Origin of the sequence: Streptomyces torulosus (assembly GCF_001419765.1) — a bacterium.
GTDB lineage: Bacteria > Actinomycetota > Actinomycetes > Streptomycetales > Streptomycetaceae > Streptomyces > Streptomyces torulosus.
This window is the reverse complement of sequence record NZ_LIRK01000204.1, coordinates 1-57,671: the sequence shown is the minus strand read 5'-3', so window position 1 is coordinate 57,671 and position 57,671 is coordinate 1. Positions and strand designations below refer to the sequence as shown.

The 57,671-nt window shown below is 71.4% G+C and carries 46 protein-coding genes; 20 read left to right on the top strand and 26 right to left on the bottom strand.

The features are described from left to right. Window positions 1-109: 109 nt before the first annotated feature. From AOK23_RS15180 to AOK23_RS15170, 3 genes are all read left to right on the top strand, one after another. Window positions 110-2,962 carry a glycosyl hydrolase family 95 catalytic domain-containing protein gene (locus tag AOK23_RS15180; RefSeq protein ID WP_055713247.1) on the top strand — a complete coding sequence of 951 codons (2,853 nt, stop codon included), beginning with the start codon at window positions 110-112 and terminating at the stop codon, window positions 2,960-2,962. A 1,047-nt stretch (window positions 2,963-4,009) separates the two neighbouring features. After that, window positions 4,010-4,933 carry an NAD-dependent epimerase/dehydratase family protein gene (locus tag AOK23_RS15175; protein ID WP_055713246.1) on the top strand — a complete coding sequence of 308 codons (924 nt, stop codon included), beginning with the start codon at window positions 4,010-4,012 and terminating at the stop codon, window positions 4,931-4,933. A 77-nt stretch (window positions 4,934-5,010) separates the two neighbouring features. Then, window positions 5,011-6,651, top strand: a complete 1,641-nt coding sequence (locus AOK23_RS15170) for an AMP-binding protein (RefSeq protein WP_055713245.1) — start codon at window positions 5,011-5,013, stop codon at window positions 6,649-6,651. A 245-nt stretch (window positions 6,652-6,896) separates the two neighbouring features. Here AOK23_RS15170 and AOK23_RS15165 read toward each other — a convergent pair whose 3' ends face one another. From AOK23_RS15165 to xylB, 6 genes are all read right to left on the bottom strand, one after another. After that, complete coding sequence (locus AOK23_RS15165; RefSeq protein WP_055713244.1) at window positions 6,897-7,709, bottom strand: methyltransferase domain-containing protein; 813 nt, start codon at window positions 7,707-7,709, stop codon at window positions 6,897-6,899. Window positions 7,710-8,174: 465 nt separating this feature from the next. Beyond that, on the bottom strand, window positions 8,175-9,698 hold the full coding sequence (adh, locus tag AOK23_RS15160; protein WP_055713243.1) for an aldehyde dehydrogenase: 1,524 nt from the start codon (window positions 9,696-9,698) through the stop codon (window positions 8,175-8,177). 57 nt (window positions 9,699-9,755) lie between these two features. Then, window positions 9,756-11,063 carry a GAF domain-containing protein gene (locus AOK23_RS15155; protein ID WP_107102795.1) on the bottom strand — a complete coding sequence of 436 codons (1,308 nt, stop codon included), beginning with the start codon at window positions 11,061-11,063 and terminating at the stop codon, window positions 9,756-9,758. 101 nt (window positions 11,064-11,164) lie between these two features. Then, window positions 11,165-11,764, bottom strand: a complete 600-nt coding sequence (locus AOK23_RS15150) for an N-acetylmuramoyl-L-alanine amidase (RefSeq protein ID WP_055713241.1) — start codon at window positions 11,762-11,764, stop codon at window positions 11,165-11,167. Window positions 11,765-12,090: 326 nt separating this feature from the next. Next, window positions 12,091-13,299, bottom strand: a complete 1,209-nt coding sequence (locus AOK23_RS15145; protein ID WP_055713240.1) for an ROK family transcriptional regulator — start codon at window positions 13,297-13,299, stop codon at window positions 12,091-12,093. Window positions 13,300-13,389: 90 nt separating this feature from the next. Continuing rightward, the gene (gene xylB, locus AOK23_RS15140) at window positions 13,390-14,835 is read right to left on the bottom strand and encodes a xylulokinase (RefSeq protein WP_055713239.1); all 1,446 of its coding nucleotides are present in this window, start codon (window positions 14,833-14,835) and stop codon (window positions 13,390-13,392) included. Between the two features lie 146 nt (window positions 14,836-14,981). On the opposite strand from xylB, the gene xylA reads away from it, so the two are divergent. Beyond that, window positions 14,982-16,148: a xylose isomerase gene (xylA, locus tag AOK23_RS15135; protein ID WP_055713238.1), complete on the top strand. Its 1,167-nt coding sequence runs from the start codon at window positions 14,982-14,984 to the stop codon at window positions 16,146-16,148. 150 nt (window positions 16,149-16,298) lie between these two features. Here xylA and AOK23_RS15130 read toward each other — a convergent pair whose 3' ends face one another. Together AOK23_RS15130 and AOK23_RS15125 are read right to left on the bottom strand one after the other, a co-directional pair. Further along, window positions 16,299-17,567, bottom strand: coding sequence for a hypothetical protein (locus AOK23_RS15130; RefSeq protein WP_055713237.1), 1,269 nt, complete (start codon window positions 17,565-17,567; stop codon window positions 16,299-16,301). Next, complete coding sequence (locus AOK23_RS15125) at window positions 17,564-20,452, bottom strand: DEAD/DEAH box helicase (protein WP_055713236.1); 2,889 nt, start codon at window positions 20,450-20,452, stop codon at window positions 17,564-17,566. Before AOK23_RS15125 ends, AOK23_RS15130 begins: the two co-directional genes overlap by 4 nt. A gap of 264 nt (window positions 20,453-20,716) precedes the next feature. Between AOK23_RS15125 and AOK23_RS15120 the strand changes: the two genes are divergently transcribed. Then, a complete protein-coding gene (locus AOK23_RS15120) occupies window positions 20,717-20,905 on the top strand; it encodes a hypothetical protein (protein WP_055713235.1) in 189 nt (62 codons plus the stop codon). 60 nt (window positions 20,906-20,965) lie between these two features. Here AOK23_RS15120 and AOK23_RS15115 read toward each other — a convergent pair whose 3' ends face one another. The 3 genes from AOK23_RS15115 to AOK23_RS15105 all read right to left on the bottom strand — a co-directional run bounded on the left by AOK23_RS15115 (window position 20,966) and on the right by AOK23_RS15105 (window position 23,004). Next, window positions 20,966-21,811 (bottom strand): hypothetical protein, encoded by an 846-nt coding sequence (locus AOK23_RS15115; protein WP_055713234.1) that lies wholly within the window; start codon window positions 21,809-21,811, stop codon window positions 20,966-20,968. 136 nt (window positions 21,812-21,947) lie between these two features. Next, the gene (locus AOK23_RS15110; RefSeq protein WP_055713233.1) at window positions 21,948-22,244 is read right to left on the bottom strand and encodes a hypothetical protein; all 297 of its coding nucleotides are present in this window, start codon (window positions 22,242-22,244) and stop codon (window positions 21,948-21,950) included. A 160-nt stretch (window positions 22,245-22,404) separates the two neighbouring features. Beyond that, a complete protein-coding gene (locus AOK23_RS15105) occupies window positions 22,405-23,004 on the bottom strand; it encodes a class I SAM-dependent methyltransferase (RefSeq protein ID WP_055713232.1) in 600 nt (199 codons plus the stop codon). Window positions 23,005-23,156: 152 nt separating this feature from the next. On the opposite strand from AOK23_RS15105, the gene AOK23_RS15100 reads away from it, so the two are divergent. From AOK23_RS15100 to AOK23_RS15080, 5 genes are all read left to right on the top strand, one after another. After that, on the top strand, window positions 23,157-23,933 hold the full coding sequence (locus tag AOK23_RS15100) for an MHYT domain-containing protein (RefSeq protein WP_055713231.1): 777 nt from the start codon (window positions 23,157-23,159) through the stop codon (window positions 23,931-23,933). A 54-nt stretch (window positions 23,934-23,987) separates the two neighbouring features. Beyond that, window positions 23,988-26,525, top strand: a complete 2,538-nt coding sequence (locus tag AOK23_RS15095) for a sensor histidine kinase (RefSeq protein WP_055713230.1) — start codon at window positions 23,988-23,990, stop codon at window positions 26,523-26,525. Beyond that, complete coding sequence (locus tag AOK23_RS15090; protein ID WP_055713229.1) at window positions 26,522-26,959, top strand: roadblock/LC7 domain-containing protein; 438 nt, start codon at window positions 26,522-26,524, stop codon at window positions 26,957-26,959. Before AOK23_RS15095 ends, AOK23_RS15090 begins: the two co-directional genes overlap by 4 nt. A 19-nt stretch (window positions 26,960-26,978) precedes the next feature. After that, a complete protein-coding gene (locus tag AOK23_RS15085) occupies window positions 26,979-27,395 on the top strand; it encodes a DUF742 domain-containing protein (protein WP_055713228.1) in 417 nt (138 codons plus the stop codon). Between the two features lie 215 nt (window positions 27,396-27,610). Next, the gene (locus AOK23_RS15080; RefSeq protein ID WP_055713227.1) at window positions 27,611-28,216 is read left to right on the top strand and encodes a GTP-binding protein; all 606 of its coding nucleotides are present in this window, start codon (window positions 27,611-27,613) and stop codon (window positions 28,214-28,216) included. Between the two features lie 48 nt (window positions 28,217-28,264). Here the strand turns inward: AOK23_RS15080 and AOK23_RS15075 are convergent, their stop codons facing one another. Next, a complete protein-coding gene (locus AOK23_RS15075; protein ID WP_055521403.1) occupies window positions 28,265-28,693 on the bottom strand; it encodes a PPOX class F420-dependent oxidoreductase in 429 nt (142 codons plus the stop codon). 96 nt (window positions 28,694-28,789) lie between these two features. On the opposite strand from AOK23_RS15075, the gene AOK23_RS15070 reads away from it, so the two are divergent. Then, a complete protein-coding gene (locus AOK23_RS15070) occupies window positions 28,790-29,203 on the top strand; it encodes a roadblock/LC7 domain-containing protein (protein ID WP_055713226.1) in 414 nt (137 codons plus the stop codon). Window positions 29,204-29,329: 126 nt separating this feature from the next. Further along, a complete protein-coding gene (locus AOK23_RS15065) occupies window positions 29,330-30,283 on the top strand; it encodes a DUF6397 family protein (RefSeq protein ID WP_055713225.1) in 954 nt (317 codons plus the stop codon). A gap of 52 nt (window positions 30,284-30,335) precedes the next feature. Here the strand turns inward: AOK23_RS15065 and AOK23_RS15060 are convergent, their stop codons facing one another. Continuing rightward, window positions 30,336-31,211: an acyl-CoA thioesterase gene (locus tag AOK23_RS15060; RefSeq protein WP_055713224.1), complete on the bottom strand. Its 876-nt coding sequence runs from the start codon at window positions 31,209-31,211 to the stop codon at window positions 30,336-30,338. 19 nt (window positions 31,212-31,230) lie between these two features. After that, window positions 31,231-33,744 carry a DEAD/DEAH box helicase gene (locus AOK23_RS15055; protein WP_055713223.1) on the bottom strand — a complete coding sequence of 838 codons (2,514 nt, stop codon included), beginning with the start codon at window positions 33,742-33,744 and terminating at the stop codon, window positions 31,231-31,233. A gap of 166 nt (window positions 33,745-33,910) precedes the next feature. On the opposite strand from AOK23_RS15055, the gene AOK23_RS15050 reads away from it, so the two are divergent. After that, the gene (locus AOK23_RS15050; protein WP_055713222.1) at window positions 33,911-34,705 is read left to right on the top strand and encodes a metal-dependent hydrolase; all 795 of its coding nucleotides are present in this window, start codon (window positions 33,911-33,913) and stop codon (window positions 34,703-34,705) included. A 26-nt stretch (window positions 34,706-34,731) separates the two neighbouring features. Here the strand turns inward: AOK23_RS15050 and AOK23_RS15045 are convergent, their stop codons facing one another. From AOK23_RS15045 to AOK23_RS15030, 3 genes are all read right to left on the bottom strand, one after another. Continuing rightward, window positions 34,732-35,202: a DUF5709 domain-containing protein gene (locus tag AOK23_RS15045; RefSeq protein ID WP_055521409.1), complete on the bottom strand. Its 471-nt coding sequence runs from the start codon at window positions 35,200-35,202 to the stop codon at window positions 34,732-34,734. 465 nt (window positions 35,203-35,667) lie between these two features. Continuing rightward, window positions 35,668-37,449, bottom strand: coding sequence for an ABC transporter ATP-binding protein (locus tag AOK23_RS15035; RefSeq protein WP_055713220.1), 1,782 nt, complete (start codon window positions 37,447-37,449; stop codon window positions 35,668-35,670). After that, entirely contained in the window at window positions 37,446-39,302 is a 1,857-nt protein-coding gene (locus tag AOK23_RS15030) for an ABC transporter transmembrane domain-containing protein (RefSeq protein WP_055713219.1), read from the bottom strand. The genes AOK23_RS15035 and AOK23_RS15030 overlap by 4 nt, the downstream gene beginning before the upstream one ends. Before the next feature lie 293 nt (window positions 39,303-39,595). Between AOK23_RS15030 and AOK23_RS15025 the strand changes: the two genes are divergently transcribed. The 3 genes from AOK23_RS15025 (at window position 39,596) to AOK23_RS15015 (ending at window position 43,652) form a co-directional block, all read left to right on the top strand. After that, window positions 39,596-40,297 carry a L,D-transpeptidase family protein gene (locus tag AOK23_RS15025; RefSeq protein ID WP_206336203.1) on the top strand — a complete coding sequence of 234 codons (702 nt, stop codon included), beginning with the start codon at window positions 39,596-39,598 and terminating at the stop codon, window positions 40,295-40,297. Between the two features lie 103 nt (window positions 40,298-40,400). Further along, on the top strand, window positions 40,401-42,038 hold the full coding sequence (locus tag AOK23_RS15020) for a peptide-N4-asparagine amidase (protein WP_055713218.1): 1,638 nt from the start codon (window positions 40,401-40,403) through the stop codon (window positions 42,036-42,038). 144 nt (window positions 42,039-42,182) lie between these two features. After that, window positions 42,183-43,652 carry a cation:dicarboxylate symporter family transporter gene (locus AOK23_RS15015; RefSeq protein ID WP_055713217.1) on the top strand — a complete coding sequence of 490 codons (1,470 nt, stop codon included), beginning with the start codon at window positions 42,183-42,185 and terminating at the stop codon, window positions 43,650-43,652. Between the two features lie 124 nt (window positions 43,653-43,776). Here the strand turns inward: AOK23_RS15015 and AOK23_RS15010 are convergent, their stop codons facing one another. Beyond that, window positions 43,777-44,232, bottom strand: coding sequence for a MarR family winged helix-turn-helix transcriptional regulator (locus AOK23_RS15010; RefSeq protein ID WP_055713216.1), 456 nt, complete (start codon window positions 44,230-44,232; stop codon window positions 43,777-43,779). A 200-nt stretch (window positions 44,233-44,432) separates the two neighbouring features. On the opposite strand from AOK23_RS15010, the gene AOK23_RS15005 reads away from it, so the two are divergent. Both AOK23_RS15005 and mltG read left to right on the top strand, forming a co-directional pair. Continuing rightward, complete coding sequence (locus tag AOK23_RS15005) at window positions 44,433-46,367, top strand: ABC transporter ATP-binding protein (RefSeq protein ID WP_240496394.1); 1,935 nt, start codon at window positions 44,433-44,435, stop codon at window positions 46,365-46,367. Window positions 46,368-46,410: 43 nt separating this feature from the next. Further along, window positions 46,411-47,298: an endolytic transglycosylase MltG gene (gene mltG, locus AOK23_RS15000; RefSeq protein WP_055713215.1), complete on the top strand. Its 888-nt coding sequence runs from the start codon at window positions 46,411-46,413 to the stop codon at window positions 47,296-47,298. 50 nt (window positions 47,299-47,348) lie between these two features. On the opposite strand, the gene AOK23_RS14995 is transcribed toward mltG, so the two are convergent. From AOK23_RS14995 to AOK23_RS51890, 5 genes are all read right to left on the bottom strand, one after another. Next, complete coding sequence (locus AOK23_RS14995; RefSeq protein ID WP_240496393.1) at window positions 47,349-48,512, bottom strand: NAD(P)-binding domain-containing protein; 1,164 nt, start codon at window positions 48,510-48,512, stop codon at window positions 47,349-47,351. 43 nt (window positions 48,513-48,555) lie between these two features. Further along, on the bottom strand, window positions 48,556-49,584 hold the full coding sequence (locus AOK23_RS14990) for an ABC transporter substrate-binding protein (RefSeq protein ID WP_055713214.1): 1,029 nt from the start codon (window positions 49,582-49,584) through the stop codon (window positions 48,556-48,558). 98 nt (window positions 49,585-49,682) lie between these two features. Further along, window positions 49,683-50,537 carry an ABC transporter ATP-binding protein gene (locus AOK23_RS14985; RefSeq protein ID WP_079049491.1) on the bottom strand — a complete coding sequence of 285 codons (855 nt, stop codon included), beginning with the start codon at window positions 50,535-50,537 and terminating at the stop codon, window positions 49,683-49,685. Continuing rightward, window positions 50,510-51,460, bottom strand: a complete 951-nt coding sequence (locus AOK23_RS14980) for an ABC transporter permease (protein ID WP_055713213.1) — start codon at window positions 51,458-51,460, stop codon at window positions 50,510-50,512. The genes AOK23_RS14985 and AOK23_RS14980 overlap by 28 nt, the downstream gene beginning before the upstream one ends. Window positions 51,461-51,673: 213 nt before the next feature. Beyond that, window positions 51,674-51,757 carry a putative leader peptide gene (locus AOK23_RS51890; protein ID WP_317992269.1) on the bottom strand — a complete coding sequence of 28 codons (84 nt, stop codon included), beginning with the start codon at window positions 51,755-51,757 and terminating at the stop codon, window positions 51,674-51,676. Between the two features lie 188 nt (window positions 51,758-51,945). Between AOK23_RS51890 and AOK23_RS14975 the strand changes: the two genes are divergently transcribed. After that, the gene (locus tag AOK23_RS14975; RefSeq protein WP_055713212.1) at window positions 51,946-52,368 is read left to right on the top strand and encodes a secondary thiamine-phosphate synthase enzyme YjbQ; all 423 of its coding nucleotides are present in this window, start codon (window positions 51,946-51,948) and stop codon (window positions 52,366-52,368) included. Between the two features lie 36 nt (window positions 52,369-52,404). Here AOK23_RS14975 and AOK23_RS14970 read toward each other — a convergent pair whose 3' ends face one another. The 3 genes from AOK23_RS14970 to AOK23_RS14960 all read right to left on the bottom strand — a co-directional run bounded on the left by AOK23_RS14970 (window position 52,405) and on the right by AOK23_RS14960 (window position 56,942). Further along, on the bottom strand, window positions 52,405-54,000 hold the full coding sequence (locus AOK23_RS14970; protein ID WP_055713211.1) for an alpha/beta fold hydrolase: 1,596 nt from the start codon (window positions 53,998-54,000) through the stop codon (window positions 52,405-52,407). After that, window positions 53,997-55,205, bottom strand: a complete 1,209-nt coding sequence (locus AOK23_RS14965; RefSeq protein WP_055713210.1) for a serine hydrolase domain-containing protein — start codon at window positions 55,203-55,205, stop codon at window positions 53,997-53,999. Before AOK23_RS14965 ends, AOK23_RS14970 begins: the two co-directional genes overlap by 4 nt. 372 nt (window positions 55,206-55,577) lie before the next feature. Next, entirely contained in the window at window positions 55,578-56,942 is a 1,365-nt protein-coding gene (locus AOK23_RS14960) for a pyridoxal phosphate-dependent decarboxylase family protein (protein WP_055713209.1), read from the bottom strand. A gap of 213 nt (window positions 56,943-57,155) precedes the next feature. On the opposite strand from AOK23_RS14960, the gene AOK23_RS14955 reads away from it, so the two are divergent. Further along, window positions 57,156-57,638 (top strand): MarR family winged helix-turn-helix transcriptional regulator, encoded by a 483-nt coding sequence (locus tag AOK23_RS14955; protein ID WP_055713208.1) that lies wholly within the window; start codon window positions 57,156-57,158, stop codon window positions 57,636-57,638. Window positions 57,639-57,671 lie beyond the last annotated feature (33 nt).

Genomic DNA, 57,671 nt, shown 5'->3' with positions numbered 1-57,671 from the left:
GCGGTGGCCCGCCGCTCAGGAGAAGACAGCGTACGGCCGTCGCCTTTCGCACCGGCGGTCTGTCATCACCAAAGTGAGTGACCTGCTCCAGTCGTGAAGGGAGAACGACATGTCCGAAGTGACACGCAGACGGTTTCTCGCCGCCGGGGCGGCGGCTGGAGCAGGGATCGTGCCGGGTGGCTGGACGGCCGTCGCCAGGAGCGGCTCGGCCGCGCCGCCGGAGGTTCTGGCCGCCAACGATCTCGCCCTGTGGTACGACAAGCCGGCCGGCGCGGACTGGCTGCGGGCACTGCCGATCGGCAACGGACGCCTCGGCGCGATGGTGTTCGGCAACGTCGACACCGAACGGCTGCAGCTCAACGAGGACACCGTCTGGGCCGGCGGTCCGTACGACTCCGCCAACACTCGTGGCGCGGCCAACATCGCCGAGATCCGGCGGCGGGTCTTCGCGGATCAGTGGGGGCCGGCGCAGGACCTGATCAATCAGACGATGCTGGGCAGCCCGGCCGGACAGCTGGCCTACCAGCCGGTCGGAAACCTTCGGCTCTCCTTCGGCAGCGCCACCGGTGCCTCGCAGTACAACCGGACCCTCGACCTCACCACCGCCACGGCCCTCACGACCTATGTGCTGAACGGCGTGCGGTACCAGCGTGAGGTGTTCGCCAGCGCACGGGACCAGGTGATCGTGGTCCGGCTGACGGCCGACCGGGCCAACGCCATCACCTTCAGCGCCACGTTCGACAGTCCTCAACGGACAACGCTGTCCAGCCCGGACGGGGCCACGATCGCCCTCGACGGCACCTCCGGCACCATGGAGGGCATCGCCGGACGGGTCCGGTTCCTCGCCCTGGCCCACGCCGCCGTGACGGGCGGCACGGTCAGCAGCTCGGGCGGCACGCTACGGGTCTCCGGTGCCACCAGCGTGACGGTGCTGGTGTCGATCGGCTCCAGCTACGTCAACTTCCGGAAGGTCGACGGCGACTACCAGGGGATCGCGCGGAGCCACCTCAACGCTGCCCGCAACGCCGGCATCGACCAACTACGCACTCGGCATCTCGCCGACTATCAGGCGCTGTTCGACCGGGTGTCGGTCGATCTGGGACGTACGGCGGCGGCCGACCAGCCGACCGACGTACGGATCGCACAGCACGCGCAAGTGAACGACCCGCAGTTCTCCGCTTTGTTGTTCCAGTTCGGCCGGTATCTGCTCATCTCGTCCTCGCGGCCGGGCACCCAGCCGGCGAACCTGCAGGGCATCTGGAACGACCAGATGGCTCCGTCCTGGGACTCGAAGTTCACCGTCAACGCCAACCTGCCGATGAACTACTGGCCCGCCGACACGACGAACCTGCCCGAATGCTTCCTCCCGGTCTTCGACATGGTCAACGACCTGACCGTGACCGGCGCCCGGGTGGCACAGGCGCAGTACGGCGCCGGCGGCTGGGTGACGCATCACAACACCGACGCGTGGCGGGGCGCCTCGGTCGTCGACGAAGCGCGGTGGGGGATGTGGCAGACCGGCGGCGCATGGCTGGCCACCCTGATCTGGGACCACTACCTGTTCACCGGTGACATCGACTTCCTCCGCTCGAACTATCCGGCCCTGAAGGGCGCCGCCCAGTTCTTCCTCGACACCCTGGTCGCCCATCCGACGCTCGGACACCTGGTCACCAACCCGTCGAACTCTCCGGAGCTCGCTCACCATACGAACGCCACCGTCTGCGCGGGGCCCACCATGGACAACCAGATCCTGCGCGACCTTTTCAACAGCGTCGCCCGCGCCGGCGAAATCCTCGGCGTGGACGCGACCTTCCGCGCTCAGGCACTGGCGGCCCGGGACCGGCTGGCCCCGACACGGGTCGGCTCCCGGGGCAATGTCCAGGAGTGGCTTGCCGACTGGGTGGAGACCGAGCGGAATCACCGGCACGTCTCCCACCTGTACGGTCTGCATCCGAGCAACCAGATCACCAAGCGCGGGACACCCCAGTTGCACGAGGCCGCGCGGCGGACGCTGGAACTGCGCGGTGACGACGGGACGGGTTGGTCGCTCGCATGGAAGATCAACTTCTGGGCGCGGTTGGAGGACGGTGCCCGGGCCCACAAGCTGATCCGGGACCTGGTGCGCACGGACCGGCTCGCGCCCAACATGTTCGACCTGCACCCACCGTTCCAGATCGACGGCAACTTCGGCGCCACCTCGGGCATCGCGGAGATGTTGCTGCACAGCCACAACGGGGAACTGCATGTGCTGCCGGCGCTGCCGGCCGCCTGGCCCACCGGGCGTGTGAGCGGACTGCGGGGTCGCGGCGGGTACACCGTCGGCGCCGAGTGGAGCAGCGGCCGGATCGAGTTCGTCGTCACACCCGACCGAACCGGTGCCGTCCGGGTGCGCAGCCGGATCTTCGCCGGCGACTTCACGCTGCGGGACGATGCGAGCGGCGAGCCGGTCCAGCCGAAGCGGCTCGAGGCCGATCTCATCGAGTTCGCCGGCCAGGCCGGCAAGACCTATCGCGCGTCCGCAGTCAGGTCGGGGCCGGTGGAGGCCGGCGTGGCGTATCGGCTGGTGGCCCAGCACAGCGGCAAGGCTGCCGACATCAATGGTGCGTCCTCGGGCGCCGGTGCGCTGCTGGTCCAGTGGCAGATCGCCACCGGTCGCAACCAGCACTTCGAGTTCCTGCCCTCCGACGACGGACACTACAAGATCCGGGTGGGGCGCAGTGGTCTGGTCCTGCACGCGGCCAGTGGCAGCAGCGGCGCCGACATCACCCAGCAGCCGGATACCAACGCCGCTGGCCAGCAGTGGCGGACAGTCGACCACGGCAGTGGCGTGATCAGTCTGGTCAACCGGCAGAGCGGCCTCGCCCTGGACGTGTGGGAGGCCTCCACCGCCGACGGAGCCCGCATCTCCCAGTGGGCGGCCACGGGTAGCGCCAACCAGCGATTCCAACTCCAGCGCATGTAGTCAGGCGGCCTGTCGGAGTTGCCTACCGGTGCGGCGTTCGCCGTGGCCTGCGGCGCGAAGAAACAGCGGTGCGGTGTAGGTGCCGTCCGAGTCACGGTAATCGTGCGGATTCGGGCGGCGAGCTTCGCGGCGGCCATCTGTCGGGCCGCCTGGCGGCTCCACAAACTCCGTGCCCGGCGCCGTCGAGCCGGCATGACGACAGCAGCCGCCATTGCCCCTTCCTCTTCGGTAATCATGCGCCGGTCGGCATAAAAATCCACCGGTGACTACGCCTTGCCAACGTGTGATCACACCGGGAATGCTGATGTCCGGCAGGTCCTTGAAAGTTGTACGACCATCGCTTTTCGGGTGTGGAAGTGGCGGCGGCATGCGAGAACGGGGCACACGATTTCGGTCAAGGCGACGGTCGTCGGCCGGTGTCCACACGTGACCACGGTGGCCGTCGGAGCGTTAGATCTCGACTCGCTGAGCCGGTCGAGCCCGCCCCTGCGACGGGAGTCGCGCTCAGGCGTGGATATCCCGGTCCCCGACGTCGGCCCCTTGGCCTCGCCGCGCCTCGGCGGATTCGGAGGCGAGGCCGTCCGGCGCGGGGCGAAGGCATGAGCACGGAAGCCCAGTTGCTGTCCTGCCGCAAGATCTTTCCCGGGGTACCCGACGGCCTCCCGGCCTCCCGGCCCGACGCGATCGAGGCCTGCGCGCGGCGCCACGTGCTCGCCCCCTGCGGACCCCATGCCCTCGACGCGACCGGCCCGCCCGGCCGCCGTCCTGGCGGGGAAGCGGCGGATGCGCCCACCAACGGCCTCCTCCAGGACACCTCGCGCCGCGCCCCGGAACCGTCCGCACGCTCCGACGGAACGTCGTCCTCGCCAGGGTGCGGACGGGCGGTTCGCCGGAAGGCTACGGGTGCTCGTGCGCGACATCCACGCGGGCCGGGCCGAGGGACTCGGCGTGCTTCTGACCGAGAACGGTCCGCACAGGCGTGACAAGGCGTGCCGTCCGCTGAGGCGGTTCGCCACCCCTCTCTCTACCGATACGGAGGAATGAATCATGCGTATTCTCGTCGCCGGGGCCACCGGAGTGATCGGACACCCCCTGGTGGGAGCGCTGCGGGCACGGGGCCACGAGGTGAGCGCGCTGGTACGCCAGGAGTCGCGGGAGCGGGCCCCGGAGGCGGACAGCGTCGTGGTCGCCGACGCCCTCGACCGCGATGCCCTGCTGTCGGCGGTGTCGACCGCCCGCCCCGAGGTGGTGGTCCATCAGATGACGGCGCTGCGCCTGCTGGGCGACGACCCGGTGGCGGCCTTCACCCTGACCGCGCGGCTGCGTACCGAAGGCACCGCCAACCTGATGGAGGCGGCCCGGGCGGCCGGAGCGGGACGGCTGGTCGCGCAGTCCATCGCCTTCGCGGCCGCCCCGGCCGAGGAACTGGTCCTCGACGAGGACGCACCGCTGTACGTGGACGCACCCGATCCCGGCTGGGCCGCCACCGTACGGGCTGTCGCCGAGTTGGAGCGGCTGGTTCTGAACAGCGGGCCGCTCGCCGGCGCGGTCCTGCGATACGGCACGCTGTACGGCCCCGGCACCATGTACGCCCGCGACGGTGGGGCAGCCCAGGCGGTACGGGCCGGGCAGCTCCCGCTGCCCGGGAACGGCACCGGGATCACGTCGTTCCTGCACGTGGAGGACGCAGTGGCGGCCACGGTCGCCGCCGTCGAGTCGGAGGCCACCGGGGTGTTCCATGTGACGGACGACGACCCGGCCCCGGCCGCGCAGTGGCTGCCGCACTACGCCCAAGCGCTGGGCGGCCCGGCCCCTCGTACGATCCCGGCGGACCACGCGCCCCAGCTGCTCGGCTGGTTCCTGGCCCATCAGCTCACCGCCGCGCACGGCGCGGCCAATGACCGGGCCCGTACGGCTCTGGGCTGGAAGCCGCTGCGGCCGAGCTGGCGCGAGGGACTGGGCCAGGAATGACCGGCACGGTCCGGGACGGCACCAACGGCCGCTCCCACGCAATGAAATGACGCGATCACCCTGAGAAAAGTGGAACTGTGAACCCGATCACGACGTTACGCCCGTCCGCCGACACCGTGGAGCGGTACCGCAAGGAGGGCCTCTGGCGACCCGACACCATCCTGGACGACCTGGCGCGGTGGAGTGCCGAGACTCCCGACGCCCCTGCCCTTCTCGTGTCGGAGGCCGGCCGGGGCCCCGTACAGATGAGCTACGCGCGGTACGCCGAGTACGTGGACCGCTTCGCCGGCGCGTTGCACGCGCTGGGGGTGCGCAGCGGTCACGTCGTCGCGATGCAGCTGCCGAACGTCTGGCAGGTCGGACCGCTGCTCCTGGCCTGCGCCCGGCTCGGGGCCGTCGCCGCGCCCATCATGTGCGCGTTCCGCCCTCGTGAGCTGGAGCGGATGCTCCGCCGGCTGGACGCCGTCGTCTGCGTGACCATCGACCGGTGGGACGACTTCGAGCACGCCGCGGCGCTGGCCGACATGGCACCCCGGCTGCCCGCACTGCGCCACCGCGTGGTGCTCGGTGAGCGAACCGCCGACGGGGACGACGGGGAACTCGACTTCCGCGACTTCTTCGAGCACACGGAGCACAGCACCCTGCCTGATCCGTCCGTGGTGGACCCGGACCGGGTCTCCCTGGTGCTGTTCACCTCCGGTACCTCCGGTGAGCCGAAGGCCGTACTGCACACCCTCAACACCTTGTACGCCTGGTACGCCCCCGTCGCGGCCGCCGACGGCATCGGCCCGCACAGCCGCGTCTACTCACCGAACGCGGCGACGCACATCGTCGGCCTCACCATGGGGATCTTCATGCCGCTGCACCGCGGGGGGTGCGCGGTCATGACGGACCGCTGGGCGCCGGAGGCCATCGTCCCCTTCCTGGCCCAGGCGCGGGTCACCTGGATGGTCATCGTCCCGGTCTTCCTCTCCGCGCTGATCGACGCGATGGAACGCACCTCGAGGCGACTGGACGCCGTGCGCATCATCCGCGCGGGAGGCACCACGGTCCCGCAGCCGCTGTTCAGGCGGGTGACGGAGACCTTCGGCATCCCGTTGGACGTGGGCTGGGGCATGACGGAGGGCGCCAACACCTTCACCCGCGCCGGAGAGCACCCGGACCTGGCCGGACGCACGGTCGGGCGTTGCGCGCCGGGCCATGAGATCGACCTGCGGGCCGACCACCCGATCAGCGACGACCGACCCGGGCGTCTCTTCGTGCGCAGCCCTTCGCTGTGCCTGGCCACCTGGGGCCGGGACGACGGCCGTTTGACCGTGCTGGCCGAGCACGACGACGGCTGGTACGACACGGGTGACCTCGCGGCGCCGGACGGCCACGGCGGCATCCGCCTCCACGGCCGTGCCGAAGACCGGATCGGCGTCATCATGATCCCGGTCAGTGACGTGGAGTCGGCACTGCTGGACCACCCCGACGTACGAGATGTCGCCCTGGTCGGCTACCCGGACGGCCATGGCGGCGAACTCGCCTGCGCGGTCGTCGTCCCGGGGGAGCGGACGCCCACCCTTGAAGGGCTGCGCGACTGGCTCGGCGGGCTCGGCATGAGCGAATGGTGTCTGCCCTCCCACCTGGAACTCCTGCCCCAACTGCCGCGCAACGAGACCGGCAAGGTGCGGAAGAACCTGCTCCGGGAACGGCTTCGGCTCCGCTCGGACTGACCGAGAGGTTCGGGTCGCCCGGGAGACCATCCCTGGGCGACCCGACTGTCAGGCCCTGCGCCGACCCCGCGTGGGTTCGCCTCTGTCAGAGGAAGACGCGGCGGGTCTGTGGCCCTGGCCCTTGAGAGGCGCTGGTGCCGCGAACCGCGACCGAGGTGGCGGACCAGCCCTCGGGCACGAGCCCTCGCATCAGGTCGCCGCGTGACTGCGGTACCGCGCTCTGCTGGCGCGGTACCGTTGGAGTGCTAGGACGCCTGGCGGGCCGTGGTGACGAAGAAGGTCGCCGTCGCGGTGAAGGCGTTCCGGCGCGAGAGATCGCTCAGGTCGTCCTTCCACCGCGCCGCCTCCTCCTCGCTGACGACGCCTTGGGTGAGAGCCGCCGTCAGGGCCGGCTCCAGCACCACGCCGAACGCGGACGCGTGGTCGTTCAGCGCCGCCATGATGGGAACGACCTCGATGTCGGTGAAGCCAGCGTCGGCGAGGTGGGAGGCGCTGCGGGTGCCGGAGTGGGGATTCGGGACGGCTGAACAGAACGCGCGCTTGACCGCCTCGGTCGTCGCGGGGATCCGTGAACTCACCGCCATCGACCCGAGATCGGGGTCCGCGAGAACGATGGTTCCGCCCGGCCTCAACACCCTGCGGGCCTCGGACAGTGCCTCGGCGGGATCGCCGAAGTGGAGGAAGGTCCGCTCGGACCGGTACCACGACAGTTCACCGTCCTCGAACGGCAGCTCGAAGGCGCTGCCTTGGAGGAAGCGGCAGTGCGGGAACCTGGCCGAGGCCGCGTCGACCATGGCCTGGCTGCTGTCGACTCCCACGGCGTCCTTTCCGAGCCGTACGAGGTCCGCTACGGCGCGCCCCGCGCCGCACCCGATGTCGGTTCCCTTGCCCTCGGCGGTCTTCAGGGCGCGGTAGGTGGCCTCTCGCACCGCGCGACCGCTCTCGCTCTCCTCCATCTTCCGCAGATAGGCGATGAAGTCCTCGGGGACGCCGGACGAGTCGACGTCGTGGAAGCGTGCGGCAAGGCTCTCGGCCGTGCGTGGTCCGGAGGTGTCCACGTGCTGCTGTCTCCCGTCAGGGGTGCCTGATGTGTGCGTGCGATTGGCGCTTGTTGAAAGTCAAAGTAGAGTAACAGTAAGGAAGTTGGGGGCCGTGAGTACTGCAGTCGGTGTCCACCGGGACTGCCGGCCGGGTTCGTCATCGGCGTGGTCACGGGTGGGGCCTGTCCGGCCCCGGCCTGTACCTCGCGGGGCCCGGAGTCACCCCCCTCGCACACGACGAGGGGCGGCGGACCCAGGCCCCGTCCGCCGCCCCCGCATCGGGTCGACGCACCCCGTCAGCGCCCCTTGATACCGGTCAGCGGGGTGACAACCCGATGTTCGCTCCGGTGAGGGATCAAGGCCACCATCGCTCAGCCCGAGGACCAGCGGGCCCACCGCCAGCGCCGGGGACAGGCCGGTGGCCGGCCCCCGGCGCTTCGACAAGGCGGCGCAACGGTGCCTCAGACAACCCGACTTCAGGCTCTAGAAGAACCCGAGCTTCTGAGGGCTGTAAGAACAAAGAATGTTCTTCGTCTGCTGGTAGTGGTCCAGCATCATCTTGTGGGTCTCGCGGCCGATGCCCGAACCCTTGTAGCCGCCGAACGCGGCGTGTGCGGGGTACGCGTGGTAGCAGTTCGTCCAGACGCGGCCCGCCTGGATGGCACGGCCGGCTCGGTACGCCGTGTTGGCGTCCCTCGTCCACACGCCGGCCCCCAGGCCGTACAGCGTGTCGTTGGCGATCTTGATCGCGTCGTCGAAGTCGTCGAACGACGTGACGGACACGACCGGCCCGAAGATCTCCTCCTGGAAGATCCGCATACGGTTATGGCCCTCGAAGATCGTCGGCTGGACGTAGTAGCCGCCCTTCAACTCGCCACCGTGCTCGATGCGTTCCCCGCCCGTGAGGACCTTGGCCCCTTCCTGCCTGCCGATGTCCAGGTAGGAGAGGATCTTCTCCAACTGGTCGTTGGACGCCTGCGCCCCGATCATGGTGTCGGTGTCCAGCGGGTGCCCCGTCTTGATCTGCTCCGTGCGGGCCACGGCCGCCTCGAGGAACTCGGCGTAGTGCCCACGCTGCACCAGCGCCCGCGACGGGCACGTGCACACCTCGCCCTGGTTGAGCGCGAACATCGTGAAGCCTTCGAGGGCCTTGTCGCGGAAGTCGTCGTTCGCCGACCACACGTCGTCGAAGAAGATGTTCGGCGACTTGCCACCGAGTTCGAGCGTCACCGGCGTGATGTTCTCCGAGGCGTACTGCATGATCAGACGCCCGGTCGTCGTCTCTCCCGTGAACGCCACCTTCGCCACCCGCGGGCTCGACGCCAGCGGCTTCCCCGCCTCCACCCCGAACCCGTTGACGATGTTCACGACGCCCGGCGGCAGCAGGTCCGCGACCAGGCTCAGCCAGACATGGATCGACGCCGGAGTCTGCTCCGCCGGCTTGAGCACGACCGCGTTGCCCGCCGCCAGTGCCGGCGCCAGCTTCCACGTCGCCATCAGGATCGGGAAGTTCCACGGGATGATCTGAGCGACCACCCCCAGCGGCTCGTGGAAGTGGTACGCCACCGTGTCGTCGTCGAGCTCCGCCAGCGAACCCTCCTGAGCACGCACCACCCCCGCGAAGTACCGGAAGTGGTCGATGGCGAGCGGGATGTCGGCGGCCAGCGTCTCGCGCACCGGCTTGCCGTTCTCCCAGCTCTCGGCGACCGCCAGCTTCTCCAGGTTCGCCTCCATCCGGTCGGCGATCTTCCGCAGGATGTCCGAACGCTCCGTCACCGACGTACGACCCCAGCCGGGCGCGGCCGCGTGCGCCGCGTCCAGCGCCCGCTCCACGTCCTCACTCGTGCCCCGCGCGATCTCCGTGAACGGCAGCCCGTTCACCGGACTCGGGTTCTCGAAGTACTGCCCGCGCGCCGGCGGCACGTACTCACCGCCGATGAAGTGGTCGTACCGCGCCTCGTAGGAGACGACCGCGCCATCCGTACCAGGTGCTGCGAAACGGGTCATTGGAATACCTGCCTCCCCAGAAGCGCCACCCGCCGTTGGGCGGCTCTCTTGTGGAGGCTAGGAATCCGACGGTTGCAACGACGTTGCGCGTGGCCCGTGGCGTGGACGCCTCCGCCCTCCCGCACGCAGCTCCGTCTCCAGTTCCCGCAATCGCGCGCGTACCGCCGCTGTGGGTCGTACGGCCGCGAGTGCGCGCCATACGTCGAGGTCCTCCTCGCCCCAGGGCGTGTGCGCCCAGTCGGCCAGCAGGTCGGGATCGCGGCGGGCTATGAGAGCCGTGCGCAGCCCCTCGGCGAGTCTGTGGCGCAGTCGGGCGACCGCCGGGGCCTGCGAGCCAGGCAGCAGCGGACCTGCGTACGCCGTCGCGGCCGCCGTCACCGCACCCGTCTCCAACCTCCGCTCCACGACCGCCACATCGGACTCCACCGGAACCATCAGCCGGTACGGACGCGAACCGAGCAACCCGGGGCCGAGCAGTCTGCGCAGCCTCGCCAGCTCGGCCCGCAACGTCACCGGCGTCACCGACTCGTCCTCATACAGGGCGCAGAGCAACTCGTCGCCGGAGAGCCCTTCCGGATGCCGGGCGAGCAGCACCAGGATCTCGCTGTGCCGTCGGCTGAGCCTCACCTTCCTTCCCGCCACCAGGAGTTGCGCCTCGTCCCGACCGAGGGCCGTCAGCTCCAGCGCGTCGGCAGGGGCGCCGGGCGGTGCGAGCAGCGCCAACTGGGACTCGGCGGCCCGAGCCACCGCCTGTACGAAACCGAGACTGTGCGGGTGTGCCAGCCGGTCGCCGCCCGTGATGTCGATCGCGCCGAGCACCCGACCGGTGCGCGGATCGTGCACCGGCGCGGCCGCACACGTCCACGGCTGCACTTGCCGTATGAAGTGCTCGGCCGCGAACACCTGCACCGGCCGGCCGACGGCGACGGCCGTACCCGGCGCGTTGGTCCCGACCTCGGACTCCGCCCAGCGCGCCCCCGGCACGAAGTTCATCCCGTCCGCCCGGCGTCTGGTCGCCGGATGTCCCTCCACCCACAACAGCCTGCCCTGCGCGTCGCACACGGCCAGCAGATGCTCGCCGTCCGCCGCGAACGTGCCCAGCAACTCACGGACCAGCGGCATCACCCTGGCGAGGGGGTGCTCCGCGCGATAGGAACCGAGGTCGCCGTCCGTCAGTTCCACACGTGCGGTGCCCTCCGGTCCGACGCCGGCTTTCGCGGAGCGCCGCCACGAATCGGCCACCACGGAACGGACCGGCCGGGCCACCGCGCCGCCCTGGGTGAACGCCTCGTGCGCACGGCGCAGCACCCGCACTCGCTCGACAGGGTCGGCTCCCGGCTCCAGAGCCACCCATGGATCGGTCAACTCGGCCTCCCGGCAGTCCGTGCATGGCAGGGTCCATCGTCAACCTCGCACCCGCGCCCGACAAGCCATGAGACGTACCCGGCGGTTCCGCCTCCACGACCTCAGACGGCGTTGACCAGACGTATGTACCGGGCCCAGTCCCAGTGCGGCCCGGGATCGGTGTGGTCGGTGCCCGGCACCTCGTGGTGGCCGATGATGTGGTCGCGGTCCTTGGGGAGGCCGTACCTGTCGCAGACCTCCGAGGCGAGGGCCGCCGACTGCTCGTACATGGCATCGGTGAAGTACTCGGGGCGCTCGACCCAGCCCTCGTGCTCGATGCCGATGCTGCGTGCGTTGTAGTCCCAGTTGCCCGCGTGCCAGGCGATGTCCCGCTCACGGACGCACTGGGTGACTCTGCCGTCGGCCGATCGCAGGACGTAGTGCGCGGAGACCTGCTTCGCCGGGTTCCAGAAGACGGGCATCGTGTTCTTGTAGGTCGTCTGCGTCACGTGAATGATCACCAGGTCGACGGGGTGGCTCGTCGGGCGGTCCGCCGCCGTGTAGTTGGCCTCGCTCGCCGGCTCCCACAGGGCGAACGCGTGGTCCACGGGCGCTGGGTGGGCATCCGCGCGGGGACTCGGGAGCAACGCGTAGGGGATCGCGGCGAAAGCGGTGCCTTTCAGCAGCCGCCGCCTGCTCGGCAACGCTTCGGCTCGCTCCATGGGGTCTGCCTTTCAGAGGGGGGCTGAATCCGATCTGCGGGGAGGGGCGCCCGTGTGTGAGACGCATCCGCAGGTCGAACGGCTGCGCCTCGCGTGATTCACGGTACGGCGATCAGCCGATGCGCCGTCGAGGCGTGGGGGAAACGGTGGAAAAGCGAGCCGTTGTGGACAACTCCGCCACCTTCAGGGGTGAGATGGCCGTGACTGCCCGGGACTTGAGGACAGCTTCTCCCGCTTCGGCGCGCCCGCGCTCTCTGCCGGGTTACGCCCGCGAGGCAACCAGGCGAGCGGTGCGCAGCGCCGGGTCCTGGCCGCGATCTCTGCGGTTACGCCCGGACCCCGACCGTCGCCGGGTCGTCGAGCACCGCCCGTACCACCGAATGGGCCGCGCCCAGGAGCGGTCCCTCGGAGCCGAGGCGTGACACGGTCACGGCGCATGCGGGCCCCGCTGTCCGCCGGGCCAGCTCACGTTCCAGTGACGGGACGAGCCAGGGTGCGAGAGCGGCCAGGGCACCGCCCAGGACCACCGTCTCGGGGTCCAGCAGATTGACCGCGCCGGTCAGCGCGATACCCAGCGCGGTACCGGCGCCGCGCAGCGCCCGGCGTACCTCCTGGTCCCCGGCGGCGGCCCGCTCGGCGAGCAGCTCCACCCGGTCCTCGCCCGGCTCCAGCCCGGCCGCCCGCAGCACGGCCTCCTCGCCGGCGTACTGCTCGAGACAGCCACGCCCCCCGCACGCGCACTGCGGGCCCTCCGGCCGTACGGGCACATGGCCCAGCTCGCCCGCGAAGCCGCGGGTGCCCCGCAGCAGCCGGCCGTCCACGACCACCGCGCCACCGATACCGATCTCCGCGGAGACATGCAGGAAGTCGCGCGGCGTCGCGGCGCCTAGCCAGAGTTCGGCGAGGCCGCCGAAGTTGGCCTCGTTGTCGACGGTCAGCGCCAGACCGTCGGGGAGCAGTGCGCCGAGGTCCGTGTCCTGCCAGTCGAGGTTGGGGGCACGGACCACGGTGCGGGCGTCCCGCGCCACCAGTCCGGGCACGGCGACCGCGAGGCCCGCCGCCCACAGGCCCTCCTTCTCGGCCTCGGCGACGACCTGCCGTACGAGCACCGTCAGCTCGTCGATCACCGGCTCGGGGGAGCGGCCGCGGTTGGTCCCGTGCCGCACGGCACGCGCGCGTACCGCGCCGCGCAGGTCCACCGCGCACACCGCGAGGTGGTCGACGCCGATCTCCGCGCCGATTCCGGCGGGACCGCGTCCGCTGAGAGCGAGCGCCGAACCGGGGCGGCCGACCCGGCCGGGACGCTCCGGACCCAGTTCCTCCAGGAGCCCCGCCCGGATCAGCTCGTCCACCAGCGTGGACACAGCCGCCCGGGTGAGGCCGATGTGCGACGCCACCGCCGCGCGGGAGAGCGGGCCCTCGGCGTTGACGGTGTGCATCACCCGGGAGAGGTTGCGGCGGCGCATGCCCTGCTGAGTGTCGGGCAGGCGGCGGCCGGGACTGCTCGGGTGCGCCTCGTGCAGCGGTGCGGTCATACCTCCCCCGGTTCCTCTCGAAGTGTCGTGGCTGATGGCCCTCAGATCATGCCGGAAGCGTATCTCCCCACTTCAGGCGCCCTTGCCCGGTCAGCGGCCGCCAGGCTCGCGCTCCAGCAGCGGCGCCGCGTCGGAGAGTACCCCTGAGATCCTGGCCAGCGTCTCCTCGTCCCGCTCGACCGCCTCCAGCACCGGCCCGCGCGTGGTGTCCCAGCGGCGGGCGACCGCGGCCGGGTCCTCGCCGGTGAGGAGCCCCGCGGCCTGCGCGGCCGCGCCCAGCGCGACCAGTTCCTTGGCCTCCGGGACCTGCACCGCCCGCCCCGACAGCCGTCGCACGGTCTGCTGCCACGCCGTGCCCCGCGCGCCGCCGCCGATCAGCAGCAGCGGAGCCGAAGGGTCCGCGTCCGCGTCGAGCACCAGGTCGAGGGCACCGAGCAGCGAGTGCACGGCACCGTCGTACGCGGCCTGGAGGAGCTGTCCGCCGGTCGTGTCGTGCCGCAGCCCGTGCAGGAGACCGGAGGCGTGCGGGAGGGCCGGGGTGCGTTCGCCGTCCAGGTAGGGGAGGAGGGTGACGCTCGTGCCGGGCTCCACGGCCTCGCGGTCCAGACCCAGCAGCGCGGCGACGCGGTCGACGGCCTGGGTGCAGTTCAGGGTGCAGGCCAGCGGCAACCAGTCCCCGTGGGCGTCCGCGAAGCCCGCCACCGTGCCGGTCGGGTCGGTCGGGCGATGCTTCGACACGGCGTACACCGTGCCGGACGTGCCGAGGCTCAGCACCGGTGTGCCGGGCCGCAGGCCGAGGCCCAGCGCGGCGGCCGCGTTGTCCCCGGTGCCCGGGGCGACGAGGGTGCCCTTCGCGAACGGCAGGTCGTGGGCGTCCCGCACGGTGCCGGCGACCTCGCCGGGCCGGACCACACGGGGCAGCAAGGCCGGGTCCAGGCCCACATGGGCGAGGACCTCCTCGTCGTACACCTCCGTCCCCGAAGCCCACCAGCCGGTGCCGGAGGCGTCACCGCGGTCGGTCGTGCCCTGTCCCGTGAGGCGCTCGGTCAGATAGTCGTGCGGCAGCCGGACGGCGGCGGTGGCGCGGACCGCCTCGGGCTCGTTCTCGGCGAGCCAGGCCCACTTCGTGACGGTGAAGGACGTACCGGGGACGCTTCCGGTGCGCTCGGCCCAGGCCTTCGGGCCGCCGAGCTCCGCCACCAGCCGGCGCACCTGCGGCGCGGAACGCACGTCGTTCCACAGCAGCGCCGGGCGCACCGGTTCGCCCTGCGCGTCGAGCGTGACCAGGCCGTGCTGCTGACCGCCGATCGACACCGCCGCGGCCTCACGGGCGGGCTCACCGCACTGGCGCAACGCCTCGCACAGCGCGTCCCACCACTGCCGCGGATCGCTCTCCCGGCCCGCGCCGGACGACACGGTGTGCGGGGCCTGCCCGCTCGCGACCACCCGTCCGGTCGACGCGTCGACGACCAGGGCCTTGGTGGACTGTGTGGACGAGTCCACACCGACGACGAGCGGACCCTCGGCTGCTGACATCGGGCTCTCCCTCTCACGCGGGCTCGTGACTGCCGCCGACGCGGCTGACGCGTCCGACGGGCGACATCTTGTCTTCCCAGAGACGCGTCCGCATACTAATTTGTAAATCGCCATGACGAAATAGTCGGAGCGCAAGGAGCCGCGGCATGAACTACCAGCCCACCCCCGAGGACAGGTTCACCTTCGGCCTGTGGACCGTCGGCTGGCAGGGAAGGGACCCGTTCGGCGACGCCACCCGGCGCGCCCTCGACCCTGTCGAGACGGTGCAGCGTCTGGCCGAACTGGGCGCCTACGGCGTGACCTTCCATGACGACGACCTGATCCCCTTCGGGTCCTCGGACAGCGAGCGCGAGGAGCACATCAAGCGCTTCCGTGCCGCCCTGGACACCACCGGCATGACCGTGCCGATGGCCACCACCAACCTGTTCACGCACCCCGTCTTCAAGGACGGCGCCTTCACCGCCAACGACCGGGACGTCCGCCGTTACGCGCTGCGCAAGACGATCCGCAACATCGACCTGGCGGTCGAGCTCGGCGCCAAGATCTACGTCGCCTGGGGCGGCCGTGAGGGTGCCGAGTCCGGTGCCGCCAAGGACGTGCGCGTGGCGCTCGACCGCATGAAGGAGGCCTTCGACCTTCTGGGCGAATACGTCACCTCCCAGGGCTACGACCTGAAGTTCGCCATCGAGCCCAAGCCGAACGAGCCGCGCGGCGACATCCTGCTCCCCACGGTCGGTCACGCCCTGGCCTTCATCGAGCGCCTGGAGCGCCCGGAGCTGTACGGCGTGAACCCCGAGGTCGGCCACGAGCAGATGGCCGGGCTGAACTTCCCGCACGGCATCGCGCAGGCCCTGTGGGCGGGCAAGCTCTTCCACATCGACCTCAACGGCCAGTCCGGCATCAAGTACGACCAGGACCTGCGCTTCGGCGCCGGTGACCTGCGCTCGGCCTTCTGGCTGGTCGACCTCCTGGAGAGCGCCGGTTACGCGGGCCCGAAGCACTTCGACTTCAAGCCGCCGCGCACCGAGGACTTCGACGGGGTGTGGGCGTCGGCCGCGGGCTGCATGCGCAACTACCTCATCCTGAAGGAGCGCGCCACCGCCTTCCGCGCCGACCCGCAGGTCCAGGAGGCCCTGCGCGCGGCCCGCCTTGACCAGCTGGCCCAGCCGACCGCCGCCGACGGTCTGCAGGCGCTGCTCGCGGACCCCACCGCGTTCGAGGACTTCGACGCGGAGGCCGCCGCGGCCCGCGGCATGGCCTTCGAGCAGCTCGACCAGCTCGCGATGGACCACCTGCTGGGTGCCCGCAGCTGATCACGCGCGCGTGAAGGAGGCCCCCGCCGCTCGTAGCGGCGGGGGCCTCCCGCTGTTCAATGCGGCGGGTTCGGCCCACCTCCCGGAAGGGGCGGTTACCTTGCCGAGGCTCGCGCAGGTCTCCGACACGCTCACGCCTCGGTGAAGCGCTCACGCCTCGGTGTCGACCGAAGCCAGTGCCGTCGCCGGATCGTGGGCGGCCGGGCCCGCCGGCGCCCAGCGGCCCCGCTCCCTGCGGTACGGCCACCAGCGGCCGTCCCGTCCGAGGCGCAGCTGGGCGGAGCCGCCGACCACGGTCCAGCGGTTGTGGGCGGGGCGCAGCCGTGGCCGTTCGTCGTCGTCCCAGGCCGCTTCCAGGGCGTCACGCGCGCGTGCGAGCGGTTCCGCCGGGACGGGCCACTCCTCGTCGAGGACGGCGAGCCCGGCCGCGCCGCCGTACCGCCAGGCGCGGACCGCGAGCGCCAGCCCTTCCCCGCCACGCCCGGAGCCCTCCGCGAGCCGTGCCGCGACGCTCGGCTCCGGGGCGCCGGCGGCCAGGCGCACCGCGTCCTGATCCGGCGTGGGTTCTGCCTCCACGGCCTGCTGATCATGTCCGTCGCGCAGGGCCTCGGCCAACAGCCTGTGGGCCTCCTGGGCGGTCCTCGCCACCAGGAACTCCAGCGCGCCCGGGTCGACACCGGGCCCTGGCGGCACCTCGGTGTCGAGGGACGGCGGCAGACCGGGCTCCGCGGGCAGCCCGGGCGGCTCCGGGAGCGGAGGCAGGATGTCGCCGGCCGCGTACGCCTCGGCGGCGTCCAGGCCGTCCTGGGGGCTTTCCGGTGCGCTCTGCTCCTCGGTCTCGGGGGCGGCACTGCGGACCTGGAGTTCGTCCAGCAGCGCCCGCTCGGCGCGGCCCCGCATCAGCAGCAGGACGAACGGATCCTGGTCCAGCAGTCGCGCCACCTGGTAGCAGAGCGCCGCGGTGTGCCCGCAGTGGTCCCAGGCGCCGCAGTCGCACTCCGCCTCCAGGTCTCCGAGGCCGGGCAGCAGGTCGACCCCGGCCGTCGCCGCGTCCTCGACGAGATGCGGCGGCATCTCACGGTCGAGCAGGGCGGCGATGTGCCCCGACCGCTCCGCGGCCATCCCGAGGAAACGGTCCCAGTGCTCCTCGGACAGTTCCTGGAGCAGGACGTCGGCGCGATGGGCCGTGCCGTCCCGGTCCTGGACCACGGCCGTGACCCGTCCGGGGCGCACCGCCACGGCTCCCACGGCTCCCGCGCGCGCGAGTCTGCGCCCCTCCTTGAGCTGCCCGGAGTCCAGCGCAGCGTCCTCCAGCGCCTTCAGCCAGGCCCGGCCCCACCACGTCTGCGCGAATCCACGCTGCACCGGCGCGAGCGTGGCGAACGTGCGTTCTTCGTTCTGCCCGCTGCGTTCCTTCATCGTGCGTCCCCTCGCAGTTCCACCAGGTCGGCCAGTTCGGCGTCGGACAGCTCGGTGAGGGCCGTGTCGGCGGAACCGAGCACCGCCTCGGCCAACGCACGCTTGCGGACCAGCATGTCCGCGATGCGGTCCTCGATCGTTCCCTCCGTGATCAGCCGGTGCACCTGCACCGGCCGCGTCTGGCCGATGCGGTACGCCCGGTCGGTCGCCTGTGCCTCGACGGCGGGGTTCCACCAGCGGTCGTAGTGCACGACGTGTTCGGCGCGCGTCAGGTTCAGGCCGGTGCCGGCGGCCTTCAGGGACAGCAGGAAGACGGGAACTCCTCCCTCCTGGAAGCTCTCGACCATCGCCTCGCGCTCCGGGATCGGTGTGCCCCCGTGCAGGAACCGCGTCGGCACGCCACGCGCCGCGAGATGGCGCTCCAGGAGCCGCGCCATCCCCACGTACTGCGTGAACACCAGAACGCTCGCCCCCTCGGAGAGGATGGTGTCCAGCAGTTCGTCCAGCAGCTCCAACTTCCCCGACCTGCCGGCGATCCGGGGCCGCTCCTCCTTGAGGAACTGCGCCGGGTGATTGCAGATCTGCTTGAGCCCGGTGAGCAGCTTCACGATCAGCCCGCGCCGTTCCATGCCGTCGGCCCGGGCGATCTCCGCCATCGTCTCGCGAACCAATGCCTCGTACAGGCCCACCTGCTCCCTGGTCAGCGACACGGCGCGGTCCGTCTCGGTCTTCGGCGGCAGTTCCGGGGCGATGCCCGGATCCGACTTGCGGCGCCGCAGCAGGAACGGCCGTACGAGGCGGGCGAGCCGCTCCGCGGCGGCGGGATCCCGGCTGCCCTCGACAGCCTGCGCGTACCGGGTGCGGAAGGTGCCGAGCCTGCCGAGGAGCCCCGGGGTCGTCCAGTCGAGGATCGCCCACAGCTCGGACAGGTTGTTCTCCACCGGAGTGCCCGTGAGCGCCACACGCGCGCGTGCCCCGATGGTGCGCAGCTCCTTCGCCGTGGCCGAGTACGGGTTCTTCACGTGCTGCGCCTCGTCCGCGACGACCATGCCCCAGGGGACGTCGCCGAGCCATGACGCGTCGAGCCGCATCGTGCCGTACGTGGTGAGGACGAACTCCCCGTCCGCCAGCCCGTCCAGGGTGCGCCGGGTGCCGTGGAAGCGGCGCACCGGAACGCCGGGCGCGAACTTCTCGATCTCGCGCTGCCAGTTGCCCATCAGCGAGGCCGGGCAGACCACGAGTGTGGGGCCGGCGGAGGAGGCTTCGGACTGCCGGTGCAGATGCAGGGCGATCAGGGTGATCGTCTTGCCGAGCCCCATGTCGTCCGCGAGGCAGCCGCCCAGCCCCAGAGACGTCATCCGGGCCAGCCAGCCGAGGCCCCGCAGCTGGTAGTCGCGCAGGGTCGCGGCGAGCCCCGACGGCTGCCCGACAGGTACCTGCCCCTCCGGGTCCGAGAGCCGCTCCCGCAGAGTGGCCAGCCAGCCAGTGGGCCGCACGTCGACCATCCGGCCGTCGATCTCGGTGGAGCCCGTCAGGGCGGCGCCGAGCGCGTCGACCGGGGACACCTTGTGGTCCCGCTGCGCTCGGGCGCGGCGGATCTCCTCCGGGTCGACGAGGACCCACTGGTCGCGCAGGCGCACCATCGGGCGGTTGGCCTCCGCGAGCGCGTCCAGCTCCTCGCGGGTCAGCCGCTGGTCGCCCAGGGAGAACCGCCAGTCGAAGGCGAGCAGCGCGTCGGCCGACAGGAATGACGGAGTGCCGGAGGCGAACCCGCCGGAACCGGTCGTGGTGGGGCTGCCCGTACCGGCCGCCTTTTCGTCGCTCTGTTCGTCGTCCGACGGACCGATGACCGCGCGGGCGGTCAACGTGCGTGCCAGCTCCTTGGGCCAGTGCACGTCGACGCCTGTGGCGGCCAGTGTCCGGGCCCCCTCGCCCAGGAGGTCGGTGATCTCCTCGTCGGCGAGATGCACCGCGTCCGGCACGGCTGCCGAGAGCAGCGGGGTGAGCGGGGCCCAGGCGCGAGCCGCGCGGCGCAGCGCGAGCAGGGCGTCCATCCGCGCGCGCGGGCCGAACGCCTCGGCACCGGCCCACACTCCGGACGCGTCCGAGACCAGCGCCGGGTCGCTGACGCTGTGCACCTGGAGGACGGCCCGGAACGACAACCCGGTCTCGTCCGGGTCGGCCGAGGCCAGTCCGGGGACCTCCACGCGCAGCGACAGGCGGACCCCGGCGTCGTGACCGGCGGCGACATCGGCGGCCCAGGCGCGCTGCTCGGGCACCGACTGCGGCTCCCGCGCCGCGAAGGCAGGGCCACCTGCCGCGAGGGCGGCGGCGGGGGAGCGCGGCAGCGAGTCGGCGACCGCGTCGAGGAACGCGCGCAGCAGCCGCTCGGGGTCCGGCAGACGCAGTGGCGAGGAGTGGTCGACGGGTACAGCGTGTGCCTCCGGCGGCATCGCCGCCGCCAGCTCGCGGAGCCGTTCCAGGGCCTCCGCCCGCAGGGGGCCGATCCGCCACGCGTCATGGCCCGCGGCGGTCACACCGGGCAACAGAAGTCCGCGCGCGACGAGTTGCAGGGCCAGGACGGCGGCGGTACCCCAGAAGACGGTCGACCGGTCGGCGTCCGCCGCCGCACGCGCGCGTGTGAGCACCGGCAGGGCGGCGCTCACCGGGAGCGACACGACGGGAACCGTCAGCAGCTCGACACCCGTCTCGCCGGGCAGGACGACCGTCGACTCCCCGGCGGAGCCCACCGCGACGGGCGGCGGTGCCGTGCCGTCGGGGCGCCGGAAGACGAAACGGCCGGTCCGGGCCGGGTCGTCGGCCACGAAGGCGGCGTGACAGCGGGCCAGCTCAGAAACATCGGCAGGGGACGCCGCGAGGTTCATCGGCACAGAGATGCTGAACTCCTCAAATTTGACTACCGCACACTCAGAATCGCCCAGGGTACCTCACTTCAAAGGTCCCGGGAGTGTGATCCGAGGTGACGTCCGTCACGGCGTGAGGGTGATGCCGAGAAAAGTGGAAGGCGTCTCAGGGTTGCGCCGGGGGCGGAGTCAGGGTTGCGTCAGGGTCGTGGTCCGGAACTGCGGGGAGCGGGAGCCCGTTTTCAGGACAGAGAGCGGCAGTGGGCCGCGAAGGAGGCGACGGAGATGTCGAAGAGCACGAAGATCGTCGTGGGGGGTGCGGCAATCGGGATCGTCCTGCTGTTCCTGTTGCCGTTCCCCTTCTGGGCCAATCTCCTGATAGTCCTGGGGATCCCCACGGCCGCGTACCTGACACTCGACCCCTCGCAGCGACGCAGGCTGCGCCGGGTCGGCCGCAAGGAGCTCGGACGCTGAGGTGTCACCGGCCCGCGGCCGGGCCGGTGACACGCGGCAGAGTCGGGGGCGAGCCCGCGCTCAGTTGGGGCGTACCGCGATCTTGTCGAGGGACTCCAGGAGACCGGGCAGTTCCTCGCCACGCCCCACCGGGAGCACTTCCCCCGGTTCGTCGTCGAGAAGGACGAAGGCGATGTCGTCGGTCCTGGCCACCATCGACCACCCGGGGCCGTCGGCACGAAGGGTCCGGGCGTCGCCCGGCGCGAACGACGAGCGCACACGTCCGAGGGGCGGCGGCGACTCGACGTAGGCGCGTGCCTCGGCGAGGACTCGGCGGATGCCCGAGCGGACGCCGCCCTCGTCGCGGCCGGACTCGGCGGCGTCTCCGGCTGCCGCCGCGCTCGCGCCGTTCTGTCCCGTGAAGGCGGAGTCGTCGATCTGTGCCCGCCAGGTGCTCCACTGAAGCGCGATCTCATCGGCGCCCAGGCGCCGCTGTGCGGGGCCCCAGACCGTGGTGTCCGGCGGGCTCAGCGGCGGCAGGTCGGAGACCTCCGGGTCCGGGTCGTGCGGAGCCGGCACACCGGGAGCGGCCACGGCCACCGCGAGGGGCCAGCCGGGCAGCGCGGCCACCACGGAGTCCTCGTCGGGCGACAGGTCGTACTCCATGCCGCAGTCCCACGAGGCGATGGCCACGGCGACCAGTGACACGTCGTCCACCACGACCGTCCACCGGGCGCCGTCGCTGTCCTGGCCCAGGACGATCCCGTAACCGTCGGCGAGCGGGGCGAGACCGAGCGCCGCGCAGGCCTCGGGGTAGTCGTCGCCCAGTACGCTGGGGAAGTTCGCGGGCGTGAGCAGCACCGCCGTCAGCACATACAGTGCGTCGTCGTCCCCGGCGGCGACGGCGTCATCGTCCGTCCCGGCCATGCCGGCCTCCCATTGCTCTCGCTCGTCCGTCGGCGCACCCTAATGCGCCCGGCGGGCGCTTGTCACGAGAGTGAAACCCACGCAGAGCTGCGGTTCCGGCCGGACAGGGGCGAATCGACCGGTGCTTCTCGCCCCTTCAGGCGGCGGGCAGCCCCAGAAGCGACCGTGCCACCGTCTGCGGCGACTCGTCCCGCTCGCGTGCCAGCGCTATGACCGCACGACACGCCAGCTCGCTCACCCCGAACGACAGGGCCTCGGGCGACACCCAGGTCACGGTCTCGTCGATCCGGTCCTGGTCGTCGTCGGCGCACGCCGAGATGTAGGCGGCCGCCGCTTCGAACAGGTTGTGCGTGCGTTTCTCCTCCTGCGTGGTCGCCTCGGTGCGCGTCGAGTCGAGGAATCTGTCGAAGGACCTACGGAGCCTGTCGAACATAAGGGCTACCTTCCCCCATCTCGGTATGCACATACCGTTCACGTGTTCCTACTCAACGTAGAGACGGAGGCGCGGCGACAGAAGAGGGTCCATCCCGGGAGCAGGGCCGAGCGGCGAGGTCGCGATCTGGGACCCTGCTGGTCAGGGGGTGTGCCGCGGGTCAGCCGGTGCGTACGGCGAGCGCGAGGAATCGGCTGTCCTCGTCGATGTACGACGTCATGCGCCAGCCCGAACCGGCCAGCAGCGGGCCGAGGTTCGCCTCCGCCCGGAGATCGGCCGGGGTGATCTGCCGTCCCTGGCGCGCCGCGAGCGCGGCCCTGCCGATCGGGTGGAAGAGCGCCAACGTCCCGCCAGGCCGGACCACCCGCGCGAGCTCCCGGAGATTCCCCGCCGGGTCCGCGAGATGCGCGATGAGCCCCGCGGCGAAGACCGCGTCCAAGGAACCCGTGCGCAGCGGCAGGGCCGCCACGTCCGCGAGCAGCAGCTGCCCGTCGAGGTGCCGCCCGGCTCGTACGGCGGCCTCCAGCATCGCCGGGGTCAGATCCGCCCCGAGGACCACGCCGGAGGGGCCCACGGCCTTCCATAGCGGCGTCAGGGCCCGTCCCGTGCCGCAGCCCGCGTCGAGCACACGGTCACCCGGCCGCAGGCCGAGGTCGGCGACGGCGGCGGCGTAGGCGGGTCCGTCGTCGGGGAACCGGGTGTCCCAGTCGGCGGCTCGTGCCGTGAAGAACTCCTGGACATGTGTGTGGTCGTCGCTCATGCTCCGCATGATCCCCCACGGTCGGGTGAGCGGGCACGGTGTGCATGTTCGAGCGTGAGGCGATCGTTCCGACGCATATATGCGCCACCTTCCACCACTTTTCGAAATGCGCCCCCTTCGTGCACCCGTGCTCCCACTAGCGTCCCGGAGCCATGGGACACCTGGACCACGCCACCTTCGGCTGGCTGACCCCCGTGCTGTCGTACGTGATGGCCTGCATGGGCGCGGCACTCGGACTGCGTTGCACCGTCCGTGCGCTGGGCGCCACCGGCCGCGCCCGCCGCAACTGGCTCGTCACCGCAGCGTCCGCGATCGGCACCGGCATCTGGACCATGCACTTCGTGGCCATGCTCGGCTTCGGTGTGAGCGGCACCGAACTCCGCTACGACGTGCCGTTGACCATCCTCAGCCTGCTCGTCGCCATGGCCGTCGTCTGCGGCGGAGTCTTCGCCGTCGGCTACAGCCGCAACCGCCAACGGGCGCTTCTTCTCGGCGGCCTCACCACCGGACTGGGCGTCGCCAGCATGCACTACCTGGGCATGGCGGCGGTACGGATGCACGGCGAGGTGACATACGACCCGGCCCTCGTCGCGCTCTCCGTGGTGATCGCCGTCGTCGCGGCCACCGCCGCCCTGTGGGCGGCCCTCAACATCAGGTCGCCCCTCGCGGTCACCGTCGCCTCCATGGTCATGGGCGGCGCGGTGAGCAGCATGCACTACACCGCCATGTGGGCGGTGCGCGTGGAGGTCGCTCCCTCCGGCGAAAACCTGCCCGGGGTCACGGCGATGCAGTTCATCTTCCCCCTCGCCGTCGGCCTCGGGTCCTATCTCTTCCTCACCTCGGCGTTCGTCGCGCTGTCGCCGACGGCCGGGGAACGCGAGGCCTCCGCGTCGGCCCAACAGCCCGTCGGGAGCGCCGCCGCCCACTAGCAGCGCACCTCGGCGGCACGAAGGCACACCCAGACCACACCGAGCGAGGAGGCCATGCGTACATCCGGCAGGACCTCGACCACCGGCGCCGAGACGCCGACCCGGCCCGCGGCGCGCGGACGCCGCGCCCACGCGGGACCACCGGCCGACGAAGGTTTCGCCCCCGACGAGACCGGCGCTCACACGACCGGCCCACCCAGACGCGCCGGCCGCCCGCACATACGCCCCCGCACCGTCCGAGCCAAGATCATCTGCCTGTTGATGGTGCCCGTCGTCTCCCTGCTCGCCCTGTGGGCGTACGCCACCGTCACCACCGCCCAGGACGTCGCCCGGCTTCGGCAGCTCCAGCGCGTCGACGCCTCCGTGCGCGCCCCGGTCGCCGACGCGGTCGCCGCGCTCCAGGCCGAGCGTGCCGCCGCCGTGCGGTACACCACGAGGCCCTCCGACGCACACGGGAGCGACCTGGAAGCACTCTCCCGGGCATCCGATCGCGCGGTCGCCCGACTGCGTCTGGGCGGCCGGCACACCGTCGCCGACGGAATCGACCTACCCGCCGGGGTCGCCGAGCGGCTCGCGGCCTTCGTCTCCGGTGCCGAGCAACTGCGCCCCCTGCGCGCGTCGGTGCTCGACCGTCGTAGCGGCTGGGCGGAGACGTACCAGAGGTACACCACGACCATCTCCACGGCCTTCGGTGTGGGCGGCGCACTCAGCGGCATCCAGGACGCCGAAACGGGCTCCGACGCGCGCGTGCTGCTCGAGTTCTCCCGCGCGGCCGAGGCCCTCGCCCAGGAGGAGGCGCTGCTGGCCGGCGCACGGCTCTCCGGCACCCTCGACGGCGAACGACTGCGTCTGTTCAGCGGCGCCGCGGGTGCCCGCCACACCCTGACCGAAGCCGCTGCCGCCGACCTCCGTGGCCCCGAACGGGCGGCATGGGAAGAACTCGCCGAGGGCGACGCCTACACCGACCTGAACGCCGTCGAGGACAAGGTGCTCGCAAGCCGTCCCGGCAGCAAGGCGCTCACCGCGGCACCGGTGGATGTCTGGGAGTCGGCCCACACGCGCGTGCGGGACAGGATGCGGAAGATCGAGGCCGACGCCGGACGCGACGTGGCCGAGCGGGCCGACCCGTTCACGCGCGCCCTCCTCACCCCGGCCGGTGCCGCCGTGCTCCTCGGTCTCGCCGCCGTCGCCGCGTCGCTCGTGATCTCCGTACGCATCGGGCGCGGACTCGTCGTCGAGCTGGTGAGCCTGCGGAACGGAGCCCTGGAGATCGCCCGCCGCAAACTGCCCCACGCCATGCGGAAACTGCGGGCCGGAGAGGAGATCGACGTCGACGCCGAGGCCCCGCCGGGGCCCGCCGCCGAGGACGAGACCGGCCAGGTCGCCGAGGCGCTGCGCATCGTCCACCGGGCCGCCCTCCGCGCGGCGGTCGAGCGCGCCGAACTGGCCGGCGGCATCTCCGGAGTGTTCGTCAACCTCGCCCGCCGCAGCCAGGTCCTCGTCCACCGCCAGCTGAGCCTCCTCGACAGCATGGAACGCAGGTCCGAGGACCCCGACGAGCTCAGCGACCTCTTCCGGCTCGACCACCTCACCACCCGGATGCGACGCCACGCGGAGAGTCTGATCATCCTGTCGGGAGCCGCACCGGGCCGCGCCTGGCGCATGCCTGTCTCCCTGACGAACGTCGTCCGCGCAGCCGTCTCCGAGATCGAGGACTACGCGCGCGTGGAGGTACGGCAACTGCCCGAGGCACGGATCGCCGGTGCCGCCGTCGCCGACCTCATCCACCTCCTCGCCGAACTCGTCGAGAACGCAGCCCAGTTCTCACCACCGCACACGCGCGTGCGGATCACCGGGGAACCCGTCGGCAACGGATACGCCGTCGAGGTCGAGGACCGCGGGCTCGGCATGGGCAAGGAGACCCTCGACGAGGCCAACCGCAGGATCGAGCAGTCGGAGGCCCTCGACCTCTTCGACAGCGACCGTCTCGGACTGTTCGTGGTGAGCCGACTCTCCTCCCGCCACGGCATCAAGGTCCATCTGAGGCCCTCTCCCTACGGTGGCACCACAGCCGTGGTCCTCCTGCCGACCGCTCTGCTGCACAACGGCACGACGGAACGTTCCCCCCGAGCCACTGTCGAGGCACAGCGGCGGCCCGAGCAACGGGAGTACGCGCGCGTGCACGCCGGTCCGCGTCAGGACCCCGTGGAGCAGTCCGTCGACCGGCGGGCACTGATGGCTCCCGTGGCCTCCGCCGGGGAGTCCATGGCGGGCGGCCCGCCCGAACCGCCCCCGCCGGGCGTCACCGCCCTGCGGCAGCACCGTCCGCCGCAGGAGCCGGACCCCACCGGTGAACTGCCACGCCGGGTACGGCAGGCCCATCTCGCCCCCCAACTGCGCGACCGGCACAGCCGCGGGCCGGAACCTGCCCCGAGCCACGGGGGCGACGACGACCGCACCCCCGAACTCGTACGGGACCGTATGGCGGCCTACCGCGACGGCTGGACGCGAGGCGGCGGCAGGGCACCCGGACGAGGCGTCACCCACGGCCCCACGACGGGCAGCGACAGCAGCGAAGGAGACCCCGCATGATCCAGGACCCGACCACCAGGGCCACCGGACGGTCCGGAGAACTCGACTGGCTGCTGGACGACCTCGTACTGCGCGTGCATGAGGTGCGACACGCGGTGGTGCTGTCCAACGACGGACTCGCCGTCGGTGCGTCGACCGACCTCGCACGCGAGGACGCCGAGCATCTCGCGGCCGTCGCCTCCGGCTTCCACAGCCTCGCCAAGGGAGCGGGCCGCCACTTCGGCACCGGGGGAGTGCGCCAGACCATGGTGGAGATGGACGACGGCTTCCTCTTCGTGGCGGCTGCCGGAGACGGCTCCTGCCTGGCCGTCCTCACGGCCGTCACCGCGGACATCGGCCTCGTGGCGTACGAGATGGCACGGCTCGTGAAACGCGTGGGCGAGCACCTCTACACCGCTCCGCGCGCCGGCGCGCGGCCACCCGTCGCCGGATGAGCGGGAACGAGCCGTGCTCATGACCGAGGACAGCACGAGCGCTCCGCACGAGCCGCCGGGCAGCCAGTGGTACGACCACGAGGCCGGGCCCCTCGTCCGCCCCTACGCGATGACCGGCGGACGCACCGCCCCCGGCCCCAGTGGAGTCCGCTTCGACCTGATCGCCCTGGTGTCCCTCCACATCGGCGCACCCGACGTCGACGGGGACACCTCACTCGGTCCCGAACACCGCACGCTGATCGAACTGTGCCGGACCGAGACCCAGTCGGTCGCCGAACTCGCCGCCGGAGCCGACCTGCCGGTCGGCGTGGTGCGAGTACTCCTCGGTGACCTCCTCGAACTGGGCCACGTCACGGTCAGCCGGCCGGTGCCGCCCGCGCAACTGCCGGACGAGCGCATCCTGCGTGAGGTGATCGCCGGGCTGAGGGCGCTGTAGTCATGAACAACAGTACGAGCCGTAGGGACGGGCAACGGTGCGGGTCGATCTCGTTCGAACTTGTGCATCCAACCGGGCATCGAACACGCACGAGTCGGTCGATGCCAGGAAGAACCGGTCCAACACCCCGTTGTGGAGCGGAAGTTGTCATGATGCTGGCTCCGCACAGCAGTACCGATGTCGACCTTGCCCCGCACTCCCGAGAGAAGTGATCGATGGCCTCCCAGCACTCCGACACGACAGACGGCGACACGGGCGCCCTGGCATTGAAGATCCTCGTCGCCGGTGGTTTCGGCGTGGGCAAGACCACCCTGGTGGGGGCGGTCAGCGAGATCAAGCCGTTGCGCACCGAGGAACTCCTGAGCGAGGCCGGCCAGTCGGTCGACGACACCGGCGGAGTGGATCAGAAGGTGACCACCACGGTGGCCATGGACTTCGGCCGCATCACCATCCGGTCCGGCCTGTCGCTCTATCTGTTCGGCACCCCGGGCCAGGACAGGTTCTGGTTCCTGTGGGACGAACTGGCCCAGGGCGCGTTGGGGGCGGTCGTCCTCGCGGACACGAGACGACTCCAGGACTGCTTCCCGGCGGTGGACTTCTTCGAGCACCGGCACATCCCGTTCGTGGTCGCCGTCAACTGCTTCACCGGAGCAGGCGCCTACGGCCCCGACGACGTGTCGCGCGCCCTCGACCTCGACCAGGGCACTCCCGTGGTCCTCTGCGACGCGCGGGACCGCGCCTCCGGCAAGGAGGTACTGATACGCCTCGTCGAGTACGCCGGACGGATGCACACCGCCCGGCTGCTCGACTCGGTGAGCTGAGGCGCCCCGATCGGCCCCGTGCCGACAGGTGACGACCGGGGTCGGCGCTCAGTCGGAGACAGCGGAGTACGCGAGGACCTTGTCCACACGCACCCGCACGAGGAGCTCGCCCGGCACGCCGTTGCGGGCGCCGAACTCCTCGGCCCGGTCCTCGCCCATGTAGCGGGCGCCTATACGCGCGGCCCAGTGCCGCACCTCGTCGAGGTCCTCGGAGAGTTCCGCCCGGCCTTCCAGCACCACGAAGTCGTACGGCGGCAGATCGGAGTCCACACAGAGCGCCACACGGCCGTCCCTGGCCAGATTCCGTCCCTTGACACTTTCCTTGCCGGTGTTGAAGAGCAACTCGTCACCGTGCAGCAAGAACCAGATGGGCGTGACATGAGGACGTCCGTCGGCACGGGAGGTCGCCAGTTTTCCGGTGCGAGTTCCGTGTGAGACGAAGGCCCGCCATTCCTTGTCGGTCATCTTCTTTGCCATGTCCCCATCTTGCTTGCTCCTGCGGCAGCAGTGGGGAAGGCTGAACCGTCGGATCCTCCTCGCCAGGGGGAACGACGAATACGGGGAGTAGGAAAAATGCCGCAGAACGCGGGACTCGGTTGGTTGCTGGACGACTTGACCGAGCGCCTGGAACCCGTACGACACGCACTGGTGCTGTCCAGCGACGGATTGGTCACGGCGGCCAGTACCGGGCTGAGGCGTGAGGACGCCGAGCACCTCGCCGCGGTCTCATCGGGGCTGCACAGCCTCGCCAAGGGCTCGGGACGCCACTTCGGCGCCGGTGACGTACGGCAGACGATGATCGAGTTCGACGACGCCATGCTCTTCGTCACCGCGGCCGGCGCGGGCAGTTGCCTGTGCGTGCTCAGCGCCGCGGAAGCGGACATCGGTCAGATCGCCTATGAGATGACCCTGATGGTGAACCGTGTCGGCGAACACCTCGGCGTGGACGCCCGACAACCCGAACCCTCCGCCGCCAGGGACCTCTGACCTGCGGTTTCAGTAGCTGGTTGCAAGTTATCCACAGGCCCGCCACGACTTCTTGTGAACGGGCTACGGTTTTCCCGAGGCGACGCGCACAGGCGTCGCGGCACCACTGCACGGGGGAGAACCACCATGTCCGGAAACACCATCACGCGACCTGCCACACCCACCGCGGCGACCGTCGCCGCAGTACCGGCCGGGGCGGCCGACCGGCCGCTCACCCAGAGCCGCGCCGCACGTGAACTGAGCCTGAAACGAAGCGAACTCGACCTCGCCGTCCACCTCGGATGCGTACGAACCGTCCCCGACGAGGGAGGCGGAGGACGCCGAGTCGCCCGCAGCGAGATCGACCGGCTCCGCGCCGAGGAGGGCTTCCCCCAGACGCTGCGCGCACGGGTCGAAGCCGTCGGCTCCAAGGACGCCGCAGCGATCCTGGAGGTGGCGCCGACGCGTTTCGTGCGCCTCGCACGGCTGGGGCTCGTCACACCGGTCAAGTTCTATCTGAACCGCTACCGTGCCGTCGTCTGGCTCTATCTGGCGGAAGAACTGCGGCGGTTCGCCGCCGACGAGAACAACGCCCCGTGGCTGACGGGGCGTCTCCCCCAGGAGCTGAGGACCCAACTCGACAACGGCCTCGATCTGCGGCCCAGGAACTGGCGAGGACGCCATCTAGGGTTCCTGCTCCGGCAGGCCGAAGACCCCTGGGCCCGGGCCGCCGCGCCGGCCTCCCTCCTCGACCCCGTTCACCTCGCGGAGATCGTCCGGGATCCCTACGAGCGCGCCCATCTCAACCGCCACCGGCCCGCACGGACCGACCAGGGGCCGCCCGACTCACCCGCCGCCCGGCTCACCGGCACGATCATGACGGCGGACGATCCCGACGAGATCGAGTGGCTTCGGGCGGACCTTCGTCAGGCTCTCGTCGAGGCTCGCGCTCACCGCCTCGCGCCGAGGCCCCGCAGGAAGGAACCGGCCCCGCGCCCGGCGAGGAGCGTCAGGCGTCCCGCGAACCGCCCCGAGACACCGGGTCCGGCATCCGAGAAGCGCCACGGCCTGCTCGGCTGGCTGACGCGCAGACACCCCTGATCCGTCGACCGGGCGCGGTACGACCCGCTGCGGGCGCCGGCCGACGGACGCGTCAGGAACCGAGCTTGCGGAACAGTCCCTCCTGGACGACCGACACGAGCAGACGCCCCTCCAGGTCGTAGATGCGGCCACGGGCCAGACCACGTCCGCCCACCGCGATCGGCGACTCCTGGTCGTACAGGAACCACTCGTCCGCACGGAACGGCCGATGGAACCACATGGCGTGGTCCAGCGACGCCATGTCGAAGCCACGCGGTCCCCACAACGGCTCGATGGGAAGGCGGACGGCATCCAGCAGGGTCATGTCGCTGGCGTACGTCAGCGCGCAGGTGTGGACGAGCGGATCGTCCCCCAGAGGGCCCACGGCCCGCATCCACACCGCGCTGCGCGGCTCCGCGTGCTCGACCTCCTCGGGGGTCCAGCGCAGCCGGTCGACATAACGGATGTCGAAGGGCTGACGCCGCGCCATGCGCTGCAACTGCTCGGGCAGCGCGCCTAGATGATCGGTGATCTCCTGCGTCAGCGTCGGCAGCGACTCCGGGTCCGGCACCTCGCGGGCCGGCGGCAGCTGGTGCTCGAAGCTCCCCTCTTCAGGCTTGTGAAAGGAGGCGGTCAGATTGAAGATCGTGCGGCCCTGCTGCACGGCGGTGACCCGACGCGTGGTGAACGACCGCCCGTCGCGGACCCGCTCGACCTGGTACACGATCGGCACCCCCGGACGCCCCGGGCGGAGGAAGTACGCGTGCAGCGAATGCACAGGCCGGTCGCCCTCGGTGGTGCGTCCGGCGGCGACCAGCGCCTGGCCGGCCACCTGGCCACCGAAGACCCGCTGCAAGGACTCCTGCGGGCTGCGCCCACGGAAGATGTTGACCTCGATCTGTTCCAGGTCGAGGAGGTCGACGAGCCGCTCGGCGGGGTTGGTCGTCATCTGCCGGCCTCTCCAGTGCTCACAGTTGACCGACGTCGGTGACCCGGACGACGGCGCGGCCCTCGGCGTCGGAGGCCGCAAGGTCGATCTCCGCGCTGATGCCCCAGTCATGATCGCCGTTCGGGTCGGCGAAGGTCTGACGGACGCGCCACAGCCCGTTCTGCGGCTCCTCCTCGATCATCAGCAGGCGAGGACCTCGGGCATCGGGACCGGTGCCGAGCTCGTCGTACTCGTCCCAGTACTTGTCCATCGCCTCGCCCCACCGCTCGGCGTCCCAGCCGGACTCGGCGTCCAACTCGCCCAGTTCGTCGACCTGGTCGAGGGCGGCCAGCTCGACACGCCGGAACATGGCGTTGCGGACGAGGACGCGGAAGGCACGCGCGTTGGAGGTGACGGGCTTGACCTGGTCGGCCTTCTCCTGGGCCTCCTCGGCGGTCATCTCCTCGGGGTTGGCGAGCTGCTCCCACTCGTCGAGGAGGCTGGAGTCGACCTGGCGGACCATCTCGCCGAGCCAGGCGATCAGATCCTCCAGGTCGTCCGACTTCAGGTCGTCGGGGACGGTGTGATCGAGGGTCTTGTAGGCGCCGGCCAGGTAGCGCAGCACGATGCCCTCGGTGCGGGCCAGCTCGTAGTAGGACACCAACTCGGTGAAGGAGAGTGCCCGTTCGTACATGTCCCGGATCACCGACTTCGGGGACAGCGGGTGGTCGCCGACCCACGGGTGGCTCTTGCGGTACGTGTTGTACGCGTGGAAGAGCAACTCCTCCAGCGGCTTGGGGTAGGTGACGTCCTGGAGCCGCTCCATGCGCTCCTCGTACTCGACGCCGTCCGCCTTCATCGCCGCCACGGCCTCACCGCGTGCCTTGTTCTGCTGGGCCGCGAGGATCTGTCGCGGGTCGTCGAGCGTCGACTCCACCACGGAGACCATGTCCAGGGCGTACGACGGCGACTCCGGGTCGAGCAGCTCGAACGCGGCCAGCGCGAAGGTGGACAGCGGCTGGTTGAGCGCGAAGTCCTGCTGCAGATCGACCGTCAGACGGACGATGCGGCCCTCGGCGTCCGGCTCGTCCAGCTTCTCGACGATGCCGCCGTCGAGCAGCGAACGGTAGATGGCGATGGCCCGCCGGATGTGGCGCAGCTGCTGCTTGCGTGGCTCGTGGTTGTCCTCCAGCAGCCGTCGCATCGCCTCGAAGGCGTTGCCGGGCCGGGCGATCACCGACAGCAGCATCGTGTGTGTCACCCGGAAACGGGACGTGAGAGGCTCAGGATCGGAGGCGATGAGCTTCTCGAAGGTGTTCTCCGTCCAGCCGACGAACCCCTCGGGCGCCTTCTTGCGGACCACCTTGCGGCGCTTCTTCGGATCGTCGCCCGCCTTCGCGAGCGCCTTCTCGTTCTCGATGACGTGCTCGGGCGCCTGCGCCACCACGAACCCGGCGGTGTCGAAGCCCGCCCGCCCGGCGCGCCCCGCGATCTGGTGGAACTCACGGGCGCGCAGCGTCCGCACCCGGCTGCCGTCGTACTTCGTCAGCGCGGTGAACAGCACCGTGCGGATGGGGACGTTGACGCCGACGCCGAGCGTGTCAGTGCCGCAGATGACCTTCAAGAGACCGGCTTGGGCCAGCTTCTCCACCAGACGTCGGTACTTGGGCAGCATCCCGGCATGGTGCACACCGATACCGTGCCGGACGTAACGGGAGAGATTGCGGCCGAACTTGGTGGTGAACCGGAAGTTGCCGATCAGCTCGGCGATCTGGTCCTTCTCCTCCCGCGTGCACATGTTGATACTCATCAGCGCCTGCGCCCGCTCCACGGCCTGCGCCTGCGTGAAGTGCACGATGTAGACGGGCGCCTGCTTGGTGGCGAGCAGCTCCGTGAGAGTCTCCGTCAGCGGCGTCAGGACGTATTCGTACGACAGCGGCACCGGGCGGGTGGCCGAGCGGACCACGGAGGTGGGACGGCCGGTGCGCCGGGTGAGGTCCTTCTCGAACATCGAGACGTCGCCGAGGGTCGCCGACATCAGGATGAACTGGGCCTGCGGCAGCTCCAGGATGGGGATCTGCCAGGCCCAGCCGCGGTCGGCCTCCGCGTAGAAGTGGAACTCGTCCATGACGACCTGGCCGACATCGGCGTTCCTGCCGTCGCGCAACGCGATGGAGGCCAGGACCTCGGCGGTGCAGCAGATGACGGGGGCGTCGGCGTTCACGGACGCGTCGCCGGTGAGCATGCCGACGTTCTCGGTACCGAAGATCTTGCACAGCTCGAAGAACTTCTCCGAGACCAGGGCCTTGATCGGGGCGGTGTAGAAGGTGACCTCGTCACGGGCGAGGGCGGCGAAGTGCGCGCCCGCCGCGATCATGCTCTTGCCGGAGCCGGTGGGCGTCGACACGATCACGTTCGCGCCGGAGACCACCTCGATGAGCGCCTCCTCCTGATGGGGGTAGAGGGTGAGACCGCGTTCCACGGCCCACGACTCGAAGGCTTCGTAGAGGGCGTCGGGGTCGGCGGTCCGCGGCAGCTGATCGATGAGGGTCACGCCCCCATCTTGCCTGCCCGCGCCCCCAAGGCGGGAATCGGATACCCGGCCGAAGATCGCGAACGCTACGCTGTGGCGCCGACGGAGCGTCGACGCACGTGGACAACTGGACAGCGGCCCGGGGCAACTGGACAGCGGCACAGAAGGAATGGGGCGGGGCACGGCCATGATGGGACCAGCACACTCACTGTCCGGGGCCGCGGCCTGGCTCGGCGTAGGGGCGGCGGCAGCCGCGACCGGGCACACCATGCCCTGGCCGGTCCTCCTGGCCGGTGCGCTGATCTGCGCGGGCGCCGCGCTCGCCCCGGACCTGGACCACAAGGCGGCGACGATCTCCCGTTCCTTCGGCCCGCTGTCCCGCTGGGTGTGCGAGATCGTCGACAAGCTCTCGTACGCCGTCTACAAGGCGACGAAGAAGCAGGGCGACCCACGCCGCTCAGGCGGGCACCGCACGCTCACCCACACCTGGCTGTGGGCGGTGCTGCTCGGCGCGGGGGCCTCGGCCATGGCGATGATGGGTGGCCGCTGGGCGGTGCTGGCCATCCTGTTCGTGCACCTGGTGCTGGCGATCGAAGGGCTGCTGTGGCGGGCGGCCCGCGGGTCGAGCAGCGACGTGCTGGTGTGGCTGCTGGCGGCGACCAGTGCCTGGATCATCGCCGGTGTCCTGGACAAGCCGGGCAACGGGGCGGACTGGCTGTTCACCGAGCCGGGCCAGGAGTACCTGTGGCTCGGTCTGCCGATCCTGCTGGGCGCGCTGGTGCACGACATCGGCGATTCGCTGACCGTCTCGGGCTGCCCGATCCTGTGGCCGATACCGGTGGGCCGCAAGCGCTGGTACCCGATCGGTCCGCCCAAGGCGATGCGGTTCCGGGCCGGCAGCTGGGTGGAGCTGAGGGTGCTCATGCCGGTGTTCATGGTGCTCGGGGGCGTGGGAGCGGCCGCGGCCCTGAACGTCATCTGACAGCGCGGCCGGGCGGCCGGGCGAGGTCAGCCCGACACCGAGTCCTCGTCCACGATGTGCATCGCGGCCTCCTCGGCGGAGGCGGCCGCGCCGTCGATGCCCACGTCGGTGGCGATCAGCCCACTCTCCTCGTCCTCGTGCGCACCTTCGTCGGGGGCGACGAGACGGCCCGAGCGAAGCCCTCCCACCTCGTTGTCCAGCAGCTCACCGTCGGTGTCCTGGGCGTCGCCGATGCCGTCCCCGTCGACCGAGGTGACGTCCGGCAGCTCCTCCGCGAGCCGCTGCTCCAAGGTCTCGCCGCGCAGCCGCTCCGCGGCGGTCACACCGGTGTGCTCCACCGCCCATGGCCGCTCCGGTGGCGACCAGCCCCGGTCGAGCGGGTCGTCCACACCGTCGGCGACCAGGGTGTCCTCGGCGTCCAGCAGCCCGGCGTCGTCCTGGATCTCCGATCCATCCGGCTGGTAGACGTCGTCTCCCCATCCGCCGGCTCTGTCCACGGGTACCTCCAGTGGTGGGACGGGCCCGGTGCCACCGTGCGGCGACGGTGGGCGCGCGAACCCCTGGGCGACGGTCCGACCCCCGCGAACCGGGCGGTTCACGGGCGTCCCCCGAATCAGTGCCCACCACCAGAGTTCCACTCGCCGTCGGCACCACGCAACGTCAGGGGACGGGCCCCGGAAGCGAGCGGGCACTCGGCCTCGGCCGCGCGGCCCGCGTCGTGGCGGTGCGGCGACCGTGCGGCGTCACCGGCGCCGCCGCCCGCACCGCCCCCGACGGTCCGGACCGGGGACGGCGTGGAGAAGGCGGCCGTGGCCCACGAGCCGGTGGTGATGCGGCGGAACACCCGCCGGCCCACGACAGGGCGTGCGCGACAGCCGACAGAGCGCGGCCGGCCGACGGGCGGCCCTGTCTGCGAGGACCGGCTCGGAGACGGCGGCCTCCTGAGCCGGTCGGGAACCGGCTCAGCCGTGCCAGGACCGCCACAGTGCCGCGTACGCGCCGTCCGCCGCGACGAGCTGGTCATGGCTGCCCAGCTCGCTGATGCGGCCGTTCTCGACGACGGCGATGACGTCGGCGTCGTGGGCGGTGTGCAGACGGTGGGCGATGGCGACGACGGTGCGGCCGTCGAGGACACGGGCGAGGGAGCGTTCCAGATGCCGGGCCGCACGCGGGTCGAGGAGCGAGGTCGCCTCGTCCAGGACCAGGGTGTGCGGGTCGGCGAGGACCAGCCGGGCCAGCGCGATCTGCTGGGCCTGCGCCGGGGTGAGTGTGAACCCGCCCGAGCCGACCTCGGTGTCCAGGCCGTCGTCGAGCGCCCGCGCCCAGGAATCGGCGTCGACCGCGCCGAGTGCCGCCCACAACTCGGCGTCCTCGGCGTGGGTGCGGGCGAGCCGCAGGTTGTCGCGCAGGGAGCCGACGAAGACGTGGTGCTCCTGGTTGACGAGGGCCACGTGGGAGCGGATGTCCTCGGCGGGCATCCGGGACAGTTCGGCACCGCCGAGGGTGATCCGACCGTCGCGGGGCGCGTAGATGCCGGCGAGGAGCCTGCCCAGGGTGGACTTGCCCGCCCCGGACGGGCCGACGAGGGCCAGCCGGGTGCCGGGCGCGACCTCCAGCGACACCTTGCGCAGCACGTCGACGCCCTCGCGGTACCCGAAGCGCACCTGCTCGGCGTGGACATGGCGTCCGTCGGGGGCCACGTCCGGGTCGCCCGCGCCCGGTTCGATGTCCCGGACGCCGACCAGCCGGGCCAGCGACACCTCGGCGACCTGCAGCTCGTCGTACCAGCGCAGGATGAGGTTCACCGGCTCGACGAGCATCTGGGCGATCAGGGCGCCCGTCGTCAGCTGGCCCAGCCCGATCCAGCCCTGGAGCACGAACACACCGCCGACGATCAGGACCGCGCCGAGGACCATGGTGTGGGTGAAGTTGATGACCGGGAAGAGCACCGAGCGCAGCCACAGGGTGTACCGCTCCCAGGCGGTCCACTCGCGGATGCGCTGGTTGGACAGCTCGATGCGGCGCGCGCCGAGGCGGTGGGCCTCGACGGTGCGCCCGGCGTCGACGGTCTCCGCGAGGACGGCGGCGACGGCCGCGTACCCGGCGGACTCGGAGCGGTAGGCGGAGGGCGCCCGTTTGAAGTACCAGCGGCAGCCCGCCACCAGCAGGGGCAGGGCCAGCAGGACGGCGAGCGCCAGCGGCGGAGCCGTCACCGCGAGCCCGCCGAGGAGGAGGGCCACCCAGACCACGCCGATCGCCAGCTGCGGCACGGCCTCGCGCATCGCGTTGGCGAGGCGGTCGATGTCGGTGGTGATCCGAGACAGCAGGTCACCCGTCCCGGCCCGCTCCAGGACCCCCGGCGGCAGGCCGACCGACCGGACGAGGAAGTCCTCGCGCAGATCGGCCAGCATCCGCTCACCCAGCATGGCCCCGCGTAGCCGCACCTCCCGTACGAACACCGCCTGGACGACGAGGGCGACGACGAACACTCCGGCGGTCAGCTCCAGATGGAGTTCGCGAGCCCCGTCGGAGACCCGTTCGACGAGTTCGCCCAGCAGGTAGGGGCCCGCCATCGAGGCCACGACGGCGATGGTGTTGACGGCGATGAGCAGGGCGAAGGCCCGGCGGTGGCGGCGGAACAGTTCGGCCACGTAGGCGCGGACGGTCGCGGGGGCGCCGACGGGCAGGGTGTTCGCCGTCGTCGGGGCGGCCGGGTCGTACGCCGGTGGCGCCACGCCGATCATGCGGTCTCCTCGATTTCTTCCAGTTCGTCCAGCACATCGCTGAGCGCGGTCCTGCGGTCCTTCGGCACGGCGTCCTCGCGCCGCGCGGCACCGTCCTTCCCCAGGGCGTGCGCGGCGGTCTCCTCGTCCGTCTCGCGGGTGACGACGGCCCGGTATCGCGGCTCCTTGCGCACGAGTTCGCGGTGCACGCCCACCGCGGCGACCTCGCCCTCGTGCACCAGGACCACGCGTTCGGCGAGGTCGAGGAGGAGCGGGGAGGAGGTGAGGACGACCGTCGTGCGGCCCTCGCGGAGGGACCGGATGCCGTCCGCGATCCTCGCCTCGGTGTGGGAGTCGACGGCGGAGGTCGGCTCGTCCAGGACCAGGACCTCGGGGTCCGTGATCAGGGAGCGGGCCAGGGCCAGCCGTTGGCGCTGGCCACCGGACAGGGACCGGCCGCGTTCGGTGATGCGCGCGTCCAGTGGGTCCTCGGCGTCCAACGAGCCCTGCGCCAGGGCCTCCAGGACGTCACCGCACTGGGCGGCGGCCAGCGCCTCCTCGGCGGTGACGTCGCCGGAGGCGGGTACGTCGAGCAGCTCGCGGAGGGTGCCGGAGAGCAGCACCGGGTCCTTGTCCTGGACGAGGACGGCCGTGCGGGCGGAGTCGAGCGGCAGTTCGTCGAGGGGGACACCGGCCAGGAATACCGACGTGCCCTCCTCCGGGGCGTGCCCGCCGAGCCGTTCCGCGAGCCGCCCGGCGGCGTCGGGGTCGCCGCACACCACGGCGGTGAGACGTCCGGCGGGGGCGAGCAGTCCGGTCGCCGGATCGTACAGGTCCCCGGACGGCACGGCGGCCTCGCGTGACCCCTCGGTGGCGGTGGCCCGCTCCAGGGACAGCACCCGTGCGGCCCGTTTGGCGGAGGGGCGGGAGAAGGAGTACGCCATCGCGATCTCCTCGAAGTGCCTGAGGGGGTACCCCAGCAGCATCACCGCGCTGTACACGGTGACGAGTTCGCCGACGGTGATCCGGCCGTCGCGGGCGAGACCCACGCCGTACCAGACGACCGCGATCATCAGCAGCCCCGGCAGCAGGACCTGGATGGCGGAGATCAGGGCCCACATACGCGCGCTGCGGACGGCGGCGTGGCGGACCTCCTGGGAGGCGCGGCGGTAGCGGTCGAGGAAGAGGTCCTCGCCGCCGATGCCGCGCAGCACGCGCAGGCCCGCCACGGTGTCCGAGGCCAGTTCGGTGGCGCGTCCTGCCTTCTCGCGCTGTTCGTCGGCGCGCCGGGTCGCGCGGGGCAGCAGCGGCAGCACGGCGAGTGCGAGCACGGGCACGCCGATGGCGACGACGATGCCGAGCGCGGGCTGGTAGACCACCAGGGCGACACAGACCAACACCACGGTGAGCGCCGCCGCGGTGAAGCGGGAGACGGCCTCGACGAACCAGCCGATCTTCTCGACGTCGCCGGTGGAGACGGCGACGACCTCGCCGGCCGCCACCCGGCGGGTCAGCGCGGAGCCGAGCTGCGCCGTCTTGCGGGCCAGGAGCTGCTGGACGCGGGCGGCGGCGGTGATCCAGTTGGTGACCGCGGTGCGGTGCAGGAAGGTGTCGCCGAGCGCGATGGTGAAGCCGCACAGCGCCAGCAGCGCGCCCGAGAGGGCCAGTCGGGTGCCGGAGCGGGCGACCACGGCCTCGATGGCGACGCCGACACAGAACGGCAGTCCGGCCACGGAGGTGAAGTGCAGCACTCCCCACGCCAGCGCCTTGAGCTGTCCGCCGAGCTGGTTGCGGCCCAGCCACCACAGGAATCGGGGACCCGAGCGTGCGTCCGGCACGCCGGGGTCTTGGAACGGAAGGTCTTGAATCTGCATGACGTCCCTGTGGGTCGTGTCAGAGGAGGGGGGAAAGGGTGCAAAAGGGGCGACGGGGCCCGGCGACCGGCCGTGAAAGGTTCGCGTCACCGCATGGTCGGAGGCAAACGGTTTTCCGTCGCCGGGCAAAGTTTCGGCCTGGACAGCCCTTGTGACGCCGGGTGCGCGGGGGCGGTGGACGCAGAGAGTCGGCGTGCGGTGCGACGATGGAGCGCATGCGAATAGGCGGTACGAGGTGTGGGGCGGTCGGCGGTGCGAGCGGGGTCGAGGGCGTGAGGCGAGCCGGGGCGGCGATGGTGGTCTGCGGGGTGCTGGTGGTGTCGCTGGCGGCGTGCGGCGGTTCGGCCGGGACGGGCAAGGGCGACACGGACTCGGGTGACAGGGCGGGGCATTCCGAGGCGCGCAAGGCCGATCCGACCCGTATTCCCGACGTGGGCGACCGCCTTCAGAAGCGGATCCCCGCCGACTCCCGTCAGGTCGTGGCCGTCTACGGAGAGGGCGTGAACGACGCCGACTCCAAGATCGTCCTGTACACGAAGAGCGGTTCCGCCTGGAAGGAAGCCAGGACCTGGCTGGGCCACAACGGCAAGAAGGGTTGGACGGCCGACCATCACGAGGGTGACAAGCGCAGCCCCGTGGGGGTGTTCACGCTCAGCGACGCGGGCGGTGTCCTCGCCGATCCGGGGGCGAAGCTGCCGTACAGCCAGTCGCCGTCGTTCCAGGCGCCGCACTACTGGGCGAAGTCGCACTGGAACGACTTCGACTACGTCATCGCCATCGACTACAACCGCGTCAAGGGCACCTCGCCGATCGACCCCACGCGCCCCGAGGGTCAGTCGAAGGGCGGCAGCATCTGGCTGCACATGGACCACGGCAGCGGAACGTCGGCCTGCGTCAGCCTGAGCAAGTCGGGGATGGAGTACCTGTTGCGCACCCTCGATCCGGCCGCGCACCCGGTGATCGTGATGGGGGACAAGGCGGCGCTGAAGGCCTGAGATCCATCAGGTCTCCGGTCAGGGATCCGGGAGATGTCTCCGGCCACTCATGTGGCCGGGGGTGTCATTGTGCGCGGCGTCGACTGCCCGTAGAACTCCGCCCATGAGAAACCGGATCATCATGTCCATGCTCACCGGGGCGACCGTCCTGGTGAGCACTCTCCTGGGAGCCGCCCCGGCCCGATCGGCCGCCCCCGCCCAGTCCGCCACCGCGGTCGACGTCCCGGCCGAGTTCGGCAGCGACTGGCACGACCCCGTCACCGCCGCCCCGCCCGTCACCAGGCCCGCGAACGCGAAGTCCTGCGAAGTGACCGTCGCCGAGGCACAGTTCAAGGACTTCACGCCCTACAAGGGCACCTACGCGCCCCCGGCCGAGTGCGGGAAGCGCTGGAGCAAGGTCGTGCTGCGTCTCGACGGCAAGGTCAAGGGCCGCCAGTACGACCGCCTCGGCCATCTCCACATCGGCGGCGTCGAGGTCTTCCGTACCTCCACCCCGCAGCCCTCGCCCGACGGCATCGCGTGGTCCGTCGAGAAGGACGTCACCCGCTACAGCGACACCCTGCGGGCGGCGCAGCCCGTGGAGATGCTCATCGGCAACGTCGTCGACGACACCTACACCGGCGTCCTCGACGTCAAGGTGACGCTGACGTTCTACGCGGGCAGGCCCACGGCGAAGGCCGCCGCGACCGTCCCCGACCGCGTCCTCACCCTCCAGGACGGCAACACCCTCACCACCCCGCGCAACAGCGAACGCGTCGTCGCCGAGGTGTACGCCACCGGCTCCGGCGGCGGCTGCGAGGAGTACTGGTATCTGACGGTGCCCGAGACGGCGCCGTACTCCTGCAAGGCGCACGACGGGCCGTACCGCGAGGTGCAGATCAAGGTCGACGGCCAACTGGCCGGGATCGCCGCGCCGTTCCCGACGGTGTGGACCGGCGGCTGGTCCAACCCCTTCCTCTGGTACGTGGTCCCCGGCCCCCGGGCCTTCGACATCCAGCCCATCCGCTATGACCTCACCCCCTTCGCCGGCCTCCTCAACGACGGGCGCCCGCACCGGGTCGAGGTCTCCGTCGTCGGCGTACCCGAGGGACAGAGCGGCTGGAGCACCCCCGTCAACGTGCTCGTCTGGCAGGACGAGAAGAGCGCACACGTCACCGGTGCCCTGACGAAGGTGCGGGCCGGCGACCTCGCCAACTCGTCCACGTACACGCCCGGCACGGAGCACCGGCTCGACACCGAGGGGAGCCACCGGCTGACGGTCACCGGGCATGTCGACACCTCGCGCGGCAGGGTGACGACCACCGTGCGCCGGAGCCTGGCCAACACCTCCGTGCACACCTGGTCGGACGGCGAGAACCCCGACGCCCTCGACGCGCGGTGGAGCGACGACGAGACGGTCACCGTCGACGGGCGCGGTCCGGCCCGAACCACCCGTGCGCAGCGGTCGTACACGATGGACGGGACGACGACGCTCGGTGCGGGCGACCGGCTGCGGACGGTGCTCACGCTCGGCGACCGGGCGACGGTCACCGAGACGTACGGCGGTCGGCGCACCGCGTGGTCCCGGCTCGACGACACCTACACGGGTGACGCCACGTACACGGCGTTCGTACCGCGTGACCAGCGGCATGCCGTCGCCACGACCAGGGAGCGTTACCGCCTGTACGGAACGGGCGGCTGCTACGACCGTTCGCTGATCTCGGTACAGGGAGTGCTGACGGAGGACCGAGGGGCCTGCTGACACCAAATGCGTGTGATGTGACGTCTGTTCGATGATTTACCTCGCGGAAACACGACGGTCTTCCCCGTGAGCGGCGACTCCCCGATAGTGATCAGCGCGGAAGTGCTTTTCCGCATACCAGAAAGTCCCCTCGGAGGAGTGCCCGTGCCGCAGTCCGTACCGTCCCTGCCGCGACGCGTCGCACGCATGCTGCGTACCTCACTGTTCGCCCAAGTCGGTGTCGCGCTGGTGCTCGGCATCGTTGTCGGGAGGTTGTGGCCGGACACGGCCACGACCTTCCAGCCGCTCGGCGACGGTTTCATCCGGCTCATCAAGACCGTCATCTCGCCGCTGGTGTTCTGCGTGGTCGTCGTCGGCATCGCCAAGGCCGGCAACCTCAAGGCCTTCGGGCGGATCGGGCTCAAGGCGCTGATCTGGTTCGAGGTCGCGTCCACGGCCGCGTTGCTCATCGGTCTGATCGCCGCCAATGTCTTCGGCCCCGGCGTGGGCATGAACGTCGACCCCTCGAAGCTCGACACATCGGCGGTGGACGCCAAGACGGCGGGCGGCGAGCTGCCGACGACCGCCGAGTTCATCCTGAACGCGCTGCCGCAGAGCGCGATCGGCGCGTTCGCCGAGAACGCGCTGCTCCAGGTGCTCGTGCTCGCCTGCCTCACCGGTGCGGCGCTGCTGCACCTCGGCCACACCAAGGTGCCGAAGATCCTGCCCGCCATCGAGCAGGCCCAGGAGGTCATCTTCGCGATCGTCGGCTTCGTCATGAGGCTGGCCCCGCTCGCCGTGTTCGGCGCGATGGTCCACCTCGTGGGGGAGTACGGCCTCGGCGTGATGAAGACCTACGCCAAGCTGATCATCCTCTGCTACGCCGTCGCCGCCGTCTTCCTCGTGCTGCTCGGTGTCGCGCTGAAGCTGATGACCGGGCTGAGCCTGTGGAAGTTCGTCCGCTACACCCGTGCCGAGATGCTGCTCGCGCTGGGCACGGCCTCCAGTGAGAGCGTCATGCCCCGCATGATGCAGAAGCTGCGGCAGGCGGGCGCGCGGGACGACGCGGTGGGGCTGGTGCTGCCCACCGGGTACTCGTTCAACCTCGACGGCGCGTCCATCTACCTCTCCGTCGGCACGCTGTTCATCGCGCAGGCCGTGGGGGTGGACCTCAGTCTCGGCCAGCAGGTCACCGTCGTCCTCGTCCTCATGCTGACCAGCAAGGGCATGGCCGGCATCCCCGGTTCGGCCTTCCTCGCCCTGTCGGCCACCGCGGCCTCGCTCGGGGCGATCCCCGCCGGTGCCGTCGCCCTGCTCCTGGGTGTCGACCGGATCATGGACTCGATGCGGGTCGCCACCAACCTGCTCGGCAACTGCGTCGCTGTCTTCGCCGTCTCCAAGTGGGAGGGCGCGCTGGACACCGTGCGGGCGAAGAAGATGCTGGACGGGGAGATCGAGTTCGTGGAGGAAGAGACCGCGGACGAGAACGACGCGCCCACGGCGCCCGCAGCCTCGACCGCCGCCGTCGGCGCCCCGGCCGCCGACCCCGCCTCGGCCGCTCCCGTGAGCACCGTCAAGGCGGTCCCCGCGCAGCCGGGCGGCGAGGTCAAGGAGCCTGCCTCCGGGGCCAGTTGATCGCCGTCACCGACGACAGGGGCCCGGCGCCGCACTTCGGCGTCGGGCCCTTCCGTGTGCGGCGGCCCGGCCCGATCGTCGGTGTCGAGCGCCGCTCCGTGTCACCGCGCCCGTGCATCGGGGCTCAGCATGCCCGCTCCGCCCCCGGCGCCCCGTCCACCAGCGTGTCGAGGAGGCCGCCCAGTACCTCACGCTGGCCGTCCGACAGGGGTGAGAGGATCTCCTCTGCGGCGGACCGGCGGGCGCGGTGCAGCTCTTCCAGGACCTTGCGGCCCTCGTCCGTGACCTCGATGCGGATGACCCGCCGGTTGGTGGGGTCGGGCACCCGGCGCACCCGGCCGCTCGCCTCCAGTCCGTCGACCAGGGTCGTCACGGCGCGCGGCACCACTTCCAGGCGCTCGGCGAGATCGGCCATGCGCGGGGGCGCGTCGTAGTGCGCGAGGGTCCGCAGCAGTCGGGACTGGGCAGGGGTGATGTCCAGCCCGCTCCGCAGAAGATGGTGCTTCTGGATGCGGTGCACGCGGCGGGTCAGCCGCAGCAGCTGCTCGGCGAGCAGCCCGTCGGCATCGGGGGCGGTCATGCGGGAACAATATCAGGATGATGTTCATTGTGAGTATAGGTAACAATGAGCTAGGCTCCGAAGCCGTCTCCGTGTGATCCGGAGCCACCTCGCCGCACCGCACTGCATCCATGACCGGCTGAATCGAATACCGCACGTGCTACCGAAGCTATGAGCTGACAAGAGGCCGTGCCGGTCCCTGACTCATCCCGTAGGAGCCCATGCATCCCGACGACCAACCCGCCTGGACCCCCGCCCGCACCGCGCCCGCAGGCGCCGAGGGAGCCGGCGACGCTCCGGCGCCGCGGCAGGTCCGCCGCATCCTGAAGCTCTTCCGCCCCTACCGCGGCCGGCTCGCCGTGGTCGGCCTGCTGGTCGGGGCCGCGTCGCTCGCCTCCGTGGCGACCCCCTTCCTGCTCAAGGAGATCCTCGACACCGCGATCCCCGAGGGTCGGCTCGGCCTGCTGAGCCTGCTCGCGCTCGGGATGATCCTCAGTGCGGTGCTCACCAGCATCTTCGGCGTGCTGCAGACGCTGATCTCCACGACCGTCGGCCAGCGTGTGATGCACGACCTGCGGACCGCCGTCTACGGCCGCCTGCAGCGCATGTCGCTCGCCTTCTTCACCCGCACCCGCACCGGCGAGGTGCAGTCCCGCATCGCCAACGACATCGGCGGCATGCAGGCGACCGTCACCTCCACGGCCACCTCCCTGGTCTCCAACCTCACCAGCGTGGTCGCCACGATCGTCGCCATGGTCGCCCTGGACTGGCGGCTCACCGTGGTCACCCTGCTCCTGCTGCCGCTGTTCGTGTGGATAAGCCGCCGGGTCGGCGACGAGCGCAAGAAGATCACCACCCAGCGGCAGAAGCAGATGGCCGCGATGGCCGCGACCGTCACCGAGTCGCTCTCCGTCAGCGGCATCCTGCTCGGTCGCACGATGGGCCGTTCCGACTCGCTCACCCGGTCGTTCGCCGAGGAGTCCGAGGGGCTCGTCGACCTGGAGGTCAGGTCGAACATGGCGGGGCGCTGGCGCATGGCGATCATCACGATCGTCATGTCCGCGATGCCCGCCGTCATCTACTGGACGGCCGGCCTCGCCTTCCAGTTCGGCGGTCCGTCGGTCTCGGTCGGCACGCTGGTCGCCTTCGTCTCGCTCCAGCAGAACCTGTTCCGGCCGACCGTGAGCCTGTTGTCCACCGGCGTCCAGATCCAGGCCTCGCTCGCCCTGTTCCAGCGCATCTTCGAGTACCTCGACCTGCCCATCGACATCACCGAACCCGACGAACCGGTCCGCCTCGACCAGGTGAAGGGCGAGGTCCGCTTCGACGACGTCGAGTTCCGCTACGACGACGGCAAGGGCGCCTCCGCGGCGATACTCACCGGCATCGACCTCACCGTCCCGGCGGGCGGCAGCCTCGCGGTCGTCGGACCCACCGGGGCGGGCAAGTCGACGCTCGGCTGCCTGGTGCCGAGGCTGTACGACGTGACCGGCGGCGCCGTCCTGATCGACGGGGTCGACGTCCGCGACCTGAGCTTCGACACGCTGGCCCGCGCCGTCGGCGTCGTCTCCCAGGAGACGTACCTCTTCCACGCCACCGTCGCGGACAATCTGCGCTTCGCCAAGCCGGACGCCACCGACGAGGAACTCCACGCGGCGGCGCGGGCGGCGCAGATCCACGACCACATCACCTCCCTGCCCGACGGTTACGACACGGTCGTCGGTGAGCGCGGCCACCGGTTCTCCGGCGGGGAGAAGCAGCGCCTCGCCATCGCCCGCACCATCCTGCGCGACCCGCCCGTCCTCATCCTCGACGAGGCGACCAGTGCCCTGGACACGCGTACCGAGCACGCCGTGCAGGAGGCGATCGACGCGCTCTCCGCGAACCGCACCACCATCACCATCGCGCACCGGCTCTCCACCGTCCGCGGCGCCGACCAGATCGTGGTCCTCGACGGCGGGCACGCGGTCGAACGCGGCACCCACGACGAGCTGCTGGAGCAGAACGGGCGCTACGCGGCCCTCGTGCGCCGTGACGCCCAGCTGGAGCCCGCCCGCGCCTCGCAGACGGAGTCGGCATCCGTCTCCGGCGCCGGTCCCCTCGGCGCTCCGGACCAAAAGGCTTCGCCGCTACGGCCGATGGAGTCGACAAGATGAAGATATGTCGGGTTTGAGGTGATATGCGGGATACCGTGCCCGCATGCAGATGAACACTCCGCCACGGAGCACGATTCGACTGACACGCCGGGGCCGGGCCGCCCTCATCGCGACCGGAGCGGTCGTGGCGGCCGCCGCCGTGGCGGTGCCGCTGCTGAGCGTGGGCAGCGGTGAAGGCGGGGCCGAGCGGCCCACGTCCCTGGTGGTCCCGGAGGGCCGGCGAGCCGTACAGGTCTACGAGGCCGTCGACAAGGCGCTCGGTCTGCCCGCCGGATCCACGAAGAAGTCCCTGGCCAAGGCCCGGCTGTCGCTCCCCGCGGAAGCCCAGGGCAACCCGGAGGGTTACCTCTTCCCGGCGACGTACCCCTTGGCGAAGAAGACGACGCCGGAGTCGCTGCTGACGTTCATGGTCGAGACCGCGCACAAGAAGTTCAACGGCGGGCAGGTCACGGCCGGGGCGCAGCGCAACGCGATGAACGTCTACCAGGCGGTCACGATCGCCAGCATCGTGCAGGCCGAGGCCGTGACCAAGGCGGACATGGGCAAGGTGGCCCGCGTGGTGTTCAACCGGCTGGAGCGCGGGATGCCGTTGCAGATGGACTCCACCCTCAACTACGCGCTGAACCGCTCCACGTTGGACACGAGCGTCGCCGACACGAAGATCGACAGCCCCTACAACTCGTACCGGCGCATGGGGCTGCCGCCCACGCCGATCGCCAACCCGGGCGAGGACGCGATGCGCGCGGCGACCAACCCGCCGCCGGGCGACTGGCTGTACTTCGTCACGGTCAAGCCGGGCGACACCCGCTTCACGGCGAGCTACGAGGAACACCTGCGCAATGTCGCCGAGTTCAACCAGCGCCGCGGCAGGCAGCCGTCGTCGGCGTCCACGGGATCGGCCGTCGGAAGCCCCTCCCCGACGTCCGGCTGAGTCGAGTGCCAGCGCGAGCGGGAGGGCGCCGACGAGGGTGCGCGCCGGACTCAGGCCGCGGCGGTCGGAGCGACGCTCGCTGCGGTGACCGGTGAGGGTCGGGCGGCGAGGTCCGCGGTTCCGGTGAGCGGCGCAGTGCGGGTGGCGGCCGGTGCGTCCCTCAGGAGTCGTCGGATGTCCCGGACCGCGGCACGGCCCGCCCGGTTGGCGCCGATGGTGCTGGCCGAGGGGCCGTAGCCCACCAGGTGGACGCGGGGGGCGGCGGCCGCGCGGGTGCCGTCCACGCGGATGCCGCCGCCAGGTTCGCGCAGCCGCAGCGGGGCGAGGTGGTCGATGGCGGCGCGGAACCCGGTCGCCCACAGGATGACGTCCGCGTCGACGCGGCGCCCGCCGTCCCACTCCACGCCGTCCGGTGTGATCCGGTCGAACATCGGCAGCCGGTCCAGGACGCCGTCCGCGATGCCCTGCCGGATCGCGTCGTTCAGCGGCAGGCCGGTCACCGACACGACGCTCTTCGGCGGTAGGCCCTGGCGGACCCGCTCCTCCACGAGGGCGACGGCGGCGCGCCCGGCGCCCTCGTCGAACGGACCCTCGCGGAAGACAGGCGGACGCCGGGTCACCCACGTGGTCGCCGCGGCATAGGGGGCGAGCTCCAGCAGGTGCTGCGTCCCGGACGCGCCCCCGCCCACCACGATCACCCGCTGCCCCGCGAACTCCTCGGGGCCGGGGTACTGCGCGGTGTGCAGCTGACGCCCCCGGAACGTCTCCTGGCCGGGGTAGCGCGGCCAGAACGGCCGGTCCCAGGTGCCGGTGGCGTTGATCAGCGCCCGCGTCGACCATGTGCCGTCCGAGGTCTCCACGAGCAGCCGGCCGCCCTCGCCCTCACGCACCGCGCGCACGTTCACGGGACGCCGTACCCGCAGGTCGAAGGTGCGCTCATAGGTCTCGAAGTACTCCCTGATCACTTCGGAGGACGGTCGCGCGGGATCGGCGCCCGTAAGCTCCATGCCCGGCAGGGCGTGCATCCCGTGGACCTTGCCGTAGGTGAGCGAGGGCCAGCGGAACTGCCAGGCGCCGCCGGGCCCGGGGGAGTGGTCCAGCACCACGAAGTCGCGCTCCGGTGCGAAACCGGTGCGCCGCAGGTGATAGGCGCCGGCCAGTCCGGCCTGACCCGCGCCTATGACGACTACCTCGACCTCGCGCATATTGTTCACGCTTCTACTAACTAGGCGCGGACCCCGGATCTTCCCCGACCGGTCAGGATCCCTCCGAGGGGCGGGGCGCGGTGGTCGACGGCGGGAGGTCTCCGTTGAACCGCCGGTCGGTGAAGGCGCCGAAGTCGACCTCGCGGGGGATGAGCTCCAGCCGGGTGAAGGCATCGGCGATCGCCTGCTCGGAGGCGATGAGCGGCTCGTCCACGGCGACCGCCACCCGGGTGGCGTACGTCCGCTTCACCGCCGCCAGCGCCACGTCCTGCGGGAGGCCCGTGTCCTTCGCCCAGACCTTCGCCCACTCCTCCTCGTGCGAGTACACCCACCGGTACGCGCGCCGCAGCCGCTCCAGGTAGTCCTTGATCGCGGCGGACTTCCGCCTGTCCTTCAGCGCGCCCGGCGCCGCCACCTGGAAGGTCAGCCCGTTGGTGACGCCGTCCCCGGTGGTCAGCACCCGCCCCTGCTTCGCCTTGAGCACCTGGGAGGTGTACGGGTCCCACACCGCCCACGCGTCGACCTTGCCCGAGGTGAACGCGGCGAGCGCGTCGGCCGGCTGAAGGTACTTGACGTCGACGTCGCCGAGCGACAGGCCGGCCTGCTTCAGGGAGGCGACGAGCTGGTAGTGGGCCGACGACCCCTGGGCCACGGCCACGGACCTCCCCTTCAGCTGCTCGGTGTCCGTCAGCTTCGAGTCGTTCGGCACCAGGACGGCGTCACCCTTGGAGGTGCCGTGCCATGCGGCCACGACCGTGATCTTCGAGTCGGCGCCCGCCGCGAAGACGGGCGGGGTGTTGCCGACGCCGCCGATGTCGACGGCCTTGGCGTTGACGGCCTCCAGGAGCGGCGGCCCCGAGGTGAAGGTGGACCACTTGATCTTGTAGTCGAGGTCGTCGAGTTCCCCGGCGGCCCGCAGGATGGCCTCCGAACCGCCCTTCTGGTCACCGACGTTCAGCGTGAGCGAGCCCTTGCCGTCGGTGCCGTCACCGGTCGAGGTGCTGGCGGCGGAGTTTCCGCCGCAGGCCGAGAGGAGCAGGGCCAGGGGGAGGAGCAGGGCGGGGACGAGACGTCGTCGCATGGGAATTCCGTTCGGTTGGTTCACGAGGTGGGGATGTGCGGCCCGGCGCGAGCGGGTCGGGTGCCGGGGCGGTGGGGGCGTGTGCGCTGTGCGGGGAGTCAGGCTGCCTCGGCCGCCGTGTCGACGCCCAGGCGTTCGAGGAGTCGGGCGCGAACCTCGGCGAAGCGGGGGTCGGTGATGTCGCGGGGCCGCTCCAGGTCGATCCGCGTCTCGTACGCGATGACGCCCTCGTCCATCACGAGGACTCGGTCGGCGAGCAGGACCGCCTCCTCGACGTCGTGCGTGACGAGCAGCACGGCGCAGCCCCGCCGCTGCCACAACTCACCCACCAGCCGCTGCGCCTTGATCCGCGTGAGGGCGTCGAGGGCACCGAACGGCTCGTCGAGCAGCAGCAGATCCGGCTCGCGGACCAACGCCCGTGCCAGGGAGGCACGCTGCGCCTCGCCGCCGGAGAGCGTCTTGGGCCAGGCACCGCTGCGATGGTCGAGGCCCACCTCCTTGAGGGCCCGCTCGGCGAGGGCCCGTTCGGGCTTGCCGGGCAGCCCTAGGAGGACATTGCGCCACACCCTCTTCCACGGCATCAGCCGCGGCGCCTGGAACGCGACGGCCTTGCGGCGCGGCACCAGCACGGTGCCCTCGATGTCACGGTCGAGCCCGGCGAGGATGCGCAGCAGGGTCGACTTGCCGCAGCCGCTGCGACCGAGCAGCGCCACGAACTCGCCCGGCCGGACGTCGAGTCGGAGGTCGTCGATGACGGGGCGGCCGTCGAAGGAACGCGTCAGCCCTTCGACGTGCACGGCGTGGGGCGCGGCGGCGGGAGTGGTGGCGGGTGTGTGGATGTGGGGTGCGGAGGCAGGCGTGGGTGCGGGGTGGACGGGCGCCGGGTGCGCGGGGGAGCCGAGGGCCGGGTCGGCCGTCTTCGGGGTCACCGGCCGGTGAACGTCGGTCGCCATTGCAGCAGCAGCCTTTCGAGGGAGCGGACGATGAAGTCGGCGAGCAGACCGAGGAAGGCGTAGACGATCAGGCAGACCACGATCACGTCGGTGCGCAGGAAGTCCCGGGCCTGCACCATCAGGAAGCCGATGCCGGCGTCCGCGTTGATCTGCTCGGCGAAGACGAGAGCGAGCCAGGCGATGCCGAGGGAGTAGCGCAGCCCGGTCATGGCTCCGGGCAGCGCACCTGGCAGCACGACGTGCCGCACGAGCCCCCAGCGCGACAGTCCGAGGGACTCACCGGCCTCGATAAGCTGGGAGTCGACGCCGCGGATGCCGGCGTACACGTTCAGATAGAGCGGGAACGACACGCCGAGGGTGATGATCGCGACCTTCGGGGCCTCGCCGATGCCGAACCAGATGATGAACAGCGGGATGAGACCCACGAACGGCACCGTCCGCAGCATCTGCACACTGGCGTCCACGAGGTCCTCGCCGACCCTGAACAGCCCCGAGAGCAGGGCGAGTCCGGTGCCGACGACGGCGCCGAGCACCAGCCCGGCCGCGACCCGCCGCAACGACGTACCCATGGCGGAGGGCAGCGACCCGTCGGCGATCAGATCACCCGCGACCCGCGCGATCCGCCCCGGCGAGGCGAGCACATCGGGCGTGAGCGCCCCCGTGGCGCTGAGGATCTGCCAGAGCAGAAGCAGTAGCAGCGGCCCTGACGTGCGGCGCAGCCATCGGGGTACGCGGGTGCGACGGGAGGAACTCGGCCGGATGGGCTCGAGGTCGAGGGCGACGTCGGGGGCGGGGACCGAGGCGGCGGGGGATCCGGCGGCGCCTCCGCGGGAGGAAGCGGCGTCGCTGTCGTCCTCGGCAAATGCGGAGGTATCCGTAATATCCGGCGGAGATGAGTCGGGTGGGGCGTGGCTGATGCTCATGAGGGCTCCACGGGGAGGGGGAGAGCGGCCGGCGGACATGGGGCGGACGCGGAGTGCCGCCGCGTCAGGCATCGGTCGGCGCACGTCAGTTCACCTGGTCCGCGGACGGGTTCACCGTGGACGGGGCGGAAAGTGGGGACGCGAGCCCGATGTCAGACGTGCGGGCAGCGAGCGACGCACGGACCAGGGAGGCGGAAGAGAGATGAGAAGGCGTCAGCAGCCGCGACAACAGGCGGCGGAGGCCACCCGCAGCAGGTCGATGTGACCGCGCGAAGTGAGCAGGGCTGAACGCGACATGCCGTCGAACGTAGTCAGCCCGTCCGCGTACGGTCAATGGCGTCTCGCGGAGTGGACCTACCGTCTCACCGGCGGCCGTCTCACAGGCGGCCGTGTCGGGAGCGGGTGAGGCCGGTGAAGGGGAGGCGGTGCCGATCGGCGGGTGGTCGCTCCCGTGTCTCCACCTCGGGGTGCGCGAGGATGGAACCATGTCCGATGCCTTCACCACCCGAGTCCTGAACGTCGCCTCCGGATCCCGTGAGCGGGTCGTCGATCTCACCCGCGACTGTGAGGCGTTCCTCCGCGAGGCGGCCGCCGGCCGGGACGGTCTCCTCAATGTCTTCGTCCCGCACGCCACCGCCGGCATCGCGATCATCGAGACGGGCGCCGGCAGCGACGACGACCTCCTAGCCGCCCTCCATACCCTGCTGCCCGCCGACGACCGCTGGCAGCACCGCCACGGTAGCCCCGGCCACGGCCGCGACCACGTCCTCCCGGCGTTCGTCCCCCCGCACGCCACGCTCCCCGTGGTCGGCGGCAGCCTCCAACTGGGGACCTGGCAGTCGGTGTGCCTCGTCGACACCAACAAGGACAACCCCGACCGCCAGGTCCGGCTGAGCTTCCTCGGCTAGAGCCCCCTCACCTGGTCGCCGTGGCCGCCGGTCCCCCTATCGGCCCGAGGGCCGGTCGCAGGTGACGTCGGTGGACGGCAGGTGGCCGGTGGCCAGGTAGGTGTTGACCGTCGTGTCGACGCAGGCGCTGCCGAAGACGCCGTACACGGCGTGCTGGTCCGCGTCGCGGAGGGTGACCAGCCGGGAGGAGGGCCACATGCGGCGCACCGTCAGCGCGTTGGCGTGGACGGTGCGCGGGTCACCGGTCGCGTTGACCAGCAGGGCCGGCAGGTCGTCCCGGACCTTTGTCGGGCGCTCGCGCGGCGGGTCCCAGAAGGCGCACGGCCCGATGTTCTGGGTGACGGGACCGAACAACGGGTCCTGCGCGCGGGCGCGTTCGATGTCACGCCAGTACACCTCGGGGGAGCGCGGCGCGGACGCGTCCCCGCACAGGATCGCCGTCTGGGCGCTGCCGTAGGAGGACGCCGATCCGTCCAGCAGGAAGGCGAGCGTGGCCGCGAACCCCGGTGAGGGGGTGACCGGATGGCCGTCGGCGGCACGCCGCATGTCCCGTACGGCCTGCGCGAGATCGGCGTAGGCGGCGTCGTTGTCCTGGGAGAGGCCGCTGAACACGACGACGGGCAGCACATGCTCGTCCACCCGGTGGTCGCCGATCAGCAGCGGGGTGCGTCCGGCCGTCGCCTGGACGCCGTCGACCACCGCCAGGACCGCGGCCCGGGTCCGGCCCAGGCCGTAGGCCGCGTCGCGTGCCGCCGCCCAGTCGGCCCAGCCCTCCAGGGCGCGCCTGTTGGCCCGCTCCGTGCCGCGCAGCAGCCGCGGGTTGTAGCGATCGGGAGCGACGAGGCCGTCCAGGACGACGCGATCGGTGCGGCCGGGGAACATCGTGGCGTACACCTGGCCCAGGTAGGTGCCGTACGAGTAGCCGAGGTACGAGATTTTGCGTTCCCCGAGCGCCGCGCGGACCACGTCCATGTCGCGGGCGGTGTTCCGGGTGGTGGCGTACGGCAGGACGTCGCCCTGGGTGGTCCGGCAGCGTTCGGCGAGGTCCTTCGCCTGGGTCACCATGCGGTCGAATCCCGAACGGTCCGTCCCCGCGCCGCGTATGAAGGAGCCGGTGGGCCAGTGGCAGTCCAGCGGTGTGCTGCGGCCGACGAATCGGGGGTCTACGCCCACCACGTCGTAGCGCTCGCCGACCTGTTTCATCGAGGTGCGCACCCACGGCGGGTCGCCGATCGTCTGGCCGCCGGGTCCGCCACCGTTGAGGAGCAGCGCGCCCACCCGACGGTCAGTGTCGGTGGCCCGGATCCGTGAGATGGCGACGGTGATCGTACGGCCGTTCGGCTCGGCGTAGTTCAACGGGACGGTGACGTCGGCGCACCGGGCGCCGGCCTTCTGGAGCTCCTTGCCGGTCTCGTCGTCGGACCCGAGCACACAGCTCTTCCAGTCGAGGTGCTGGCGGTGGTAGCGGGCGAGGGGGTCGGTGGGCGCATCCTCGGGTTCCGCCGCGGCGGGCGACACGGAGACGGTGAGCGCCCCGACCAGGAGGAGGGCGGCCCCCGCCGCGGCGCGCGACACGAGTCGGCGCGGACCGCCGGTCGCCGGGGCGGAGGAGAGGGAGGGGAAGTCGGTCATGCGGAGGTCCTTTCGGAGGGCCTGCCCTCGCAGAGGGACTGGTCGACGAGGTTCAGGAAGTCGGACTCGGCGCGGAGCGAGGCGGGAACCTGGTTCAGGGCGACGGCGACGCTCCGGCCGCCGGGCCCGACGGCGACCAGCGCCCGGTGGCCGCCGGGCACCGTCCCCGCGTGCCCCCACCACAGGCCGCCGCAGGTCAGCGGTGTCGAGATCAGGCCCAGTCCGTAGCGGGCGCCCGGCCAGAGCCGGTCGGTGTCGACCTCCACCGTCCGCCGCATCTCCGCGAGTTGGGACGAGGGCAGCAGACGGCCGTCGAACAGGGCGGTGGCGAACCGTGTCAGGTCGCCCGGTGAGGAGACGAGGGCGCCACCGACTCCGCCGAAGGTCATGTTCCAGTCGGTGCCGTCGACGCGGCGGCCGTCGCCGTCGGCGAAGTAGCTGCGGGAGTGCGGTCCTCGGAGGCGGACGTCGTCCCCCGGCCAGTGGGTGTCACGCAGCCCGAGGGGCTCGATGACGCGTCGGGTGATCTCCGCCTCGGCGGACCGACCGGTGACCTCGCGGACGATCATTCCAAGGACGAGGTAGTTGGTGGTGGCGTAGTGCCAGGTGCTCTCGGGGCGCGGCAGTTCGAGAGCGCGGGCGACGAGGTCACGCGGCTCGAAGTGGCGGTAGCGCAGCCGTTCGAGGTGCGCCCATTCGGGGGCGTCGAGATAGTCGGGCAATCCGCTGGTGTGCCGCAGGAGTTGCCGTACGGTGATCGGGCGGCCGTCGCGCCCGTCCGTCGGGAGCACGCCGGGCAGGTAGCGGTCGGCGGGGGCGTCCAGGGAGAGGCGGCGTTCGGCGACGAGTTGCAGGACGACCGCCGCGGTGAACGTCTTCGTCACGCTGCCGGCCCGCAGCCGGTCGGTGGCGTTCATCGGGCGTCCGGTGCGCAGGTCCGCCGTTCCGGCGGTCTCCGTCCAGCGCGCGCAGTGCTTGTCGGCGGTGGGGTCGGTCACCAGGACGGCGGCCCCGGCGATGCCGTCGTGGTCGGTGAGGTCGCGCAGCGCCTGACGGGTCCGGTCGTGTGTGCCGCAGTCGACGGTCAGGCCTGGGTCGGGCGCCTGCGCGGTCGCCGTCGGGCCGGTGGCCAGGACGACGGCCGACACCAGGGCCGCGAGACCGACGCGCCGGGCGGTCGCCGTGGTGGATAAGAAGGTTGGCATGCCACAGCACGGTAGGCACGGGCCGACCCATGATCACTCCGGCAGGCATGTGCTTGGGCGTTGACGCCAGCCGGAGCGGCGGGCCTGGAGCGGGCCCCCTGGACGGGGTGGCCCAACTGCTGCTATGGGCGGGAGCGTTCGCCGCTGGCACCGGGCACGCCCCATGCGAGGGCGGGTTCGGCGGCTGTCGCCGCTCCTCGCGGCCGAACGCGGCGCGACGGGGCGCGGCGCGGTCGAGTGCGGGCCGGGCCCAGCGCTGCGCGCCGGAGTGCGGCGCGGCGCGCGCTGGGCGGTGGAGTGCTGCATGGCGGGGCCGGACGCTGCATGGCGGGGCCGGACACCGTCGCCGGCCCCGCCCCTCGCAGGAGGCGCTCAGCGTGACCGGGTGAGCTGCTCGACCCGGTCGTGAAGGCGCTCGACGTGCTGCTCCGACTCCGGCTTCATCAGGACGCTGCGCAGGATGCGTGCCCCGTCGGCATCCGCGGCGACGCCGGGGTGGCGGGCGGCGAAGGCCGCGCGGCCGGCCTTGAGGGTGCTCAGGAACACCGGATCGGGATGGGCCATGCCGTCCGCCAGGACGCGCGCGGACGCGGCGTCGACGGCGGTCAGCGTCGCCGGTTCCACGGCGGGGAAGTAGCCGACGATGTCCAGCTCGGGCCGCTGGTACAGCTCCAGGACGTCGGACGCGTCGATCAGGTCGGCCCAGCGGAGTGCGGCTCGGCGGCCGGCCGCGAGGACCCTGCCGAGCCCCGCCGGCGTGGGCGGCAGGAGCTGGAAGGTCAGCCACAGGGCGGCGGCGGAGGCACCCGCGCGCGAGCACTCCAGGCTGATCTCGCCGAGATGCAGCTCGTCGGAGGTGAAGTACGTGTAGGGCGAGTCGTGCAGATAGAACCGCCCCACCTCGGGGTCGCGGAAGAGGACGGCACCGCACCCGTACGGCTGGAGCCCGTGCTTGTGCGGGTCGACGACCACCGAGTCGCACTGGGCGATCGCCCGCCAGGGCTCGGCCGGGAGCCCCTCGGGGCCGTCGGCGCCGGCGAGGAGGGTGAAGAAGCCGCCGTACGCGGCGTCGACATGGATGCGGACGCCGTAGCGGTCCCTCAGGGCGAGCGCGGTGTGGATCGGATCGACGGCGCCGAGGCCGGTGGTGCCGGCGGTGAGCACGACCGTGCCCACGTCCCCGGTGCGCAGCACGTCCTCCAGGGCGTCGAGATCGATCCGGCCCTGCCCGTCGGCGGGCACCGGGTGCCCCTCGATGCCGAGCACGTGGCACATGCGGCCGTGTGTGTAGTGGGCCTCGGAGCTGTAGGCGACGCCCCGGCCGGGGTGGAGTTCCCGGGCGACGAACAGGGCCTCCAGGTTGGCGATGGTGCCGCTGGTGGTGAGATGGCCGAGGTGGGTGTCGAAGCCGAACATCTCGGCGAGGCGGGCGACGGCCTCCCGCTCCATCGCGGCGGTGGCGGGGCCGCCGTCCAAGGCGTGGTTGTTCGGGTTGATCAGCATGGCGGTGAGGTGGCCGACCACCGCGGCCGGGTGCGGAGGCTTGAGCATCTGGCCCGCGTAGCTCGGGTGGAAGAACGGATAGTTGTCCCTCAGCCGCACGGTGAACTCGTCGAAGACGGCGCCGAAGGTGTCGTCGTCCACGTGCAGGGACGGGTGGGGCTCGTAAGGGCCGAAGGTGCCGGCCCACTTCTGGATCGCGTCGTCGGCTCTGCCCAGCCAGTGCTTCAGGTCCACGGACGTCCCCTTTCTCGGACTCTCCCGGCGGTGCGCCCACGATACGATTTCATTGACTACTCAGCAATTGATTGCTCAGTAATTGAGACGTCGGTAGGTGACCGGGCAGTAAAGTGCAGGGGTGAGCAAGCGCGGCGCCGGGTTTCGGTGCCGGGAGAAGGCACGAGAAGCCCAGAGCAAGGCGAGGGCAAGGCCGGGAGAGGACGCGCACCCATGGATGCCGAGACCCAGCGGGCGGACGAGACGGCCCGCGCCGCCAACAGCCGGCTCGTCCAGGACTTCGGGCTGCTGATCAAGGCCGCGACCCTTATGGAACAGCGGATCGACAGCGTCCTGAGGCGGGAGTGCGGCATCAGCCACACCATGTTCGAGGTCCTCATCAGGCTCTGTCGGCAGCCGGGCGAGGAGGTCTCGCAGCGGGCGCTCGCCGACGACCTCACCCTGACCAGCAGCGGCATCACCCGGCTCGTCGACCGCATGGAGACGGCGGACCTGGTCCGTCGGGTGCCGTCGCCCGAGGACCGCCGGAGCGTTCTGGTCGAGGCGACCGAGCACGGCCGCACCGTCTTCCTCCGGGCCGCCGAGGCGCACGGGCAGGTCGTCGAGCGGTACCTCGTGGCGCCGCTGGCCCCCGCCGACCACCGGCGACTGACCACCTCTCTGAGCGAGATCCACACGGCACTGCGCGACGACTGACCCCGCGACAGCGCGAGGGCCCCGCCCACACCC

Bases quoted from the DNA above. Each gene is read 5' to 3' on its own strand.
- AOK23_RS15180 (WP_055713247.1), top strand. From the start codon at position 110: ATGTCCGAAGTGACACGCAGACGGTTTCTCGCCGCCGGGGCGGCGGCT.
- AOK23_RS15175 (WP_055713246.1), top strand. From the start codon at position 4,010: ATGCGTATTCTCGTCGCCGGGGCCACCGGAGTGATCGGACACCCCCTG.
- adh (WP_055713243.1), bottom strand. From the start codon at position 9,698: ATGACCCGTTTCGCAGCACCTGGTACGGATGGCGCGGTCGTCTCCTAC.
- AOK23_RS15150 (WP_055713241.1), bottom strand. From the start codon at position 11,764: ATGGAGCGAGCCGAAGCGTTGCCGAGCAGGCGGCGGCTGCTGAAAGGC.
- AOK23_RS15145 (WP_055713240.1), bottom strand. From the start codon at position 13,299: ATGACCGCACCGCTGCACGAGGCGCACCCGAGCAGTCCCGGCCGCCGC.
- xylB (WP_055713239.1), bottom strand. From the start codon at position 14,835: ATGTCAGCAGCCGAGGGTCCGCTCGTCGTCGGTGTGGACTCGTCCACA.
- xylA (WP_055713238.1), top strand. From the start codon at position 14,982: ATGAACTACCAGCCCACCCCCGAGGACAGGTTCACCTTCGGCCTGTGG.
- AOK23_RS15130 (WP_055713237.1), bottom strand. From the start codon at position 17,567: ATGAAGGAACGCAGCGGGCAGAACGAAGAACGCACGTTCGCCACGCTC.
- AOK23_RS15125 (WP_055713236.1), bottom strand. From the start codon at position 20,452: ATGAACCTCGCGGCGTCCCCTGCCGATGTTTCTGAGCTGGCCCGCTGT.
- AOK23_RS15120 (WP_055713235.1), top strand. From the start codon at position 20,717: ATGTCGAAGAGCACGAAGATCGTCGTGGGGGGTGCGGCAATCGGGATC.
- AOK23_RS15115 (WP_055713234.1), bottom strand. From the start codon at position 21,811: ATGGCCGGGACGGACGATGACGCCGTCGCCGCCGGGGACGACGACGCA.
- AOK23_RS15110 (WP_055713233.1), bottom strand. From the start codon at position 22,244: ATGTTCGACAGGCTCCGTAGGTCCTTCGACAGATTCCTCGACTCGACG.
- AOK23_RS15105 (WP_055713232.1), bottom strand. From the start codon at position 23,004: ATGAGCGACGACCACACACATGTCCAGGAGTTCTTCACGGCACGAGCC.
- AOK23_RS15100 (WP_055713231.1), top strand. From the start codon at position 23,157: ATGGGACACCTGGACCACGCCACCTTCGGCTGGCTGACCCCCGTGCTG.
- AOK23_RS15095 (WP_055713230.1), top strand. From the start codon at position 23,988: ATGCGTACATCCGGCAGGACCTCGACCACCGGCGCCGAGACGCCGACC.
- AOK23_RS15090 (WP_055713229.1), top strand. From the start codon at position 26,522: ATGATCCAGGACCCGACCACCAGGGCCACCGGACGGTCCGGAGAACTC.
- AOK23_RS15085 (WP_055713228.1), top strand. From the start codon at position 26,979: ATGACCGAGGACAGCACGAGCGCTCCGCACGAGCCGCCGGGCAGCCAG.
- AOK23_RS15080 (WP_055713227.1), top strand. From the start codon at position 27,611: ATGGCCTCCCAGCACTCCGACACGACAGACGGCGACACGGGCGCCCTG.
- AOK23_RS15075 (WP_055521403.1), bottom strand. From the start codon at position 28,693: ATGGCAAAGAAGATGACCGACAAGGAATGGCGGGCCTTCGTCTCACAC.
- AOK23_RS15070 (WP_055713226.1), top strand. From the start codon at position 28,790: ATGCCGCAGAACGCGGGACTCGGTTGGTTGCTGGACGACTTGACCGAG.
- AOK23_RS15065 (WP_055713225.1), top strand. From the start codon at position 29,330: ATGTCCGGAAACACCATCACGCGACCTGCCACACCCACCGCGGCGACC.
- AOK23_RS15060 (WP_055713224.1), bottom strand. From the start codon at position 31,211: ATGACGACCAACCCCGCCGAGCGGCTCGTCGACCTCCTCGACCTGGAA.
- AOK23_RS15050 (WP_055713222.1), top strand. From the start codon at position 33,911: ATGATGGGACCAGCACACTCACTGTCCGGGGCCGCGGCCTGGCTCGGC.
- AOK23_RS15035 (WP_055713220.1), bottom strand. From the start codon at position 37,449: ATGATCGGCGTGGCGCCACCGGCGTACGACCCGGCCGCCCCGACGACG.
- AOK23_RS15030 (WP_055713219.1), bottom strand. From the start codon at position 39,302: ATGCAGATTCAAGACCTTCCGTTCCAAGACCCCGGCGTGCCGGACGCA.
- AOK23_RS15025 (WP_206336203.1), top strand. From the start codon at position 39,596: ATGGTGGTCTGCGGGGTGCTGGTGGTGTCGCTGGCGGCGTGCGGCGGT.
- AOK23_RS15020 (WP_055713218.1), top strand. From the start codon at position 40,401: ATGAGAAACCGGATCATCATGTCCATGCTCACCGGGGCGACCGTCCTG.
- AOK23_RS15010 (WP_055713216.1), bottom strand. From the start codon at position 44,232: ATGACCGCCCCCGATGCCGACGGGCTGCTCGCCGAGCAGCTGCTGCGG.
- AOK23_RS15005 (WP_240496394.1), top strand. From the start codon at position 44,433: ATGCATCCCGACGACCAACCCGCCTGGACCCCCGCCCGCACCGCGCCC.
- mltG (WP_055713215.1), top strand. From the start codon at position 46,411: ATGCAGATGAACACTCCGCCACGGAGCACGATTCGACTGACACGCCGG.
- AOK23_RS14990 (WP_055713214.1), bottom strand. From the start codon at position 49,584: ATGCGACGACGTCTCGTCCCCGCCCTGCTCCTCCCCCTGGCCCTGCTC.
- AOK23_RS14985 (WP_079049491.1), bottom strand. From the start codon at position 50,537: ATGGCGACCGACGTTCACCGGCCGGTGACCCCGAAGACGGCCGACCCG.
- AOK23_RS14980 (WP_055713213.1), bottom strand. From the start codon at position 51,460: ATGAGCATCAGCCACGCCCCACCCGACTCATCTCCGCCGGATATTACG.
- AOK23_RS51890 (WP_317992269.1), bottom strand. From the start codon at position 51,757: ATGTCGCGTTCAGCCCTGCTCACTTCGCGCGGTCACATCGACCTGCTG.
- AOK23_RS14975 (WP_055713212.1), top strand. From the start codon at position 51,946: ATGTCCGATGCCTTCACCACCCGAGTCCTGAACGTCGCCTCCGGATCC.
- AOK23_RS14970 (WP_055713211.1), bottom strand. From the start codon at position 54,000: ATGACCGACTTCCCCTCCCTCTCCTCCGCCCCGGCGACCGGCGGTCCG.
- AOK23_RS14965 (WP_055713210.1), bottom strand. From the start codon at position 55,205: ATGCCAACCTTCTTATCCACCACGGCGACCGCCCGGCGCGTCGGTCTC.
- AOK23_RS14955 (WP_055713208.1), top strand. From the start codon at position 57,156: ATGGATGCCGAGACCCAGCGGGCGGACGAGACGGCCCGCGCCGCCAAC.